41 protein-coding genes, 6 tRNA genes and 7 pseudogenes (1 of these 54 cut by a window edge) are annotated in these 45,476 nt (G+C 37.5%); 12 read left to right on the top strand and 42 right to left on the bottom strand.

From position 1 onward, the window contains the following. Together H346_RS0103315 and H346_RS0103320 are read right to left on the bottom strand one after the other, a co-directional pair. Positions 1 to 436 carry the 5' portion of an HD domain-containing protein gene (locus tag H346_RS0103315; RefSeq protein ID WP_027969832.1) on the bottom strand. Its footprint begins 65 nt before the window's first position, so only the first 436 of its 501 coding nucleotides appear in the window; the start codon lies at positions 434 to 436; its stop codon lies beyond the left edge, outside the window. A gap of 37 nt (positions 437 to 473) precedes the next feature. Continuing rightward, on the bottom strand, positions 474 to 1,211 hold the full coding sequence (locus H346_RS0103320; RefSeq protein ID WP_027969833.1) for a TrmH family RNA methyltransferase: 738 nt from the start codon (positions 1,209 to 1,211) through the stop codon (positions 474 to 476). 369 nt (positions 1,212 to 1,580) lie between these two features. Between H346_RS0103320 and H346_RS0103325 the strand changes: the two genes are divergently transcribed. Both H346_RS0103325 and yidC read left to right on the top strand, forming a co-directional pair. Further along, positions 1,581 to 1,859, top strand: coding sequence for an acylphosphatase (locus H346_RS0103325; RefSeq protein ID WP_027969834.1), 279 nt, complete (start codon positions 1,581 to 1,583; stop codon positions 1,857 to 1,859). A gap of 83 nt (positions 1,860 to 1,942) precedes the next feature. Next, positions 1,943 to 2,869 (top strand): membrane protein insertase YidC, encoded by a 927-nt coding sequence (yidC, locus tag H346_RS0103330; RefSeq protein WP_027969835.1) that lies wholly within the window; start codon positions 1,943 to 1,945, stop codon positions 2,867 to 2,869. A 317-nt stretch (positions 2,870 to 3,186) separates the two neighbouring features. Here the strand turns inward: yidC and greA are convergent, their stop codons facing one another. From greA to H346_RS0103410, 17 genes and pseudogenes are all read right to left on the bottom strand, one after another. Then, positions 3,187 to 3,669, bottom strand: coding sequence for a transcription elongation factor GreA (gene greA, locus H346_RS0103335; RefSeq protein WP_027969836.1), 483 nt, complete (start codon positions 3,667 to 3,669; stop codon positions 3,187 to 3,189). A gap of 66 nt (positions 3,670 to 3,735) precedes the next feature. After that, positions 3,736 to 4,875 (bottom strand): annotated as a pseudogene (gene mltG / locus H346_RS0103340) (endolytic transglycosylase MltG); the annotation flags it as partial. 195 nt (positions 4,876 to 5,070) lie between these two features. Next, positions 5,071 to 5,307: pseudogene (locus tag H346_RS11020) on the bottom strand (endolytic transglycosylase MltG); the annotation flags it as partial. Positions 5,308 to 5,418: 111 nt separating this feature from the next. Beyond that, on the bottom strand, positions 5,419 to 5,901 hold the full coding sequence (locus H346_RS0103345; RefSeq protein ID WP_027969838.1) for a GNAT family N-acetyltransferase: 483 nt from the start codon (positions 5,899 to 5,901) through the stop codon (positions 5,419 to 5,421). 43 nt (positions 5,902 to 5,944) lie between these two features. Continuing rightward, positions 5,945 to 7,276, bottom strand: a complete 1,332-nt coding sequence (murC, locus tag H346_RS0103350; protein ID WP_027969839.1) for a UDP-N-acetylmuramate--L-alanine ligase — start codon at positions 7,274 to 7,276, stop codon at positions 5,945 to 5,947. A 41-nt stretch (positions 7,277 to 7,317) separates the two neighbouring features. Continuing rightward, on the bottom strand, positions 7,318 to 7,923 hold the full coding sequence (gene zapJ / locus H346_RS0103355; protein WP_027969840.1) for a divisome accessory protein ZapJ: 606 nt from the start codon (positions 7,921 to 7,923) through the stop codon (positions 7,318 to 7,320). A gap of 279 nt (positions 7,924 to 8,202) precedes the next feature. Then, positions 8,203 to 11,301, bottom strand: a complete 3,099-nt coding sequence (locus H346_RS0103360; protein WP_027969841.1) for a pilus expression-regulating Snf2 family helicase — start codon at positions 11,299 to 11,301, stop codon at positions 8,203 to 8,205. A 386-nt stretch (positions 11,302 to 11,687) separates the two neighbouring features. Further along, on the bottom strand, positions 11,688 to 12,185 hold the full coding sequence (locus H346_RS09615) for a VanZ family protein (protein WP_051188347.1): 498 nt from the start codon (positions 12,183 to 12,185) through the stop codon (positions 11,688 to 11,690). Between the two features lie 87 nt (positions 12,186 to 12,272). After that, positions 12,273 to 13,583 carry a ribosome biogenesis GTPase Der gene (gene der / locus H346_RS0103370; protein WP_027969842.1) on the bottom strand — a complete coding sequence of 437 codons (1,311 nt, stop codon included), beginning with the start codon at positions 13,581 to 13,583 and terminating at the stop codon, positions 12,273 to 12,275. Between the two features lie 55 nt (positions 13,584 to 13,638). Then, positions 13,639 to 14,541 (bottom strand): primosomal protein DnaI, encoded by a 903-nt coding sequence (gene dnaI, locus H346_RS0103375; protein ID WP_027969843.1) that lies wholly within the window; start codon positions 14,539 to 14,541, stop codon positions 13,639 to 13,641. Then, positions 14,542 to 15,720 carry a DnaD domain protein gene (locus tag H346_RS0103380; protein ID WP_027969844.1) on the bottom strand — a complete coding sequence of 393 codons (1,179 nt, stop codon included), beginning with the start codon at positions 15,718 to 15,720 and terminating at the stop codon, positions 14,542 to 14,544. Further along, entirely contained in the window at positions 15,704 to 16,198 is a 495-nt protein-coding gene (gene nrdR / locus H346_RS0103385) for a transcriptional regulator NrdR (RefSeq protein ID WP_027969845.1), read from the bottom strand. The genes H346_RS0103380 and nrdR overlap by 17 nt, the downstream gene beginning before the upstream one ends. Positions 16,199 to 16,976: 778 nt before the next feature. Next, positions 16,977 to 18,476, bottom strand: coding sequence for a HAMP domain-containing sensor histidine kinase (locus H346_RS0103390; protein WP_027969846.1), 1,500 nt, complete (start codon positions 18,474 to 18,476; stop codon positions 16,977 to 16,979). 5 nt (positions 18,477 to 18,481) lie between these two features. Beyond that, positions 18,482 to 19,168 (bottom strand): two-component system response regulator CovR/CsrR, encoded by a 687-nt coding sequence (gene covR / locus H346_RS0103395; protein ID WP_027969847.1) that lies wholly within the window; start codon positions 19,166 to 19,168, stop codon positions 18,482 to 18,484. Positions 19,169 to 19,426: 258 nt separating this feature from the next. After that, positions 19,427 to 19,969, bottom strand: a complete 543-nt coding sequence (locus H346_RS0103400) for a YceD family protein (RefSeq protein WP_027969848.1) — start codon at positions 19,967 to 19,969, stop codon at positions 19,427 to 19,429. Positions 19,970 to 20,244: 275 nt separating this feature from the next. Then, positions 20,245 to 21,144, bottom strand: a complete 900-nt coding sequence (gene htpX / locus H346_RS0103405; RefSeq protein ID WP_027969849.1) for a zinc metalloprotease HtpX — start codon at positions 21,142 to 21,144, stop codon at positions 20,245 to 20,247. Positions 21,145 to 21,181: 37 nt separating this feature from the next. Continuing rightward, a complete protein-coding gene (locus tag H346_RS0103410; RefSeq protein WP_027969850.1) occupies positions 21,182 to 21,739 on the bottom strand; it encodes a LemA family protein in 558 nt (185 codons plus the stop codon). A gap of 150 nt (positions 21,740 to 21,889) precedes the next feature. On the opposite strand from H346_RS0103410, the gene rsmG reads away from it, so the two are divergent. From rsmG to ktrA, 3 genes are all read left to right on the top strand, one after another. Further along, on the top strand, positions 21,890 to 22,603 hold the full coding sequence (rsmG, locus tag H346_RS0103415; protein WP_027969851.1) for a 16S rRNA (guanine(527)-N(7))-methyltransferase RsmG: 714 nt from the start codon (positions 21,890 to 21,892) through the stop codon (positions 22,601 to 22,603). 77 nt (positions 22,604 to 22,680) lie between these two features. Next, the gene (gene ktrB, locus H346_RS0103420; RefSeq protein WP_027969852.1) at positions 22,681 to 24,057 is read left to right on the top strand and encodes a potassium uptake transporter channel subunit KtrB; all 1,377 of its coding nucleotides are present in this window, start codon (positions 22,681 to 22,683) and stop codon (positions 24,055 to 24,057) included. 9 nt (positions 24,058 to 24,066) lie between these two features. Next, positions 24,067 to 24,741, top strand: a complete 675-nt coding sequence (gene ktrA / locus H346_RS0103425; protein ID WP_027969853.1) for a potassium uptake transporter gating subunit KtrA — start codon at positions 24,067 to 24,069, stop codon at positions 24,739 to 24,741. A 75-nt stretch (positions 24,742 to 24,816) separates the two neighbouring features. Here ktrA and sstT read toward each other — a convergent pair whose 3' ends face one another. Continuing rightward, complete coding sequence (gene sstT, locus H346_RS0103430) at positions 24,817 to 26,031, bottom strand: serine/threonine transporter SstT (RefSeq protein WP_027969854.1); 1,215 nt, start codon at positions 26,029 to 26,031, stop codon at positions 24,817 to 24,819. Positions 26,032 to 26,242: 211 nt separating this feature from the next. Here sstT and brnQ point away from each other — a divergent pair, with 211 nt between their 5' ends. Next, on the top strand, positions 26,243 to 27,613 hold the full coding sequence (gene brnQ / locus H346_RS0103435) for a branched-chain amino acid transport system II carrier protein (RefSeq protein ID WP_027969855.1): 1,371 nt from the start codon (positions 26,243 to 26,245) through the stop codon (positions 27,611 to 27,613). A 57-nt stretch (positions 27,614 to 27,670) separates the two neighbouring features. On the opposite strand, the gene H346_RS0103440 is transcribed toward brnQ, so the two are convergent. The 16 genes and pseudogenes from H346_RS0103440 to H346_RS0103520 all read right to left on the bottom strand — a co-directional run bounded on the left by H346_RS0103440 (position 27,671) and on the right by H346_RS0103520 (position 40,817). After that, a complete protein-coding gene (locus H346_RS0103440; RefSeq protein ID WP_027969856.1) occupies positions 27,671 to 28,363 on the bottom strand; it encodes a methionine ABC transporter permease in 693 nt (230 codons plus the stop codon). After that, positions 28,364 to 29,428 (bottom strand): methionine ABC transporter ATP-binding protein, encoded by a 1,065-nt coding sequence (locus tag H346_RS0103445; protein WP_027969857.1) that lies wholly within the window; start codon positions 29,426 to 29,428, stop codon positions 28,364 to 28,366. It abuts the gene before it with no gap. Beyond that, entirely contained in the window at positions 29,421 to 30,794 is a 1,374-nt protein-coding gene (locus H346_RS0103450) for a M20/M25/M40 family metallo-hydrolase (RefSeq protein WP_027969858.1), read from the bottom strand. Before H346_RS0103450 ends, H346_RS0103445 begins: the two co-directional genes overlap by 8 nt. A gap of 74 nt (positions 30,795 to 30,868) precedes the next feature. Further along, entirely contained in the window at positions 30,869 to 31,714 is an 846-nt protein-coding gene (locus tag H346_RS0103455) for a MetQ/NlpA family ABC transporter substrate-binding protein (protein ID WP_027969859.1), read from the bottom strand. Between the two features lie 160 nt (positions 31,715 to 31,874). Then, on the bottom strand, positions 31,875 to 32,717 hold the full coding sequence (locus tag H346_RS0103460) for an amino acid ABC transporter substrate-binding protein (RefSeq protein ID WP_027969860.1): 843 nt from the start codon (positions 32,715 to 32,717) through the stop codon (positions 31,875 to 31,877). 193 nt (positions 32,718 to 32,910) lie between these two features. Further along, positions 32,911 to 33,627: a YebC/PmpR family DNA-binding transcriptional regulator gene (locus H346_RS0103465; RefSeq protein WP_027969861.1), complete on the bottom strand. Its 717-nt coding sequence runs from the start codon at positions 33,625 to 33,627 to the stop codon at positions 32,911 to 32,913. A gap of 261 nt (positions 33,628 to 33,888) precedes the next feature. Continuing rightward, positions 33,889 to 34,607, bottom strand: a pseudogene (locus tag H346_RS0103470) (MerR family transcriptional regulator). A 106-nt stretch (positions 34,608 to 34,713) separates the two neighbouring features. Beyond that, complete coding sequence (locus H346_RS0103475; protein WP_027969863.1) at positions 34,714 to 35,808, bottom strand: nucleotidyltransferase; 1,095 nt, start codon at positions 35,806 to 35,808, stop codon at positions 34,714 to 34,716. Positions 35,809 to 35,875: 67 nt separating this feature from the next. After that, a complete protein-coding gene (locus H346_RS0103480; RefSeq protein WP_027969864.1) occupies positions 35,876 to 36,619 on the bottom strand; it encodes a class I SAM-dependent DNA methyltransferase in 744 nt (247 codons plus the stop codon). Between the two features lie 47 nt (positions 36,620 to 36,666). Further along, the gene (gene rsfS / locus H346_RS0103485; protein WP_027969865.1) at positions 36,667 to 37,020 is read right to left on the bottom strand and encodes a ribosome silencing factor; all 354 of its coding nucleotides are present in this window, start codon (positions 37,018 to 37,020) and stop codon (positions 36,667 to 36,669) included. A 1-nt stretch (position 37,021) separates the two neighbouring features. After that, positions 37,022 to 37,558: pseudogene (locus H346_RS10195) on the bottom strand (cysteine hydrolase family protein). Continuing rightward, complete coding sequence (gene yqeK / locus H346_RS0103500; RefSeq protein WP_027969868.1) at positions 37,534 to 38,127, bottom strand: bis(5'-nucleosyl)-tetraphosphatase (symmetrical) YqeK; 594 nt, start codon at positions 38,125 to 38,127, stop codon at positions 37,534 to 37,536. Before yqeK ends, H346_RS10195 begins: the two are co-directional and overlap by 25 nt. Next, on the bottom strand, positions 38,124 to 38,756 hold the full coding sequence (locus H346_RS0103505) for a nicotinate-nucleotide adenylyltransferase (protein WP_027969869.1): 633 nt from the start codon (positions 38,754 to 38,756) through the stop codon (positions 38,124 to 38,126). The genes yqeK and H346_RS0103505 overlap by 4 nt, the downstream gene beginning before the upstream one ends. An 80-nt stretch (positions 38,757 to 38,836) precedes the next feature. Continuing rightward, positions 38,837 to 39,145, bottom strand: a complete 309-nt coding sequence (gene yhbY, locus H346_RS0103510) for a ribosome assembly RNA-binding protein YhbY (RefSeq protein ID WP_027969870.1) — start codon at positions 39,143 to 39,145, stop codon at positions 38,837 to 38,839. Between the two features lie 26 nt (positions 39,146 to 39,171). Then, entirely contained in the window at positions 39,172 to 40,290 is a 1,119-nt protein-coding gene (gene yqeH, locus H346_RS0103515) for a ribosome biogenesis GTPase YqeH (RefSeq protein WP_027969871.1), read from the bottom strand. Next, complete coding sequence (locus H346_RS0103520) at positions 40,290 to 40,817, bottom strand: YqeG family HAD IIIA-type phosphatase (RefSeq protein ID WP_027969872.1); 528 nt, start codon at positions 40,815 to 40,817, stop codon at positions 40,290 to 40,292. Before H346_RS0103520 ends, yqeH begins: the two co-directional genes overlap by 1 nt. Before the next feature lie 204 nt (positions 40,818 to 41,021). Between H346_RS0103520 and H346_RS09620 the strand changes: the two are divergent. From H346_RS09620 to H346_RS09625, 6 genes and pseudogenes are all read left to right on the top strand, one after another. Then, positions 41,022 to 41,599 (top strand): annotated as a pseudogene (locus tag H346_RS09620) (otitis media-associated H10); the annotation flags it as partial. A gap of 89 nt (positions 41,600 to 41,688) precedes the next feature. Further along, positions 41,689 to 41,992, top strand: a pseudogene (locus tag H346_RS10200) (hypothetical protein). A gap of 31 nt (positions 41,993 to 42,023) precedes the next feature. Beyond that, positions 42,024 to 42,413: a hypothetical protein gene (locus H346_RS0103535; RefSeq protein WP_027969875.1), complete on the top strand. Its 390-nt coding sequence runs from the start codon at positions 42,024 to 42,026 to the stop codon at positions 42,411 to 42,413. Positions 42,414 to 42,719: 306 nt separating this feature from the next. Continuing rightward, positions 42,720 to 43,508: a rolling circle replication-associated protein gene (locus tag H346_RS0103540; protein ID WP_027969876.1), complete on the top strand. Its 789-nt coding sequence runs from the start codon at positions 42,720 to 42,722 to the stop codon at positions 43,506 to 43,508. 5 nt (positions 43,509 to 43,513) lie between these two features. Beyond that, positions 43,514 to 43,720: a DUF3173 domain-containing protein gene (locus tag H346_RS0103545; RefSeq protein WP_027969877.1), complete on the top strand. Its 207-nt coding sequence runs from the start codon at positions 43,514 to 43,516 to the stop codon at positions 43,718 to 43,720. 3 nt (positions 43,721 to 43,723) lie between these two features. After that, positions 43,724 to 44,846, top strand: a pseudogene (locus H346_RS09625) (tyrosine-type recombinase/integrase). Positions 44,847 to 44,938: 92 nt separating this feature from the next. Here the strand turns inward: H346_RS09625 and H346_RS0103555 are convergent. From H346_RS0103555 to H346_RS0103580, 6 genes are all read right to left on the bottom strand, one after another. After that, positions 44,939 to 45,022: transfer RNA gene (locus H346_RS0103555), tRNA-Leu, on the bottom strand. Positions 45,023 to 45,041: 19 nt separating this feature from the next. Beyond that, a tRNA-Gln gene (locus H346_RS0103560) sits at positions 45,042 to 45,113 on the bottom strand. Positions 45,114 to 45,121: 8 nt separating this feature from the next. Beyond that, positions 45,122 to 45,194: transfer RNA gene (locus H346_RS0103565), tRNA-His, on the bottom strand. Positions 45,195 to 45,205: 11 nt separating this feature from the next. Next, positions 45,206 to 45,276, bottom strand: a tRNA-Trp gene (locus H346_RS0103570). Between the two features lie 6 nt (positions 45,277 to 45,282). Then, positions 45,283 to 45,363: transfer RNA gene (locus H346_RS0103575), tRNA-Tyr, on the bottom strand. A gap of 19 nt (positions 45,364 to 45,382) precedes the next feature. Beyond that, a tRNA-Phe gene (locus tag H346_RS0103580) sits at positions 45,383 to 45,455 on the bottom strand. Positions 45,456 to 45,476: the final 21 nt, after the last annotated feature.

Consider the following 45,476-nt stretch of genomic DNA (forward strand, 5'->3'; position numbering starts at 1 on the left):
AAGGGGTCACCGCTTCCTTGACCGCCCAATATTTATCTACCAATGTCACAATATAACTTTCTTTATACCGTGGAAAAGCTAAGGTCGCTCCCCACATGTGTTTTAGAATAATATCCTCTTCTTTTTTATTGAGTTCTGTTAGCTTTTTCGCATTTCGCACCGCAATTCGTGGATGAACCCAAGCATGCCCTTTATTAAACTTGGTCACACGCCAATCATAATAAAAGAAATCATGAAGTAAACCACCTCTAGCGGTACTTTTGGCATCCCAGCCAAATCGTTTCGCTAATTTATAGCTAGAATAAGAAACATTAATAGAATGTTCGAAACGGGTTGAATGTTGATGCTGAATAATATGGCTCAGTTTTTGAAAGCGAGGATGAGCGATCAAATGACTGACATGTTCCATATATTCTTTATCTTCTGTATAATGCATACCCTATCACCTCACACCACCATTATATCATATTTGCTTAAATCAAGCTAAAAATGAGGATACCAGCTGCTACGGCAACATTCAAACTTTCTGCCTGACCAGGCATCGTGATATGAATCAACTGATCTGCCAAGGCTGCCATTTCTACACTGATTCCTTGCCCTTCATTCCCCATGACCAAGGCGAATTTATCTGGAGGCGTTAAGGTTTTGTAATCTACCGAATCCTTGGACAGGGTTGTCACCAAAACAGGTACCTTTTGTGCCTGCATCTCTTGACAAACTTGATAAATATCAATTCGCCAAATTGGTATATGAAAATGGCTCCCCTGCATGGAACGCAAGGTCTTTTGATTGTAAATATCTGCTGATTTCTCAGAGAGAAAAACCCCGTCAAATCGTGCCGCATCTGCTGTCCGAATGAGTGTCCCAAGATTTCCGGGATCTTGAATATTTTCCAAAACAAGGTATTTCCCTCGGTAATCTATTGGAAGGGTCTGTTGTGGCATCTCTACTTCAGCAATAATGCCTTGCGGACTCGGAGAGTCAGTTAATTCTTTTAGCACTTCTGGACTAACAATAATCACCTGCTCCTCACCAGCTAAATGTCCTGCCATTTCCGCCAAAACAAAAATGTGTAAAAAGAATTGACCTGCTCTCTTAGCCTCTTCAAAAAGGTGCCACCCTTCAATCAGGTAAGATTGCTTCCGATGTTTTTTTTGAAGTAATTTTTTAGTTTGTCTGATTAACGGATTTGCTTTTGATGTAATAACCATGCGCCTATTATATCACACGAACACGCTTTTTAAACAAACCTCTTATCAAATGTATGTTTTTTTATTTGTTTCCACTTTATTATACCAAGTCCACAACAACCGTGAGAGTTTCTGTCCAACTTTTGAGGATCCGTACACTTTAAGAGCATAGCTTTTTTATTTTTGTCATGCAACCACACCAGATTGGCAAGTAGAGATTACTGTTTCTTATCAAACTTGTGATATAATGTAGGGTAAGATTGATGCGTATCATTAAGCATAAAAGTTAGAAAGGCACTTAACCACACGAAGAAATACCTGTAATCAAATGTTAATTGTTAAACACCGTAAAGTAAATCCTTACCGAATAACGTTTACAAGGAGGGGAAAATGAAAAAAGTTCGCTTACTTATCTCTGGTCGCGTTCAAGGAGTCGGCTTTCGCTATGCCACTTATACCTTAGCACTGAAGATTGGAGATATTTATGGACGTGTTTGGAATAACACTGATGGTACAGTTGAAATCTTAGTCCAATCTGATAAGGCTGATAAGATGGCAACATTTATCCAAGAAGTCCGAAAAGGTCCCTCAAAATGGTCAAAAGTAACCTATGTTGATGTCACCCTGGCTAACTTCGAAGATTTTCACGACTTTCAAATGCGCCATTAAAAATCAAACTTTAGAACTGTTGTGAATTTGTTAAAAAAACAGTAAAATAGAAAAGCATATTAAAAAATAAAAGGATAAACACATTGAAACTAAAATTAAATCACATCCTCTTTTCAGGACTAGCGCTATCTATCCTATTTACCTTGACAGGTTGTGTCGGTAGAGATGCGAAAGGAAACCCAAGTGGTACAATTTGGAATTTCCTAGGAAAACCGATGTCTTACTTCATTGACTATTTCGCTAACAATATTGGCTTAGGTTATGGACTTGCCATAATCATCGTAACTATTGTTGTTAGAACCATTATCTTGCCACTCGGTCTTTACCAGTCATGGAAAGCAAGTTACCAATCTGAAAAAATGGCTTACTTAAAACCTATTTTTGACCCAATTAATAAGCGTGTAAAACAGGCAAGTACCCAAGAAGAAAAGATGGCTGCTCAAACTGAACTAATGGCTGTGCAACGCGCGCATGGTATTAATCCTCTCGGAGGAATTGGCTGTCTGCCACTCCTTATTCAGATGCCATTTTTCTCTGCCATGTACTTCGCCGCTCAGTTTACAAAGGGGGTTTCCACAAGTAACTTTATGGGAATTGACCTTGGTAACCGTAGCTTGATTTTAACTACTATTATTGCTGCCCTTTATTTCTTGCAATCTTGGTTATCAATGATGGCAGTTTCTGAAGAGCAACGTGAACAAATGAAAACCATGATGTACACCATGCCAATCATGATGATTTTCATGTCATTCTCACTTCCTGCAGGTGTTGGTTTGTATTGGTTAGTTGGTGGTTTCTTCAGTATTATCCAGCAACTCATCACAACTTACCTGTTGAAACCTCGCTTACGTAAGCAAATTGAAGAAGAATATGCTAAAAATCCTCCCAAGTCATACCAAACCACCAGTCCTCGTAAAGATGTAACCGCATCACAAGACCTATCGCAAGCTATTATGCCTGCTAAAAAAGCAAAGTCAAATCGTAATGCTGGTAAACAACGAAAACGTTAAATGTATTTGACAAAAACAAACCCTAACACAATTAGTGGTATTAGGGTCAGCTTGAAGAAAATTGTCCAAAAGGAACAATGTCTTCAGGCTTTTTTCATTCTATAAAAACTCCTAAAAAAGCTATACCGTAATATTTTAAAGCCTAGTAGTCCCCTTTCGTATACTGCAAAAATGTTGCTCATAGCATGATGTGAAGCAAATCACCAATACTAACAATAAATGGTCGGCATTCCCTTACAGCGATATTCAGTCGGGCAATCAAAAAGCCATTACCAACCAAAGCACTTAACGGCTAGGTAGGCAATGACACACTGATATTAATTGGTTTTTTCAACACTGATAATTTCGACTTCATAAGTCGCCGCCGGTGACTCAATTTTAACTTTATCACCCGTTTTCTTGCCAATTAAAGCTTGGGCAATTGGGCTTTCATTTGAAATTTTTCCTGAGAAAATATCGGCTCCAGCAGCTCCAACAATATGATAAGTATCTTTTATTTTTGTCCCAGTTTCTTGAACAATAACGGTTTTCCCGATAGCAACTTCATCTTTAGCAACGGCATCACTATCAATGATTTCAGCATAACGAATCTTTGTTTCAAGTGTTGAAATTTGACCTTCAACAAATGCTTGCTCGTCTTTAGCCGCATCGTACTCTGAGTTTTCCGAAAGGTCTCCATACGAACGAGCAATTTTAATACGTTCCACAATTTCTGGGCGACGAACGAGTTTTAATTCTTCTAACTCTTTTTCAAGTTGTTCTTTTTCTGTTAAGGTCATTGGGTAAGTTTTTTCAGCCATGTTATCTCTCTTTTCTTTTTTTCTAATCAGAAACACAAACATGATGCCTAGACATCATGTTTGTGTTTACTGAATTTGACTATTCACGTATTTCTCAACATTTGCAGAGTGCTCTTCAAATGTTTTTGCGTAGTAGACTTCACCAGTACGGACATTTGCCACAAAGTATAAATAATCCGTTGAGGCTGGATTAATAGTTGCTTCAATAGCCGATAGCCCAGGGCTATCAACTGGACCAGGCATTAAGCCTGTATTGGTATAAACATTATAAGGAGAATTGATAGTCGTGTCAATAGCCGCATCTTCAGCTAGCGTTGTTTTTTCTCCAAGTTTTCCCATCGCATATAAAATAGCAATGTTAGATTGGAGTGCCATTCCCTTATTGATACGATTATAGAAAACACTTGCAATTTGGCGCCTGTCCTCATCTGTTGCACCTTCTTTTTCAACCAATGACGCAAGGGTTAACACCTCATTTACGGTTTTACCACTTGAAGCAATGCGAGCATAATATGGTGCTAAAGCGGCATCTGTGGTTGCTAACATATCTTCTACAAGGCTCTTCATCGTGGTTTCCTTGTAATATTTATAAGTAGCTGGGAAAAGATAGCCCTCCAGACGGTAAATCGCTGTTTCTTTTGTTGGAATACCTGCCAAAAGTTTAGGGTATTTCTTAACCATATCCTGAATAAATTGCTCATCTTTAATCAAGTCCAAGAAAGCCTTAGAAGTAAAAGGTGTTTTTGCTTTTTTGTCTTTCCCTTTATTATTCACTTCCACAGCCTTGGCGATTTGTTTAATGGTATAACCTTCTGGGATTAAAATTTTCCCCAGAGATGGTTTGGTTGGTTCTGCTGTTCCACCTTCTTGCAAAGCTTTGGCGATTTCTTCCAAACTCATGTTTTTTTGTAAGTTATAGTAACCACTTTGAAAATTAGTAAAATTTTTAAATTTAGTGTAAAAATTAAAAACTGCACTATTTTTAATCAGTCCTTTTTTTTGCAGAATTTGTCCAATCAGTTTATTCCCAGACCCCGAAGGTATCTCGACCTGCACAAATTCTTTACTACTTTTATCAACAGGACTAAGGGCGGTATAAACATAAGCTGTCCCCGCTAGCCCAATGACTAAAATAGCAATGACAATTGAACCAATCAGTATCGTTGAAATTTTTTTTGCCATATGATCTGCTTGTTGACGTCTATTTGCTGTTCGTCCTAATGAATTTCCCTGAACAGTCTCATTTCCTTTCGTTTTTCTGATGGTTTCTTTCAAAGGGGATGACTCCCTCTCTGACCCATCCTCGGTAATCAGACTGTCTCTTAAGCCAGTCATATCATTTACTAGATTAGCTTTAGAATCAGCCGTTTCCTCGAAAATAGGGGCTATGCCAGCAACATCACTTGCTTTGACATCTTTTTTTGCTGACTGGTCTTTTAAAAAATCCTGCCGTTTGTAGTCAGCATAGAGACGTGCCATTCTACGATCTGATTCTTTTTCTTCTAATTCTTTTTGAAAAAGCGCTTCTTCTTTTGCTTTTCTGATTTGATTTGCTTTTTCCAACTCAGCAAAAATCTGTTCTTTAAAACTTCTTTTCTGCTCTTTTTGTCCATCATCCTTAAAATCGGTCAAAGCCAATCCTCCTAAACATAATCAACCGCCATTATAACTTAAAAGCGCTACAAATGCAATTAAATCACGCATTTGTTACTTATTTTTAACAAATAATCTGCCAAAATATCGTAGTATTTAAGGTTGCCAAATCATTTGATACCAGGTAGCCCCACCATGTTTAGATTCTGATAGCCCTTGATTAGTAAAACCATTCATTTCATAATAAGGAATTAAATAATCATGACAAGTCAAAATAATACCTTCTCTTTGTTGAGATACCACCAAATCTTTCATAGCAGCTAAAAGTGCAATTCCTATTCCCTGCTGTTGGAAGGCTTTAGCAATTGACAGACTTGTGATAGCAATATAACCACCATTTTCGTTATTCTTTGTTACCCCATGAAATAGATGATCTTCTAGAACAGGATCAGCAATAGCCGGTCCCTCCACATAACCAACAAGTTGCTGGTCAATAACAGCCACTAAAAAGGTATCTGAAATAAGATCTATACGCTCCTTAATGACTTCCTTAGTTGTTGCTTCTTGTGGTGAAAAATTATCACTTTCAATCTCAGCAATGGCTCCCCAATCAGCTTGTTGAACTTGTCTAATTAACATGTCAAACTCCTTTAAAACGAGAAAACCTGCCTAGGCAGGGATTTTATTGATTATTTTTAGTTAAGTTCGCGAGTAATTCTTCAAATGATCGTTCGTACAACTGAATATCTCCAGCTCCCATAAAGACATAGACCACATTGTCGTGATCAAGTAGGGGTGAAACATTCTCTACCGTTATCACTTGTGATGGTTTAACAATTTTAGCTGCTAAATCTTCAACTTTGACCTCACCCTTATCAACTTCACGTGCCGAGCCATAGATTTGGGCCAAATAAACACTGTCAGCCTCATTTAAAGCAAATGCAAAATCATCCAACAAGGCAATCGTACGGGTGAAGGTATGGGGTTGGAAAATCGCCACAATTTCTTTACTTGGGTATTTCTGCCTCGCAGCATCAATCGTTGCCACAATTTCTGTTGGATGGTGAGCAAAATCATCAATAATGATAGTATCATTGATAATTTTCTCTGTAAAACGCCGTTTGACCCCTGAAAATGTCTTTAAATGTTCAGCAACAAGTTCCATATCAATGCCCGCCACAAATAAATTAGCAATAACCGCAGTGGCATTCAAAACATTATGACGACCATAAGCAGGTACATGGAAATGACCAAGCACCTGCCCATCATGCTTGATCTTAAAATCTGACCCACTTGTTGTACGAGTAATATCGCAAGCAATAAAATCATTGCTGTCTTTAAAGCCATAATAATAAATCGGCACAGGAGAGGTCACTTTCTTCAATTCCTCATCTTCGCCGTAAACAAACAAAGCCTTTTTAACTTGCTTGGCATAGTCATCGAAGGCATTACGAACATCATCAATGCCTGTAAAATAGTCGGGATGGTCAAAATCAATATTAGTAATAATAGAATACTCTGGGTGATAAGGCATAAAATGACGCTCATATTCGTCAGATTCAAAGACAAAATATTGGGCATTGGCAGAACCACGTCCAGTTCCATCACCAATGAGATAAGCAGTATCTGTAATATTTTTAAGAACATGAGATAACAAACCTGTTGTAGATGTTTTGCCATGAGCACCTGCCACACCAAAACTAGTGAACTGCTTCATAAAATCCCCTAAAAATTCATGGTAACGTTTAAAAGGAATCTGATGTTGAATCGCATAAGCAATTTCGCAGTTATTATCTTCACGGAAGGCATTTCCAGCGATAAGCTCCATATCTTCAGTGATATTATCTTCACTAAAAGGGAGAAGGGTAATACCAGCTTGCTCAAGGTCTCTTTGAGTGAAATAATATTTTTTCACGTCACTACCTTGTACCTTATGCCCCATTTGATGCAACATAAGAGCTAGGGCACTCATTCCCGACCCTTTAATTCCGATAAAATGATAAGTTTTTGACATCTTAACTCCTTTGTTATCTTCATTACGCCTTTGATTTAGCCTTAGTAGAGTTCTTCAAACCGACTTAAATTAAGCTCTTGCGCAATTGTTTTTTCCCGTTGTTCTCTAGTTTCTTTATTATTATAAATTTGACTACGTTTCAAGAAATCGTAGTTATTTTTCTTAACCGTTACCGATTGTGACTGGTTAGGCTCTTTATACATACGAGGAATTTCAGCTAAGATATACTCCTCTTGATGCAACTTATCTGTAAAACGACTCAACTCTGTCATTGGTTTCTTTCTAGAACTGACCGACTCAGTCTGACGACTTTTTTGACCTGCTTGCTTAGAAACATAGGTCATTTCTTTAGCAAGATAAGCCTGTCTCTTTTCTTTAAGATCTTGTCTTGCTCTCAGTCGTGATTCTTTTGCATAATTGCGACTTTCATTGACCTGTTTAGATTGCAAACGATCTGTTGAAGGGAGTTTTTGAGATGGTAACTGGTCTGCAAACTGATGGGGTGTAGTGACAACATCATAATCCTTGTCTTGATAATAGCCGTGGATATTAGTAATGAGGTCTTCATTTTCATATAGAGCCATTTGTTTAGCCATTTCAACAATGGGAACACCATCAGCGACCAGAGGAAATTGATTATTTGTCATCCTTTTCTTATTCTCCCTTCTTGTAGCATTCCCTATTATAACGTAAATGGTCTTATTTTTCAAAGCATTCCTATAAGAATTCTATCTGAATTGATAAGTCAAATCAGGCATTTTGAGGAATAATTAAATGCCTTGAGTACTCATTCTCAAATAACTTTTAACAAAGATAGTAGGGGAAAAGCTGACAAAAACTTCCTAATGACTGCTTCGTTTAAATACATTGTGTCAATGTTACGTAATAATGCATAAAAAATCAGCTTCAAAAAAGAAGCTGACTGCCTAAGGCGCTAAACCTAAAATGACTTTAATTTCTTCAATTGACAGACTTGCTCGACTTTCATTGCCGTCTAGGACAGTTGTCACCAAATGGCGCTTACTTTCTTGAAGTTCCAAAATTTTTTCTTCGATAGTCCACCTAGTGATTAAACGGTAGACTTCCACATTTTCTTTTTGACCAATACGATGGGCACGGCTGATAGCTTGCATCTCAACCGCAGGATTCCACCACAAATCAATCAGAACCACGGTATCAGCTCCGGTTAAATTGAGACCAACTCCTCCTGCTTTTAGAGAAATCAAAAAAGCATCCTTAGAACCATTATTAAAAGCTCGAGTCATTTCTTGACGTTCGTTGGCAGGGGTCGACCCTGTTATCTGGTAAGCTGTTAATCCTAGTGTCTCCATCTCTTGCCTAGCCAAATCCAACATTTTCCGAAATTGAGAAAAGATCAACGCTCGGTGACCACTTTCTTTCATTTGCAAGAGCAAGGTTCTCAAACTCTCTAACTTCCCACTGTCTCCTTTATAATCCATAAAAAGGCTTGGACTATCACAGATCTGTCTCAAACGTGTAATCCCTGATAGAATTTCAATTTTGCGGCGGTTAATGTCAGCATCACTAGCAGATTTAATTTGTTCTTGCATCTGCCTTAATTGAGCCAAGTAAATTGCTTTTTGACTATCTGTCATCTCATTAGAATAATTTACTTCAATCAAGTCAGGTAGTTCCGGTAGAACATCTTCTTTTTTGCGACGCATAATAAAGGGTTTGATGTAACGTGAAACTTGTCTGGCATCCATTTTCAAAAACTCTTTTTTCTTTGGTAAAAGTCCCGGTAACACAATTTGGAAAATGGACCAAATTTCAAGCAGTTTATTTTCAATTGGCGTTCCAGAAAGTGCAAAACAATTTGTGGCATTAAAAGCACGCAAACATTGCGCAATTTTTGTCTGAGCATTCTTAATCACTTGCGCTTCGTCTAAAATCACGTAATCATAATGAAAAGTCTGATAAATATCAAAATCTTGTCTAAATGAGGAATAACTTGTAATTGTAACTTGATGCTCCTCTTGAATAATACAGTCTCGAACCTCCTTGAGTCCGTAAGAAACCACAACATCTAACCTTGGGGTAAACTTGTGGAATTCATCCAACCAATTATAAATTAAACTAGATGGCGATAAGATAAGCACCTTACTTTCTCTTGTCAGTTTACTTGATAAAAATGCAATGGTTTGAAGGGTTTTCCCAAGCCCCATATCGTCGGCTAAAACACCACCAAAACCGTAGTGATCAAGCATGGACAGCCACTTAATTCCTTGGATTTGATAATCGCGAATGTGTGCTTGAACGGCTAAAGGATCGGTCAATGCAAAATTTTCTGGATGCTGCAAATAATGCACTAATTCTTCCAAATCTTCTGAGAAATGGACTGAAGGCATCTCTGAAAACAACTGTGACACCTGCAAGGCAGTAATGCCATCTAATTGCATATGACCATTTTTTAATTGTTTAGCTCTTAATTCTTGCAAACTGCGACTAATCTTTTGAGTCTCGTCGTCAAAAACAACCAGTTTACCAGATTGATTCACAAAGTAAGGATTATTCTGAAAAAGAGCGGCCAGAGCATCGTCAATATCATTTTCAAAAACTGTTGAAAAATCAAAAGAAATATCTAAAAGACCGCCGTTTCGTTCGATAGCAATCCGAGGCGTTTCTTTAAATCTTAATGCTTCCACTGCTTGACTTAATTGAACAGTCCCTAAACGCTTAAAATACGGGATCATCTCTGTGAAAAAAGCATATAAATCTTGAGAGCGACTAAAATTTCTTTGAGAGTAAAATTGCTGTGCAAAACCAAAAAGCTTTAACGAACGGTAAATTTTTTCTTCTTTTTTGTAGTTGCTTGCAAAAGGGAGCTGTCCTAAGCTAGCCTTATGACGGACTTGACAATTCCCATAATCAAAAACTAGTTGACAACTAATATCTTTTTGACCAGTCACATCAAACTGAAAAGTTACCTCAAAATCTCTAATAATAAAACTTTTAGGAGCCTTAACCTGACCAATTTCCTTGAATTCTAATAAACTACTTGCTAATTTTGCCTGATCATCCAAATCAAAATGGATATGTTTGACCAAATCTGCCCCTATTGGCAAACCACGAATCGCTTGAACCATTTTTCGTTGTTTTAAAGACAGATGGTAAAATGTGTCTTGATAAAGAAGGTACTCATTATCAAAAAGGTACTGCATGTTTTTTTCAAAAATTTGCAATTCGATAAACTTACGGTGTACCTCAACCTTAAAATCATAAAGCCCTGACTCTGCATCAAAAGGACGGATAAAAAGACAACGGTAAGTTTGAGAAGGACCCTCAAAACCAAAATCATATAAGGCAGACATGAGGGAAATTCCCTCTTCAAAAAAACCGCTTGATAAGCGTAAATGCCTGGCATGATTAGGAAAAATATACTCGTGGTCCCATTTATCAGAATCCGGAGTTAGACGCCAAAGAAAATAAATGAAATCCTGACTTTCTTGGTCAAATTGCAAAATTGAAAGTTGCTCAAAATAGTTTTTACCAATCTGATAAAATCCTTCTTTTTTAACCAGCTGCAAAAAACTTTTAATATCACGGATCACGTAAGAACGGTCATCTGGCAAACGATTAATTTTTAAACTCCACCAATAATCTGATGAAAAGGGACTACGACTACCTAAAGCAGAGAGACGATATTTCACAGAATCATCCTCATTCATAGCCAAGCTATCCAAAAAAAGACTCCCAAAAGAAGTCATCTTTTTCGTTTCTTTCTTACTCTCAGTTTGACTAGTCAACTGTTCTGAAAACGTTTTGCCTTCTTGATTATTCTTCAAAAAATACTCTAGCGCAGCAATATGATTGCAATATTGCTTAACTTTAAAAAAATCACATTGGCAAACGACATCGGCATCATCAGCCCCATATTGAACCAAATATGTCTCCACTTTCGCCCGAAGAAGCCCGTCGTCTTTGTCATTGATTATTTTGACTAAACCTTGCTCGTAAAGCCCTATACCTTCATTGCGAACACGTCCTGGAATTAATCTAGCCATAACTTTCCCACCTCTTTGCTTATCCCTTTATTATATCAAATTTCAAGTGGGATTTCTTGTAAAAAGACACTTCTTGACACGACAAACGCACGAAGAAAATCTTTTATTGAAAAAACAATGAAAACAGCAAACAGCTATTGCAAGTTTAAATTGTCATTCAATTATGAATATATAAAATTGCCAAAATAGTTTTCTTCCTAAAATGTTAACTAGAAAACGATGCTTTCTGTAAAGTCAAAGAGTTTTTCTGCATTTCAGAACATAATCCTCCTTTTCAGAAAAATCATGATAATTTTTTCTTCATGTGTTTGTCGCATACTTCTTGAAAATCCGTTTCATCACGATAAAAAGCCATGATTTTTGATCACGACTTCTGATTCTAAGATTCATATTAAAGTATTCATCATAACTGCAAAAGCAAAACCAATTAATAATATCGTCACTCCAAAACCATTAATGACCCCTACAAAGGTATGATTATAGCATTTCTTCAAAAAGGCATAAAATACCAGTCCAACAAGGGTTCCAAGACCATTATGAATAATATCCGTAATATCTGCCATTCCAACTCCTGTTAAAAACTGTAAAGCTTCTAATAAAAAGCTAGTGAGAATACCATAGCTTAAAACACGAAAAGTTGTCCGGCTTGGATCCAGTATTTTCAAGTACAACCCAAACGGAACAAAGAGTAACACATTAAAAATCATTTCAAAGGGAACGATTTGATGATTAATCATTAGTGGCTCAGAATACGGAATCCAATTAATGTGGGAAAACCGCCCAAATTGCCAAGAAGAAGCTAAGTCAAATTTGAATAAAATACACCAAACCAACATAAAAAGGTAACAATAAAAAACGGATACGGTCACTTTTCTTTTTCCCATAATTGTCTCCTTAGTTTTTATAACTTATTGATTGAACTGGCGAAAAAAGAGAACTCATCGGCGACAAGACGGATAATTTTCTTTTATTTACTTACGTTTTCGAGCAATTAAATGAATCGGAGTCCCTTCAAAGGTAAAGGCTGCACGAATTTGATTTTCTAAAAAACGTAGGTATGAGAAGTGCATCAGTTCTTCTTCATTGACAAAAACGACAAATGTTGGTGGTTTTACTGCAACTTGTGTGGCATAGAAAATTTTCAACCGTTTGCCCTTATCTGTGGGTGTCGGATTGATGGCAATAGCATCCATAATCACATCATTCAAAACAGCTGATGGGATACGTTTATTTTGACTTTCACTGATACGCTTGATCAAATTGGGTAATTTGTTAAGACGTTGTTTGGTTAGAGCAGACACAAAAATAATTGGGGCATAAGCCAAGAATTGAAATTGATCACGAATATCGGCCTCCCATTGGGTAACGGTGTGATTATCCTTTTCAATGGCATCCCATTTATTAACCACAATAATCAGCCCTTTACCAGCTTCATGGGCAAAACCAGCAATTCGTTTATCGTACTCGCGAATACCTTCTTCAGCATTAATGACCATCAAAACAACATCAGAGCGATCAATGGCACGCATGGCACGCATGACAGAATATTTTTCGGTATTTTCATAGATTTTACCAGATTTGCGCATTCCAGCAGTATCAATCATGGTAAATTCTTGACCATCAGCATCGGTAAAATGTGTATCAATAGCATCACGAGTTGTTCCCGAAACAGGGCTAGCAATCACACGATCTTCCCCTAAAATCGCATTGATCAGACTCGATTTCCCAACATTTGGTCGACCAATCAAACTAAAGCGAATAATGGCATCATTTTCCTCAACTTCCTTAACTGGTAAGTTTTCAATAATCGCATCCAAAACATCGCCTGTACCAATACCGTGAACAGATGATACAGGGTACGGTTCCCCTAGACCAAGGGAATAAAAATCATAAATGTCATTACGCATCTCTGGATTATCAACCTTATTAACAGCCAAAATAACTGGTTTGTTCGTGCGATAAAGGATTTTTGACACATATTCATCTGCGTCTGTCACTCCCTCTTTTCCAGAAACCACAAAGACAATGACATCGGCTTCTTCCATGGCAATTTGAGCTTGGTGTTTGATTTGCTCCATAAATGGTGCTTCAACATCATCAATTCCCCCAGTATCAATTAATGAAAACTGGCGATTCAGCCATTCTCCGGTAGCGTAAATACGATCTCGGGTAACCCCTTCAACATCTTCGACAATTGAAATACGCTCTCCTGCAATTCGATTAAATAACGTGGACTTGCCAACATTTGGACGGCCCACGATGGCAACGGTAGGTAAAACCATGATTCTCCTTTTCTTTGTCTCACAACAAATCTTGTTTTTCTTTTAGGTGCCAATCTTAACGACGATTAACCCCTTCTAAATGAAACTCTCTTGCTAAATAACGCACACGCTCCATGACTCGTTTCGCCTGCCAGGTTTCGTCATTGCCCTTAATGGTCGCCCATTTCCGTTCCAGATCAGCAAAGCTATAATTAGAGGTAAAGAAAGTTGGTAAATTTTCCAACATTCGGTATTGCAAAATTGCCTGTAAAACTTCATCACGAACCCATGATGTGGCTTGCTCCGCCCCAATATCGTCTAAAATTAAAACCGGCACATGCTTAACGGCATCAATCTCTTCCTTAACCGATCCATTTGAGATGGCATTTTTCACATCAATAGCAAAGCTTGGAAAATGCAAGAGAGTAGTTGACACGCCTTTTTTCTCTGACAATTCATGTGCCATCGCAGCCAACAAATAAGATTTGCCAATACCCATATCTCCGTATAAATACAAGCCTTTTTGCTCAGACGACGGGTATTGCTCAACAAAATCTAAAATAGCCGAAAAAGCCGCCATACGACTAGCATTATTGACATCAATATCTGACAAGTGAATGTGACGATAGGATTTTGGCAAACTCACTAACTGAATACGCTCTGAAATAGCCGCCTGTTTTTGGGCCTCAACCAATGCTTTGGTTTCTAAGTAAGACACATCCGCATAGCCTTCATTCATAGCAAGAATAGGCTGATACCCCTTAGCAATGTAGGACTGGTCGCCCGTTTGAAATTTCTGCCTTTCTACCAAAAACTGATTAAACTTAGACAGACTTAAATCAATTTCATCCTGTGACAGCTGATGCTGTCTGATGAATTCTGCCACCTCTGTATCCTCTAGAATAGTCTGGATTAACTGGTCACTATCAATACGACTGCTTGGTTCTAGTGGTTTCATTGCTTTTCCAATCTTCTCCATCTAGTCACCGCCCTTTCTTAGGTTTTCCAATCTTTTTAAAGCGGCTTGTTTAAACTGATCAAGTTTAGCCTGCTCTTCTTGACTTGTTGTTTCTTGATAATCGGGATTGCTCCATTTAGGAATATTTGTCTGGGGTGTTTGTTTAACCTTTGATTGATTTGATGCCTTGCGCTCAACAAAAGAACGCATTTTTAAAATTGCCTCTTCAGCAGTCAATACTTTCTGGTAAGAAAAATCATTAGCAATTTTCATGACATAACTTTTTTGCAAATTGGCAGACTTGGTTTTATTGAACGTGTAAAGAACCATAACATTAATGACATCATCAAGAAAATTCATCTTGGCAAGGGTTCCCAATAGCTCCCTTTCATCTTTGGTCACACTTGCCTGTCTGGCTTTTTTAATTTTTTCTAAGAAAACAAGGGCACTGTCTTGTTTTGCCTCTCGTAAAATAACCTGCTCAGATTGCGAAAATGACCCTTTAACAGTCATCTGAGTGGCTTGATTTTTCTTGATTAGCATTCTCTGCGGCTGAATCTTTCCATTAACTGCCGTAGCTTTTGCCAACTGATAAGTATCAAACCAATTCATATCATGCTGTTCTGCAATGCTGTAAAGGCTTATCACATCTTTTTGACTGTTTTCAAATCGCAAGCCATCACGGGTCATCAACCGTTGAAAACTGTCTAAATCAAAAGATTTCTTAGGCTGCTGAAGCGAACTAAGATTGGAAGTCTCTAAGCCAAAAATATCGGAAAACTTTTTAGAAATGTTTCTCGCTTGACTTGGAATCGTCACTTGCAAGTCAGAAACAGCTAAGTCACCAATTTTTTGTGCCAATAACCTAGAATAAACCGGATGATTCAAAAAGGCTTCATTCCCCAAAGGCTGATGTAATTTAATTAAGTAAGCATCTGGTAACTGATACAAAGCCAAAAGATCCATGGCTGTTAGCATCACAAGAGCTTCCTCAAATCGTTTCATGCCGAATTGCAAATGATTCAAAACATCACTAAACTTATGGCTTTTAGAACCATCATCAAAAAAATGAATCAGGTATTGGTAAACAGCAACAGCATCACTTCCAACAATCGGAAAATAAAGTTGTATCAGGCTCGTTGAATCGTAGGGAACCTTGTTATGCTTAACATAAAAAAAGTCATCAATGGGTTTCATCATTTAAATTACTCTTCTTTTTTCCTCGCACACGATTAGTAATTTGTTGCAAGAGTTCTTCAATTTCATCAACATCTTTGAAACTTTTATAAACACTCGCAAAACGAACGTAGGTAATTTCATCTAGTTCTGCCAATTCATCCATCACCAAGTTTCCAATAACGGTACTTGAAACTTCATTTTCATAAGCTGTGCGGACTTTCTGCTCAATACGAGAAATCAAATTTTCAATATCTGTGCTCGAAACAGGCCGTTTCTGAGCACTTTGAATCACTCCATTTAGAATCTTATCTCTAGAAAATTGTTCTCGTGTTCCATCTTTTTTTATCACTAGCAGCGGGAGAGCCTCCACACGTTCAAACGTCGTAAAACGGGCATGGCATTCTTCGCATTCTCTACGGCGACGGATGGTATTTCCATCCTCGGCTTGTCTACTGTCAACAACACTTGATTTATGATAACTACATTTCGGACAACGCACGCAAACACCCCAATTCTATCAAATTAATCCAGTACTCTATTGTACCATAATTTAAAGGATAACAAAAGAATACGTCAATACTAATCCATGATAAACGCACGAAGAAAATTTTTTATTGAAAAAATAATGAAACAACAAAAAGCTATTGCCAGTTTAAATTGTCATTTAATTATGAATATATAAAATTGCCAAAATAGTTTTCTTCCTGAAAGTTTAACCAGAAAACGATGCTTTCTGAAAAAGCAAAACGGTTTTTCTGCATTTCAGAACATAATCCCCCTTTTCAGAAAAATCATGATAATTTTTTCTACATGCGTTTGGCGTCAATACTAATCACAACAGACACAGCAAGCCGTTATTTCCGATTTATAGCACAGATGAAAACAATCATTCGTTTTGAAACATCTGAATATTGAAATGCAAAAAATATTATTTTCTTATCGAAAATCTTTCCTACATTTGACATCCATACTCATTCATATTGTACATATAAAACAAAAATGCATGTAACTAAAAATGGGTTACATGCATTTTCCAACCTCCCTAAAGGTCCATAACTTCTTTTAGCACAAATAACAGACCGATTTTAGACTCATTTTTCTTAATTAATCATAAATAAACATTATCTTTAGGGATTGATGTGGAGATTAACCTTAGGCTACTTTTTTAAAATGTTCAAACAACAATTTAATACATTTTCGCAAAGAAACTGTTAACACTCTTCATAAACGAAAAACCAATAATGTCTCGTTTTATTGGTCTAATAATCCATAATCAGCTATTCATGATCTCGAGGAGTTGCTAGTGGGATATGCAAGATAAAGACAGATCCCTCGTTCAATTTGCTTTCAACCTCCATACGCAGGTGATAGCCATCTACAATTTGCTTGAGAATAGATAGACCGATTCCTAAACCAGCTTGTGTGCTCGTACGATTACGTGATTTGTCTGTTCGATAGAAACGTTCAAAGATATGCTCAATATCTTCTTCGGAAATCCCTTCACCTCTATCTCTAACCCTAACAACAGCTTCATGCTCCGCATGAACCCTTAGTTCAATAGAAATTTTCTTTTCTCTTCTAGAATATTTCACCGCATTGTCAATTAAAATCATTAGGGCTTGCTCAAAGTGATTTTTATAAATACGAGCCAATGTCTCTTGATTGTCAAAATGGCATGTAAATTCAAAATCCTCTCTTAAAACCCTAAAATTACCAATAACTGATTCAATAGAATTTTCCAAAACAGTTGTGTCATTTTGGTGCCCCTCAAAAGAACCTTGTACACGAATCATGTCTAACATATCATTAATCATAATCGCCATACGATCAGCCTCGTGTGCTGTCGCAGTTAAACTTTCTTCAAGAATAGCACTATCATCTTTTCCCCAGCGCTGCAAAAGACCAACATGTCCTTTAATAATGGCAACTGGTGTTCGTAATTCATGACTAACATCACTAATGAAACGTGATTGAAGTTTAGTATGAGTCTCTACCTTATCCAACATATTATCAAAAATAACAGACAATTCCTCAATTTCATCTCCCGAAGAAATATCTGATCGAAGATTCAGATTGTCCGGATTTTCTGAAATATTACGCATAACATCATGAAGGTTATTCAACGGTTTCAAGAAACGACGTGTTGAGATTAAAATAATCAAATAAGCTAGACTAGTCCCAAACAATTCCATGACCAACAACCCAAAAAGCAAACGAGCTCTGATGCCATAGTAATTTCCTAAATCATGAAAAACTTGAACATATCCAACAAATTTGCCCGTACGTCTGGAATAAACCTTTTGAGTCATCGAAAAGCCACGATACTGATCCTCAATACAATCATGATAGATCTTACCAATAGGACCTTTCAATCCGGGAGATGCTTCTTCATTATCTGTGGTAAAAATCATTTGTTTGTCAACATTGTAGACATAAATATCCTGATTAGCATCTAGCGTATTGGTAATATCACGTTCACTTCTGATAATCCGACTGCCGTTTCTATCATCTATTCTCAAGTGTGTTTTATCGTTTTTATATAAAACCTCTGCTAAGTTCTCTAACGTAAAATTAGAGTCCACCTCAGAGAGACGAACTCTAACAATATTTACAGCTTGAAGGACTGACTGTCTTTCTTTTTTCAACAAGAAATAATTTGTTGAACTATAGGCAATCAGTGTGAAAGCGGAAAAAATGCAGAAAAAGAGAACAAAAAAGATATTTGATAAACGTTTTGGTAACGATTTTTTATATATTTTCTGTTTCTGATTTACCATGTTAATTATTTCTCACGAATAACGTATCCCATCCCACGAACCGTCTGAATATAAGATTCTTTACCAGGAAGATCAATTTTGCCACGAAGGTAACGAATATAAACATCAACAACATTTGTCTCAACCGCTTCATCATATTTCCAAACATTTGATAATAACTCTTCTCGGGTCATCACACGATTCATATTTGTCATTAAAATACTAAGCAAGTCGTACTCGCGTTTGGTTAATGAAATTTCATCATCTCCACGATTAACAGAACGATTTTGTGGATTTAAAACCAAATCACGATAGATACCTTGGCTTGGAGTTTTTTTCTCAGACTCAATATCTTGTCGGCGGAAGATTGCACGAATACGTGCCAGTAATTCTTCAATCGCAAATGGCTTAACAATATAATCATCTGCACCGCGATCCAAGCCAGCAACAACATCCATGATAGAATCACGCGCTGTCATCATCATAATGTAAGTTGTCTTTTCCGTCTGCAAACGACGTGTTACTTCAAAACCATCCATTTCTGGGAGCATGAGATCGAGAAGAATTAAATCAAATTCCTTTTCTAGAGCTGCCTCTAAACCTTCACGACCGTTAACTTCAACAGTTACTTCATACCCCTCGTGTTGCAATTCAAGTGAAACAAACCGTGCAAGGTTCTTTTCGTCTTCAATAATTAAAATTTTCTTTGTCATTGACATCACCTCTTATCCTCATGTCGACTCCTTCTCTCCCAAAAAGTGATGCACAAGGTCTATCTAAATTTTTGTCCTATTTGAGTTTCAATACCCGTAATAATCACCTGATGAGCAAAGAAAACTTTAACTCACCAACGTTTTTTCATCCCCTCTACCGCCAACAAACGGCTAAAATAGACGATTAACCACATTCTTTAAAGAGTATATCAAAGAATAATTCTTTTTTCAAATAAAAATTACAGACATCTTTAATATTTAACTTTCGTCGTCAAATAATTCCTGTAAGCTTGCAAAAGGAGTATTCTCTTTTTGTTTTTCTTCTTTAAGAACCTGGTATTGCTCCTCTGTTAACACTGCCCAATCCTGACCCGCTGGTAACTCTTGCGAAGCCTTTTTTTCCTCATCTGTCAGTACCTGTAAAGGAATGGCTAGCAAAATATTATCCACGATACTTTCTTCAAGATCAATCTTATCATCTCTCAAAACCAAGACCAAATTATCATCAATCATATTCTGATGGCTTGCTAAATCAGACGGTTCAATGAAAAGTTCTTCTATTATCTGTGATTCACTAATCGTGACAGCTTCTAACGAACGGCTTGAAGGTAAGGTCAAATCATAACTTAACTGATAGGTTAACACATAAAGACCGGTATCGTATTGAATATTTCCAACAACCCTAACATTTTCTAAGTCAAGAATCTGTGGATCACGCTCAAACAATTTCTTCTTAACGTCACATGCTTGGTCAAAAGAAATACCCTCAGGGCATTTTCTGATTTCCGAAATGCGTAGCATAATTTTCTCCTAATAAAATTCTAATCCATTTTTACTATTATATCAAGTATTTGCTAATAGTTTTATGACATTTTCCTTACATTTTTTAATTTTAAACATCTGATATAACACCCCAATGTCACATTGTTTTTGACTTCGTTTGGCATCTTACCATAATCAACTTATCGCTAAACATGTCAAACCTGGCATCATTTCTCCTTATAAATATTATATTTTCCAAATATTAAAAAGCGAAAAGATAAAGAAAATGTGAGACTCGAGCTGATCTCAAGCGCTCACATCTGTTTTAATCGTTCAATTCTATCTGCAATAGGAGGATGGGTACTAAATAGAGAACTTAGCCGTTGTTCTTTCTTTCTAGGCTCGTTAATGTATAAAGCTGCACTAGCATCATCAACACGCTGTTTCATGGGTCGGGAACCATCCAACTTTTCAAGCGCTCTAATCATTCCTTGAGGATTTCTAGTCAATTCAACTGAGCTAGCGTCGGCTAAAAATTCTCTTTGACGGGAAATAGCCAACTGGACTAAACTAGCAGCCAATGGTGCTAGAATCAAGGACAAGATTGATAGGAGCAAGACAACAACACCTAAGCCACTATCATTACGGTCGTCATCTCGTCTTCTAGAACCACCTCCATACCAAAGTAAGCGCCCACCAATGCTCGAAATCATGGTAACAGCACTAGCTAAGGCAACCGCAATGGTAGAAATACGAATATCATAATTACGAATATGACTCACCTCATGACCAATAACACCCTCTAATTCTTCACGATTCATGGTATTAAGTAAACCTGTCGTAGCTGCAACAGCTGCATTTTGAGGGCTAGAGCCTGTAGCAAAAGCATTTAAAGAATCGTCTTCAATGATAAAGACTCTTGGCATGGGAATTTGTGCTACCATTGCCATATCTTCAACAATGTGAAAAAAATCTGGGGCTTCTGTTTCCGTTATTTCTCTAGCATTATTCATACTCATAACAAGGCTTGTCGATTGAAAAATCATGCTAAAAGCATAAATCGCACCAATAATCAAAGCAAAGACAAGCCCCATCACATAATTATCAGCCAGTAAGTAACCTGCTGCTGAACCAATGAGAGCTAAAAGTATAAAGAAGACGACCAATAAAATAACTGTTCTTTGCTTATTTTGTGAAATCTGTTGGTAGAGCATATGCCCTCTTTCTCCTATTTTATGTTTTTATTCTAACTTAAAAGTTAAATTCTACTTTTGGAACCTCTTTTTCAGCTTCTGGTGTTTGCAAGAATTCACTTGGTTTAAATCCAAATAGCTTAGCAACAATGTTGCTTGGGAAAGATTCAAGCTGTAAATTGTAGTTAGATGTTGTTGAATTGTATAATTGACGAGAGTACGAAATTTTATTTTCGGTATTGGTCAATTCTTCTTGAAGTTTCAAGAAGTTTTCATTAGCTTTTAAATCTGGATAATTTTCAGCAACTGCAAACAAATTAGTCACTTGCTTACTCAATTCATTAGAAGCGGCAATCGTTTCTTGAGGGGTTGATGCATTCGCAACACGCGCACGCAAATCTGTAATTTTCTCAAATGTTTTTTGCTCGTAGTTAGCATATCCTTTTACGGTCTCAATAAGGTTTGGAATTAAGTCATTACGGCGTTTCAACTGCACATCAATTTGACTCCAAGCTTCTTTTGTATGCATTCGGAATTTAATCAGGCTATTGTAACTTATCATTACCCAAAGAGCAATTACCCCTAAAACGGCTAAGATAATTAAAATTGTTGGCATAAGCGTTCTCCTTTTATCTTTGTGTTTCAATTATAGCAATTTCTGTGACAATAGCAAGCAATGAGGGTTTGTTTCTATTCCATTCTTTCAATTTTTTTATGACTATTTTTATGGTAAAATAATAGCAATAATCAAAGATCGAGGATGCAGATGACACCACAAGAGTTTTACACCAGATTAGAAGAGGCGGGTTTTCCCTTATCACCTAAGCAAAAAGAACAGTTTGATACCTACTTTAAATTACTAATAAATTGGAACACTAAAATTAATTTGACGGCTATTACTGAAGAAAATGAAGTCTATCTTAAACATTTCTATGATTCCATTGCTCCTATCTTGCAAGGCTTTCTTTCTAATGAGCCGATAAAACTGTTAGATATTGGGGCTGGGGCTGGCTTTCCCAGCCTACCCATGAAAATTATTTTCCCAGATCTGGAAGTAACTATTATTGACTCACTTAATAAACGTATCACTTTTTTAAACCTCTTAGCAGAAGAATTGAAGCTTGACAAGGTTGCCTTTTTCCATGGACGTGCCGAAGATTTTGGGCAGAACAAAACATTTCGAGCGCAATTTGATGTAGTAACAGCTAGGGCTGTTGCTCGCATGCAAGTTTTGTCAGAATTAACCATTCCTTTTTTAAAAGTTGGAGGAAAGCTAATCGCTTTAAAAGCACAAGCGGCTGATCAAGAATTAGAAGAAGCTAAAATGGCTCTTTCTCTCCTTTTTGGTAAAGTCATTGATAATCATCATTACCAACTGCCAAATGGCGATTCTCGCTATATTACTGTTGTTGAAAAGAAGAAGGAAACAGCCAATAAATTCCCTAGAAAAGCAGGCTTACCTAATAAAAAACCTTTATAATAAGCTAAAAGCTAAGTTTCTTAGCTTTTTTAGCTTATTTTTGTTATGATAATATGAGATATTATTATGGAGGAAACATGAAACGCTCTTTTATCAAATCTCTTTCAGTCACACAGCGCTTAACCTTTAGTTTTGCTATTGTTATTCTGATTGGGACCCTCTTGTTATCCATGCCTTTTACCCATTATCAAAACGGTCCTGAGACAGTCTATCTTGACCATTTCTTTAATGTCGTTTCCATGGTTTGTGTGACAGGGCTTTCTGTGGTGCCAGTTGCTGATGTCTACAACGGTATTGGGCAAACCATTGCAATGATGCTAATGCAAATCGGAGGGCTTGGTTTAGTCACATTGATTGCCATAAGCACCTTTGCTCTCAAGCGTAAAATGCGATTAAGTGACCAAACCCTACTCCAATCCGCCTTAAACCGTGGTGACAGCAAAGATCTAAAGCATTACCTTTTCTTTGCCTATAAAGTCACTTTTGGACTTGAAATGTTTGCCGCTCTTATTATTATGACTGACTTTATTCCTCGCTTTGGCTGGAAAAACGGTATTTTTAATAGTATTTTTTTAGCGGTGTCTGCTTTTTGTAATGCTGGTTTTGATAATTTAGGTTCGGCTAGTCTGAAAGCATTTGTCTTAAACCCAACGCTTAATTTTATTATCACCTTTTTGATTATTTCAGGAGGACTTGGTTTTTCCGTTTGGGTTGATTTAGGGCTATCTTTTAAGAAATTCTTTTTTGAAAGACCGCACTGTTATGGAGCTACCTTCCGCAAACTCTCTAATCAATCACGCCTAGTTCTACAAACAACGTTAGTCATTCTTGTCCTTGGAACCTTTTTAGCTTGGTTTTTAGAGAAAGATAATGCCAAAACGATTGCCAATTATCATTTCCCTCAACAACTAATGATTTCTTTCTTTCAAACAGTAACCATGAGAACAGCGGGCTTTGCAACAATTTCTTATAATGACACAATGGCACCTACCAACATTCTCTTTATGATTCAGATGATGATTGGTGGTGCACCTGGCGGCACTGCCGGCGGTATTAAAGTAACAACTGCTGCTATTACTTTCTTACTATTTAAGGCAGAGTTATCTGGTCAGTCAGAAGTAACTTTCCGTAACCGCATTATCGCTAATAAAACCATCAAGCAAACCATGACTGTCCTTATTTTCTTTTTTGCAGTTCTCATGATAGGATATATTCTACTTCTTAGCGTTGAACCCAATATTGCACCAATTCCACTTCTGTTCGAATCTATCTCAGCCATTGCAACTGTCGGGGTTTCCATGGATTTAACCCCACAATTATCAACAGCGGGACGTCTCATTATTATTGTTCTCATGTTTGTTGGTCGGGTTGGTCCAATCACTGTTCTCATTAGCTTAATTCAACGAAAAGAAAAAACCATTCAATATGCCACTACTGATATTCTAGTGGGTTAAGGAGTAATCATGTTAAAACGTAAAACTGTCGGGGTTCTTGGTCTAGGTATTTTTGGTCGCACTGTCGCTAGGGAATTAAGTAACTTCGATCAAGATGTCATTGCTATTGATATTAGAGAAAGTCACGTGAAAGAAGTGGCTGACTTGGTCACTAAAGCAGCCGTCGGTGATATTACCGACAAAGAATTCTTGTTAGCTATTGGTATTGAACATTGTGATACGGTTGTTATTGCTTCTGGTAATAACTTGGAATCATCTGTTCTTGCTGTTATGCACTGTAAAAAACTGGGCGTTCCAACCATTATTGCCAAGGCAAAAAATAAAATTTTTGAAGAAGTTCTCTATGGTATTGGAGCCACCAAAGTCATCACTCCTGAACGTGATTCTGGGAAGCGCGTTGCTTCAAATTTACTAAGACGTCACATCGAAAGTATTATTTATCTGGAGCATGGCATTTCCATGATTGAATTTGTCATTCCAAAAAGTTGGGAAGGTCAATCCCTTTCTGAACTTGATGTCCGTCGTAAATACGAGTTAAATATTATTGGCATGCGCCAAAAAAATGTTAAAACCTTGGATACCAACGTGCAACCTTTTGAACCACTTGAAGCCAATACAATTATTGTCGCTATCGCAAATGACCATACCTTTGAGAAATTCGACTATCTAGGCTATCTGAAATAATCCAAAACTCCTTAGATGTAGGTCTAAGGAGTTCATTTTATGAATTGCTAGGAATGCTATCAAGTGAAAAATGCTCTAGGCTTTTTCTTGTTTCCAAAAAGCTTTTTCTGCGATCGCCGTAAAGAGAACATCTGTTGATGAGTTTAAAGCTGTTTCACAAGAATCTTGAATGACACCAACAATAAATCCAACCCCAACAACCTGCATAGCAAGGTCATTAGAAATTCCAAATAGGCTACAAGCAACTGGAATGAGCAATAAGGAACCTCCCGCAACTCCTGAGGCCCCACAAGCAGACACTGCTGCAATAAGACTCAATAAAAGGGCGGTTAAAAAATCAACCGGAATACCAAAGGTATTGACAGCAGCAAGGGTTAGCACGTTAATTGTAATAGCTGCACCACCCATATTAATCGTTGCACCAAGTGGAATGGAAACAGAATAAGTTTCTTTACTTAGTCCAAGATTCTTACATAGTTGCATATTAACTGGAATATTGGCAGCTGAACTTCTTGTAAAGAAAGCCGTTACACCAGATTCACGTAAACACTTAAAAACGAGTGGGTAAGGATTTTGACGCATTACCAAAAAAGCAATTAATGGGTTGACAACTAAAGCGACAAAAACCATTGTACCTACTAAAACAAGAATCAAAAAGGCATAGTCTGACAGAACACCAATTCCATTTTCAGAGATAGCCGAAAACACCAAACTCATAATGCCAATGGGGGCCAAGTTAATGATCCAAACCACAATCTGAGAAGTCACTTCTGCTGCTGTCTTAATGAGGTGTTTGGTTTCCTTGCTTGCGGCTTTCAGTGCAAATCCAAAAACTAAGGCCCAAAACAAAACACCAATATAATTAGCCGTCGCTAAGGCGTTAATAGGGTTATCAACTAATTTTAAAAGAAGGGTTTGAAAAACTTCCCCAACCCCTTGTGGGGGTGAAAATTCTGTCTTAGCTGGTGTGTTTAAGACTAAGGACAGTGGAAATAAATAAGTCGTCAAAACAGCTACTAAAGCAGCTGCAAAAGTCCCAAATAGATAAAGAGCAATAATAAGCTTCATATTGGTCTCTTGACCTTTTTTTTGATGGGATATTGCCTGAGAGACTAAGGCAAATACAAGAAGGGGAGCAATGGCTTTTAAGCCACCAACAAATAATTTTCCTAAAAGACTCAAACCTGTAAAATTAGGAACAAGAAGTCCTAAAATGAGACCGACAACAACACCAATCCCGATCTTTTTTATCAAGCTAGTTCTGATCCATACGTTACATACTCTTTTCATTGGTCACATCCTTATTAAAGTTACATGTTTTTTATCATAATATAATTCCAGCTGTTCGTCAAATTTATTCAACTATCCTAATCAGTTCTCTTACTCCTCTATTGACGATACTAATAATCTTCGATATAATAGCAGCTGTTGTCATTTTAACAGGTTTTTGGTTAGAATTGTTAGAATCTTCAAATTAATATTACAAAAGGACTATTCATAAATGAAACAAAAAAATGTATATCTTGTTATCGGATTTATGTTATTTGCTCTCTTTTTTGGAGCAGCAAATCTCATTTATCCCGCCTTTCTAGGCATTTACTCTGGTCACAATATTCCCTGGTCTATTGTTGGTTTTTGCCTAACAGGTGTTTCTTTACCACTCCTTGGTGTCATTGCTGTTGCTAAATCTGGTTCAGATGATGTGGAAAGCCTTGCCCGCCCAATTTCAAAATGGTATGCCATCATCTACTCATCTATTCTGTATTTATCTATTGGTCCTTTCTTTGCCATCCCTAGAACAGGTGCTACATCATTTTCAGTTGGTATCGCTCCCATCTTCGGAGACAATTTTTCCGTTAAAATTATCTATGCTATTCTTTTCTTTGGCTTATCTTACTTCTTAGCCATCAAACCAAGTCAATTAGCTGAAAACATTGGGAAATTCTTAACACCAACCCTACTCGTTGTGATTGCCATTTTAGTGATTGCCTCCTTTATTCATCCCGCTGGGAATTATGGCAATGCCTTTAATGCCGGTGTTGGTATCAATAATGCCTTTAAAGACCATCCCTTTATCGCCGGACTCATTCAAGGCTATGGAACAATGGATGCCTTGGCTTCTCTCGTCTTTGCAATTTTGGTCATTGAGGCAACCAAGCAATTTGGCGCCAAAACAAATAAAGAAGTCACTAGAATTACACTCATTGCTGGAACGATTGCCATTTTCCTATTAGCCTTTGTTTATATCTTCGTTGGTCGTATCGGCGCAACTTCACAATCCTTATTCTCATTTACTGATGGTCATTTCACTCTCCACGGCAGCCCAGTTAATGGTGGACAAATCTTAAGCCACGCTTCTCGTTTTTATTTGGGAAGTATCGGACAGGCTTTCCTTGCCATTGTTATCTTTTTAGCTTGTCTAACAACTTCAACTGGATTAATTACATCTAGTGCTGAATATTTTCATAAATTAGTGCCTGCTTTGTCTCATATTGCTTGGTCAACTATTTTCACTCTTGTCTCTGCCTTTTTCTACTTTGGCGGTTTGTCAATCATTATCAACTGGTCCGCACCAGTGTTGTTCCTCTTATATCCGCTAACGGTTGATCTGATTTTCCTTGTCTTAATGCAGAAATTCTTCAACAATGATCCCATTGTTTACCGAACGACAATTGGATTAACCGTCATTCCCGCTATTTTTGATGCCCTATCAACCTTATCACAAATGACAGGTCTCTTCCGTCTCCCAGAAGCAATCACTAATTTCTTCCAAAAAATTGTTCCACTGGGACAATTTTCAATGGGATGGATTGTCTTTTCCGCCCTCGGATTTCTTTTAGGACTGGTGCTGCATCAATTAAAAAAAGCATAACCATTTTCTTTTTATAGCATAAAATCTCCTCAAGTCATATGACTTGAGGAGATTTTTTTACTTATGACTAAATCGTCTTGTTAAGCGATCACCAACCATTTGGATTGCAAAAATAATGAGAAGAATGATAAGCGTTGCAACCCAAGTCACATCGTTATTAAAGCGATTGTATCCATAAGAAATAGCAACATTGCCAAGCCCACCTGCACCAATAGCCCCTGCCATGGCTGTTTCACCGACCAAAGAGATCAAGGTCACGGTTGACACACGAATTAAATCAGGAAGCCCTTCACTTAAATAAACCTTAACAATATCCCAAAAAGTTGCCCCTGAAGCTTGTGCTGCTTCAACGACCCCTTTATCCAGTTCCGAAAAAATCACCTGTACTTGGCGAGCAAAGAAAGGGAATGTCGCAAAAGTTAACGGTACCAAGGCAGCCGTTGCCCCCAAAATAGTTCCCATAATCAAGTAAGTGAAATTTGCAAGAATAGCAATTAAGATAATAAATGGGATAGCACGAAAAACAGAAGTCACTTTATCAATAATCCAACAAACAACTTTATTTTCAATGACACCATCAGGTCCCATCAGAACTAGTAAAAGCCCTACAAAAAGACCAATAGCCCCACCAACAATAAAAGGTACAATCGTCATATATAAGGTATTCCAAATAGCTAAGCCCCAGCCCGCATCACCTGACCAACCGAGCTCATACACATTTGGTAAATAGGTTTGAATTAACTGTGTCATCTAGGCTCCTCTCTTCAAAATACTAACGTCAACGCCAGCCTCTTGCAAAGCATTCTCAGCCGCCGCAATATTAGCCGCACTTCCTTCTAATACAACAATCATTTCACCAACCGGCACATGGTCAAGGATCTCTATATTTCCATATAAAATATTGGCAGTAACCTCAAATTGACGGTAAATACGATTCAATAGCGGTTCATCGGTTGATGTTCCCGCATATTTTAGTTGGACTAGAAGCGCATTAGGAGATAAGTGCTTCACAATATCTTGTTGGTTAATTTTTTCAAGTGCCTCATCAATTCCCGTTGCTGTTGTGATAAACTCTTGCGTCAAGGCTTCTTTGGGATTAGAAAAAATATCCAAAACAGACCCCTCCTCAATTAAAACACCATTTTGCATCACTGCAACACGATGACAACTATCTTTAACAATTTGCATTTCATGGGTAATCATCACGATTGTCAAACCAAGCTTACGATTTAATTCCTGCAAAAGGGCTAAAATTTGCTTGGTTGTCTTTGGATCAAGCGCCGAAGTGGCTTCGTCTGAAATCAAAATTTTAGGGTCATTGGCAAGAGCACGCGCAATAGCAACCCTTTGTTTTTGCCCGCCAGATAGCTGAGCAGGATAATTGTCCGCCCGATCAGCTAAACCAACCAAGTCTAGCAAGTCCGATACTTTCTTTGCCTTTTCTTTCTTGCTTAGTGAGGAATGACGTAAGGCAAAAGCAACATTTTCCCTAGCCGTTTTTTGAGCCATTAAATTGAAATGTTGGAAAATCATCCCAATCTCTCGACGTTTCTGGCGTAATTCCTTAGCAGATAATTGGATTTCCCCTTGATTAAACGTAATATCTCCATCAATGATAATTTTTCCACCCGTTGGAACTTGGAGTAAATTAATCACACGTACAAGAGTTGATTTCCCCGCTCCAGAATAGCCTACAATACCATAAATATCTCCTTTATTGATATGAACACTCACATCTTTAACGGCTTCAATTACTCCTTTTTTCTGATGAAAAGTAATGTCAATATGGTCTAATTGAATAATGGCTTCACTCATAAGATTTTATTAACTCCTCTATTAATAGAATATGGCGGCAATAGTCTGCAATGGCAATATTTTCATCACCTGCATGATCACAACTATTAACATGTCCCAACCCAAAAGCCACCATAGGAACTTGCACTATTTCAAAAACGGTATGCATGGGACCTGTTCCTGCTGAAGTTGGCAAAAGAGAAATTCCTTGAGGATAAAAAGATTTCGCTACTGCAATAAGATTGTAGATAGCATCAGCTGATAAATCACTCCGATAACCTTTTTCTCCCAAGGTATAAGTCAAATTGACCTTGTCAAAACCCTTGTCCAACAAATAGGCTTGAATTTGCTTAAAAACACGTTCTGGATCTAGACCGGGAACCAGACGAACTTCCATTTTAGCAAATGCTTGCGATGGAATAATGGTTTTAACCCCTTTTCCTTGATAACCTGAACCAACCCCTTGAATTCCTACGGATGGTTGGTAATAATAAGTTCTCAAAAAATCATACTGGTCTGATTGTAACATAGGAAGCTCTAATCCGTAAAGCTTTTTTAACGCATCCATCTGGTCAATAGCGTAAGTCTCAATTAAAGCCAATTCACGCTCCGTAGGCTCCTGAACTTGCTCATAAATGCCCGGTACCAAAATACGTCCTTGAGCATCACGTAAACTGGTGATTGCCTCAAGCAAATACCAAGACGCTGAATTAATAACACCCCCATATTTAGAGTGAATATCAAGGCTAGCACTTTCAACGGTCATATCAAACGTTAAAATCCCCTTATTTCCTCCAGTTAATTCTAATTGCCCCTGCTCATTTCGAATGCCTTGCTCCCAGATTAATAAATCTGCTCCCTGTAAGTGAGTCGCATATTTCCTGAGATAGGCTTCCAGATCCACTGAAGCAGATTCTTCTGCTCCTTCCATCATGAATATAATGTTTAAAGGAAGTTCTTTATGCCTGTTTAAATAACCCATGACCGCTGTTAATCTGGCAATAATGTGCCCTTTATCATCATCAACTCCTCTAGCATATAAGTAACCTTCACGTTCTGTTAATGTAAAAGGATCGCTGGTCCATTTTTGGTCATCATCAGCAGGCACTGTGTCATAATGCTGATAGAAAATCACCGTTTTACCTTTCGGTCTTGAACTCTTAAACTCAGCTAAAATAAAAGGAGCTGCATAAGATTGGTCAACAAGCACTTGTGCACCAGCTTCTTTAAAAACTTGCTCTAGAAATTGAGCCGTCTCTTTAAGACCAACTTGCTGAGCAAAAATAGATTTGTGTGCAATTAATTGCCCCAACACATCAAGGTAGGTTTGTGTCAATGGGGAACTCCAAATCTCACTTATCTTTTGTTCTAATTCCTTAATCAACATGATTTCTCTCCTTAATACAAGAAAGGACGTGCTACACACGCCTCTATCTTCCTGCTATAACGACTGTTAACGAATTACCATACGGGTACATCGACACCATTTGATGTCTTATCAATGATTTTTTTCACCTCATCGGTTTGATAGGCCTTGATTAATTTTTTGATAGCATCAGCTTTGGTCGATTTTTCCCAACCTTTTTGCCCCACAATGATGTTAACCCATTGTTTTGAATTGGCATCAGCTTTTTCTTTGTAAAGAGACGTCTTGTAGTCAATCTTCGCAGAAACTGCGTAACTATTATTAACAATAGCTGCATCTGCTGACGTCAAGGTACGAGCTGTTTGACTAGCATCTAATTCCTTAATATCTAATTTTTTCTTGTTTTCAGAAATATTAGCAATGGTCGCTAATGTGTTACCAGAAACGTTTAATTTAATTAAACCAGCTGATTGAAGCATGTAAAGAGCACGACTTTCGTTTGTCGCATCATTTGGAATTGCAATTTGAGCACCATCTGGAAGATCCGAAACAGACTTGTATTTAGCTTTGCCACCTTGACCAGTTCCTGAAAAGAGATTAATTGGGCTAATGTAAGTCTCTGCAATCGTTACCAAGTTTTCTTTGTTTTCTTTATTCCAGTTATTTAAGAAATTATAATGTTGGAAGGCATTAAGATCAACCTCTCCGTTAGCAACTGCCTTATTAGGCTGTGAATAATCAGTGAATTCTTTGTATTTCAAGGTAATGTTCTCTTTTTTCAAAAGCTCTTCAATTTTATCCCATCTGGCTTGGTCAGATTCTGTTTTTGTCATCACACCAATGGTTAGAGTATTTTTATTATCTTGTTTACCTGAGCAGGCTACCAAGAGAGTCGAAGCAAGTGTCAGACTCACTAAACCTATAACTTTTATCAATTTCATATCAATATCCTCATTTCATTTTTCAACTGCATTTATTTTATCTTAAATGGGTATAGTTTTCAAATTGGTAAAAATTAGGATAATCTATAGCCAATAACTATATAATCTTGTAAAAAAGAACCAGTAGTCCCTATTGGATTACTGGTTAATTAAACTTCCTCTACTTCGCTTTAGGGACCATCAGCTCTTTTTCTGTAGGCACATAGTCACCACCAAGGTATTCTTTAGCTAATTTGCTGAGAGTGCCATCAGCAGTTAGTTCTTTCAGACGTTTATTGACAAAAGTTTGTAACGCTTTTTGATCTTGACTAAAAATAAAATAGATAAAAGGGCGTTCTGTCGATGTTAAGGCAATGGTTTTAAGATTGTCTAAACCTTGGTTTTTAATAATGGCATTCACAGTTGGTGCATCAAAAATCTTAAAATCTGTCTTCTTTTCATTAAGATTGGTTAGTATTTGTGTAATATTTTCATTCGTAAACTTCAAATCAACCGGCTTATCACTGTGCTCCTTATTAAAGGCTTCTAGTTGTGCAACGCTTGTTGTTCCTTGAACAACTTGTGTTGAATGTCCTTTAATATCTTCATAACGCTTAATGTCACTGCCTTTTGGCACAACCAAGACAGACGGAGTAGACCCAATTGGGTAAGAATACAAGTATTTTGCAGACCGTTCTTTTGTAAAGGAAATATTATTGCCACCCATCTGGTATTTACCAGAATCTAAACCGGTAAAAATAGAGGACCATTCTGTTTTCTTAAAAGATACTTTGTATTTATCCGAATCTTTGAAAACAGCTTTAGCTACTTCGATGTCGTATCCTGTTAATTGACCATCCTTTTCATACGAAAAAGGAGCTGTTGTCCCAACAGTGGCAAATAAGACACTCTTTTTTTTACCATTTGTATTTGAAGTGGACTGCTTTGATGACCCACAAGCCGTTAAAACGACTGTCGCTGCTAAAACGATAGCTACAATTCCTAAATATTTTTTCTTTATCATAATACCTCTCCTTTTTTATGCTTATTTATAGTTTATCATTTTTAATTGAAGTTCACTAATATTTAAAACCCATCAAATTATCACCTTTTCTATGAACGTCTCTTTCCAAAACTCTGATTTTACAAAAAGGAAAATCAATTTGAAAAAGAGCCGAAATTAACTTTCAACTCTATCTTTACGTACTTAAGAAGATTTAGAAATCCGCCACATTATGATACACTTTTTGGACATCATCATCAGATTCCAAAGCGTCTATCAATTTTTCAAAGGTTACAAGGTCATCACCTTCAAGCCTTACTTCTGATTGTGGAATCATTTCAAGTTCAGTAACTTGGAATTCAGAAATGCCAGATTCACGAAGAGCCATGATAGCTTTATGAAGATCTGTAGGAGCTGTGTAAACGGTAACACTTCCTTCTTCTGCTTCCACATCATCCACTTCAACATCAGCTTCCAAAAGCAATTCAAAGATACTGTCTGCATCATCGCCTAAAAAGACGATAACCCCTTTTTTATCAAACATATAGGATACTGAACCTGCTGCTCCCATATTCCCGCCATTTTTACCATAAGCTGTACGAACATTGGCAGCTGTGCGGTTGACATTTGACGTAAGGGTGTCAACAATAATCATTGAACCATTTGGTCCAAAGCCTTCATAACGACCTTCAACAAAAGTCTCATCCGTATTTCCTTTGGCCTTGTCAATAGCTTTATCAATGACATGTTTCGGAACTTGCGCTTGTTTCGCACGATCAATAACAAATTTAAGAGCTGTGTTTAACTCAGGATCTGGATCCCCTTGCTTAGCAGCTACATATATTTCGACGCCAAATTTAGCATAAACTTTTGAATTAGCCCCATCTTTAGCAGTTTTTTTCGCAACAATATTTGCCCATTTACGTCCCATTTTATCTCCTCTTAATAACAATATTACAATCTTTTATTGCGCTCTTTTCGAATAAGCAGAGCTGAATTTAATTTTAACGCTACTATTATAGCACTTTCAAAATAGATAGTAAATTAAGAATTATAAAGGACAAAAAGGGTCAATCCAAAAGATTGTCACTGGCTTTCAATAGACAGCTTCAAATAAAAGATAGCGTTCAAAAACAAGCCTGCCACCATTTTTAATCAGTAAAATCTTAATGATTACCGTAACATAAAAAGACTAACTCTGACAATAATAGTTAATTGCTTGGCTAACAAACACAGCTGTCCCTTCTCCACCCATGTTATCAATCGTTTTATTAAAGCGATTATCCTCAACATACATCAAACCAAGACCGGCTAAAATCTCTTTGTCACAATGGTAAAACTGCTGATTAATATACTCTTGTAACACCTTTACTTGCTTTTGAACAGGTAAACTTGTGATGGTTTGATTTTTCAGATCACCAAATGTCCCAAAAATCTCTCGCATGTCATCTAAAAATTGATCTGGGCTTAACTTTCTTTTTTGGAATTGATAAGCAGCATAAGCTTCTGTCTCCCCCCAACGTTCCTGTACTTCTTTTTCAAAGGTTTCCAATTGAGAATTACGATAAATATCAAAAGTCATTAGATTTCCTCCTTCTTGTAAAGCCCTAGCATGCGCTATCAATTTCTCCAAATGATTCTTACGCATGTCTAACAATTTTATTTGATCATCAAGTGCTTTTTCTTGATCATAACTAGAGCCATCAAGTAATTTTTTAATAGTTTTAAGAGGAAATGCCAATTCACGATAAAATAAAATGTCTTGTAAACGTGCTAAGGCAGAATCATCATAAAAGCGATAGCCATTCTTCCTAACAACCGTCGGTTTCAAAAGACCAATTTCACCATAATAATGCAAGGTACGTACACTAAGACCAGCTAGCTGACTTACTCTTCTTTTACTGTTTTCATGACAAATCCTCCTATAGAATGGGGCATTAATTCCTAACTAGTATGAGAATTCTGACCTCAATACCAAGTATAGACTATCACGTGAGGTGAGGGTCAAGCGAAATTTTTACTCTTCTTTTCTTATCGGGATCCGCCCCCAAGTTTGTTCTGCCATAACTGGATTTCCCAGTTGGTAAATAGCATCTGCTTGTTGCGTCAGAGAATCCCAAGGTTTAGCTCCAATTCGAGAAACCATAGGCACTCCATTTTTTACCGATTTGAGATGAGTGCGCCCTTTTTCAGAAAATCCCAAGACATGGACAGCTTCAGGAAGTGGAGTTTCCACTGCGTTTATAAGAATATAAGTCAGAACCCTTCGCACACGCGCCTTAGTATAACGCTTAGTCGCAACCTGTTCCACTAGGTCTTCTACCGTTGTTGCACTCCGAATAGCAGTGCTGACTCTGCTTGCCAATTCCTCATTTACTTGAAAAACCGTTGTCAAATCAGAATGTGCTAAAATCTGATATTTCAACAACTGAAAATAGTTATCCCAAGTGACCTGTGGAGAATTTAAAAGTAAGGACACACTTGGTACTGATTTTTTCACAAAAGCCTGATCCGAAAGATGCTTGCGAATAGCTGTTGCAGAAGCAAAGGTGCTTGACTTGTTTTCTGAATGAAAACCTGCCCCCTGACGCTTAACCGGCTCTAAATTTATTGCTTTGCCCGCACATGCCTTGGCATAGGTCAACCCCAAAATATGATTTGGCTCATTAGCTGTGAAAGTCATATCTGCAAATGTTTCCCACATCTTCTGTGTTTTCTGTGGATAAGATAGGGTATCTGGTAAAGTCGCCAGATAAGCTACCATCTGTTCTGCCTTTTCACCATAAATGTCCGATAAAAATTGATAATCCAAGGTTTCTTCTGTACCAAACATGAGAGTATCCATACCTAGTTTCGCTAAAATGGCTACCGCTCCTTGGGCAAAATAATCTGCTGATTGCACAGAAATCAGAAAAGGGAGTTCAACCACTAAGTCTGCCCCATTTTCCAATGCCATTTGTGCTCTTGTCCATTTATCTACAAGTGCTGGCTCGCCTCGTTGCATAAAATTACCCGACATCGCTACAATGACTATCCCTTTCGCCTGAGACAATAAATACTTGTGACCATTATGAAAAGGATTAAATTCTGCAATAACACCTGTAACAGTCATAACATCCCTTCTTTTATTTCTTATTGACTTTTAGAAATAAATTATCCAAGCTAGACAAGTTCAACCTTTATTTTTGCGCCACAAAAAACCAACGTTTACTTGTTTCGGTCGGCACCTTATCCTCAAAATCAGCATAGACCTTAAAAGACTTAAAACCAGCCTGTTCCAATAAAATATCGTAGGTTAGAATCTCATAAGTTCGTTCCTCATGGATTTCATCAAACCGAGAAAAGCGTCCATCTTCTTCCTGAATAAAAAAGGTTAACTCATGGACAACCGAATGAGGAACTGCATCCGCATAAGTATCCCAAACCATGGTAAAATCATCTGCATTTTCATGATAAGAATAGCCTGGAAAAAGCTCATCTGTTTGGTAGGTCGAATGAACATCAAAAATGAAGATCCCATCGTTTGCCAAAACATGATAGACCTCTTTAAAAACATCGCCAACATCAATCTCATCTTGCATATAACAAATTGAATCAGAATAACAGGTCACAAAGTCAAAGACTCCCGCCTGTGATAAATCCAGCATATTGCCTTGCATAAAGTTAATTTCCTGTTTAGCAGATGTGGCACGTTTTTCAGCAATGGCTAACATGTCTTGACTGAGATCTAAGCCAGTGACCTCAAAACCGGCCTGAGCAAACCGAACTGACTGAATCCCTGTTCCACATGCTAATTCTAACAACCGTTTTCGATTATTAGCTTTAGGCAAATGGCGAAGCGAAAAATCCGTCCATAAATCATAGAGGGAAGCGTCCATAATAGTGTCATAAACTGATGCCAGTTTTTCATAATTGTTTTGCATTGTCATCCTCAAAAACCCTGCCAAACTGACAAGGTCCCTTTGTAAAATTAAGCCAAATAGGCATCTAAAGCCACAACTGGCGCTTCATGCCAAAGTTTTTCAAGATTGTAATGGTAACGCTCGTCCTCTGAAAAAAGATGTACCACAACATCGTTCAAATCTAGCAAAACCCAACCTGCTTGGCTATTCCCTTCAATATGACTAGCATCGCCACCAGCTACTTTAACCTTCTCACGAATATTCTCTGCAATAGCTTCCAACTGACGACTATTTGTCGCACTCGCAATCACAAAATAATCAGTCAAACTCGTGAGGCCTTCTAAATTCAAAGCTAACATATCTTCAGCCCGCTTTTCATCAGCTGCCTTCACAACAATTTCTAACAGTTCTTCTTTTTTCATTTTATTCCTCATTTAAAATCACATCTAATTGCTCTACTAGAGCAAATCTTCCATCCCACAAGGCTTCATGGTAATCAATCAAAAGAGAGACCGGAATGTCCTCATCATCAAAAGTCGTTGATCCATGTTCTATCACTGACACCTCATAGCCCAGTTCAAAAGCAACCCTCATCGTCGTATCAATGCAATAATTAGTGAGCATTCCCATCACCACCAAGCTATCAATCCCTTTTTAGTTTAAATGCGCTGCTAGCCCAGTAGCTTTAAAGGCTGAGTTATAAGTCTTATCAAAAATCTTTTCTGATGCTTGGGGTGCTAAAGACTCATGAATTTCCCAACCGACACTGCCAAAAGTTAACTCATTATCCTGATGACGCACATAAATCACTTCCACACCTTGACGACGTGCCCTTTGAATAGCTGTCTGCCAAGTTTTCAAACACTGGTCAATCGCATAGGGCTTAGCCTCTACCAAATCTGTTTGACAATCAATAACCAGCAAAGCCTCTTCATTTAATTCTCCCTTAGATAGGTACAAAAAGCATTATAGGTATCTATGGTCTGTGGGAAAATGGGCTGCGCTTTGGACGCTAAATAAGCTACCGTATGAACCGTTTCGTAGGCAACAGCCTTATCCAAATCAAGCTGCGCGATTTTTCTAGCATCATCAACCAAAGGAAAAACACGACCTTCTTCAATATAGTCAGCAACATAAAGAACCTTATCCAGCAAAGTCATCTCAGCTGCCCCAACAGTGTGAATTTCAATAGCTCGTAAGATAGCTTTATCTTGTAGCCCAAAATCCTCCTGAATCTTGTAAATGCCAACCATCCCATGCCAAACATTATTATGCCATTTGGTTAATTCAGGAGATAATTGGTACTTGTCAATCAGTTCTAGAAAAACGTGATCAGGACACTCCTTGGCATAATCATGCAAAAGAGCCGCCAAACCTGCCTTAACGGGGTCACAACCATAACGCTCTGCCAAATATAGGGCTGCTTTTTCCACACCAAGCACATGTTTAAAACGCCTAGGACTCATCTGCTCTGCGATTTTCCCTAAAAGTTCTTCCCTACTGTAGGGGATATAATCTTGATATATCATTGATACAGACCTTCTTGATTAATGTAAGCCAAAACCGTTTTAGGCAAGAGATAATTCGGTTGCCGACCCTTTTTGATAAAGTCACGAATCATACTAGAAGAAATATCCATTAGCGGCACATCTACCCAGATAATAGGATAGGAGGTCCCAACCTTATATTTAGGGCGTTGAACACCAACAAACTGAACCATCTTAACCAATTCATCAATCCGATACCATTTTGGCAAATAATCGACCATATCAGCCCCAATGATGAAATAGTAATCAACATCAGGATTTTTCTCCGTCAAATAGACCATCGTATCGTAAGTATAACTAATCCCTTGGCGCTCAATTTCACATGTCTCAACCGCCAAACCATCAACATCCTCAATAGCCAATTCCAACATCCAAAGACGATGCTTTTCATCAATGGTTTCTTTGACATCAATGTGCGGTGGCATGAATTCAGGCATCAACAAAACTTGATCTAGACCTAGTTGCTGGCGAACTTGATCGGCTACCACAAGATGGGCATTGTGAATGGGGTTAAAATTGCCCCCTAAAATGCCGATTTGTTTTCGATTACTTTCTTTTTTTTCTTCCTCTAATTCAACCTTGGTAAAAGGTGTCAATAACTCTAAAGCCATAGTTTCTCCATATCGCCACTACAATAACACTAGTACTGCCACACTAAGACAAGAAAAGTCTAGCTATTAAACTATTTTTACTAAATTGCTTTAACTCTAACTGACAATTTGCGATTTTCTTTCTTAGCTGAAACCTTAAAGAGAATCAGAATACGACCAATTTTTAAAACTGTATCACAACCAATCTCTTCTTCTAAAATTTCTGCCACCTCATGAATACCCTCATCAGTATTTTGTAAAAGTGTTACTTTAATCAGTTCTCTGGCATCCAAAGCCTGACGAATACTGGTTTTAATCTGATCATTCAACCCATTCTTACCAATTTGCACAATCGGTTTTAAACTATGGGCCTCAGATTTCAAGAAAGCTCTTTGTTTACTTGTAAGCATTTTTTCCAACTTCTTTTTTTTATTTTTTAAATAATAGCTTTGCGGACAATGACAGAAACACCTTCTGGTGCCCACGCAGCAACTTTTGTTTTCATTTCTTTTTGAGCATTAACACGGATCCAACCAAGCCCAGAAACAACAACATCCATTTTTTGATCCAATATAAACTCATGCCGAACAAGTTTAGGAAAAGTTGTTAAGTCTTTCTTACAAGGTGGCATAAGTAACGTTCCAACATGCTTCTCATAAAAGGCATCTGCCCCTTCCAACTTAGTCCGATGTAAAACCAAGTTATTATCAAAAAAGGCTGTGAACCCTTGGCGCTCACCACTAATAAAATCAAATCTCGCTAGACCACCTAAAAAGAGTGTTTGCCCAGAATTTAATTGATATGTTTTTGGCTTAATCTCTTTTTTAGGACTGATAACTGTCAAATCTTTAGCCGATAAATAATGAGCCATCTGATGACGATGGACGATACCTGGTGTATCAAAAATAAAAGTACCATCGTCCAAAGGGATCTCAATCTTATCAAGAGTTGTTCCAGGAAAGCGCGATGTCGTAATCACCTCTTTATCCCCAGCAATTTCTTGAATGATGGCATTAATTAAGGTTGATTTACCAACATTGGTCACCCCAACAATATAAACATCCCTACCTTTACGCAAGTGATTAATACGTTCAATTAACTCTTTGATCGCATACTTATTCTGAGCACTTGTTAAAATAACATCAAGAGGACGCAACCCCTCTTCGTAAGCACGCTCTATTAGCCACTGAGTTACCTTGCTAGCTTTAACTGATTTAGGGAGAATGTCTTTTTTATTTCCAACCAATAAAACATCATTGCCCGAAACAAATCGAGACAAACCTGGAATAACCGACCCATTGAAATCAAAAATATCAATCACATTAACAACAAGCGCATCGCTATCACCAACTTCGTGAAGCAGTCTTAAAAACTCATCATCTGTAATATGGACATCCGTAATCTCGTTATAATGACGTAATCTAAAACAACGTTGACAATAAAGCTTTCCTGTCTCTATTCCTTTTTTCAAAGCAGCAACTGGTGTAAACCCAGCTTTTTCTTTCTCTTGCGTTTGAATCTGAATGCCACAGCCTATACAAAATAATTCTTCCATTAAATTCCTTTTTGATATGATAATTTACCATATTTCTCTTCTAATTTTGCTAAAACACGACGTTCACGCCAGCGATTAATCTTAGTGTTCCAAGCATCAGACTGAACCAGAGGTCTCACTAGAACCGACTTTATTCCTGCTCTATGGCTCGCTCGAATATCCGTCATTAACTGATCTCCGACCATAATCACTTCCTCACGATCAAACCCATAACGTTCAATTGCTTTGTCTATCCCATAAGAAAATGGCTTCATCGCACGACTAATAAAATCGACACCAAAACGGGAAACGGCACGTTCAACACGGGAATGATTATTATTTGAAACAACAACAACGCTGATGTCTGCGATCGTCATCTCATCAAGCCATGCACGAACCTCAGGCGTACCATCAGGATTATTCCAAGCAATCAAGGTGTTATCTAAATCCACCAAAACAGCAGTAATACCCTGACGTAACAAGTCATTTGCCCTTAAATCATAAACAGCCTCTACCGTATAGGTCGGCCTATAATCATCGATACTCATGTTATCTCCAAAATAATTAGTACCTTTTATTCTACCACATTTCATTTGAAATAGCATTCAAAATCATACTTAACACCACAGCATTTCCCTAAAAGTTTCCTTGTTACTTTTGTCTATCCTATGATAAACCCATTCTTTAGTAGTAACTCCACCACCGATTTTATGGAACTTCATAAAGACCACTCATTAAACCTCTCACACATCACACTATCATATTATTTCGGAGAAAAGTATGTAGCAACCACTCCGAACAATATCGCTCGTATTGTCCGTTTAGTAGTCGAAGAAATGCAGGAACGATATCAATATATGCGGGATAACTTTCAATATGGAACAAACTTTGCAGACCACGGATTCAAACCAGTATGGCTTATCTTCGATGAAATGGGAGCATTCAAAGCTTCAGGGACAGATAAAAAATCAAAAGAAGTTATCGCTGAAGTTATGGACGGTATCAAGCAAATTATTCTTATGGGCGAGCTGCTGGAATTTTCATCTTGATTGCAAGTCAACAAATGCGCTCTGAAACGTTGAATACTGACCTTAGAGATAACTTGGGATTGAGAATCGCTCTTGGTGCCAATTCTAGTGAGGGCTACCGCATGGTCTTTGGTTCGGCTACTCCTGATAAGTTAAAACCTATTGAAGAAAAGGGTGCAGGGTATCTTTATATGCAAGGTTCCGGCAAGGAAACTGCCCAATACTGGGAAAGCCCTTATCTTGATACCACTCAATTTGACTTTATCAAAGAATTACAACTTTATTTAACAGAAACAAACTAATTACAACGGATATTGTTGCTTAAATTCGCTAGATTTTCAGCAACAATATCTGTTCCTCATCGCCCTGCGATGATAGAAAAGAGGTATATATGAAATTAAATGATTTTCTTAAGACAGAATTGTTAGGTAGCCGTAAAGGGATACAGTGAGGTTCTAGACCGTGAGACTGGAAAGCCAACTGCTCTTCGGTTGAATGTTTCTATCCAAGATCAAACCTCAGATTTTTTCATGGAAATGATACAAGTCAAGGTCAATACCTTAACCCCTACCGCTTCTGTTCAAGAGATGGCAAACAACAAGACTTGTCCTGTTGCACTTAAAGATTTGACTGTTGGACAATATAATGGGACGCTATGGTTCTCTTGCCAAGACGTTTTTCCTGTAACAAAATAGTTATGACAAAAATATATAAAGGAGTTTTACAATGCAAATTTTTAGCTACGATGATTTTAAGAATGAAAAGGGGATTATTTCATTTTCTGAAGCGGAACAAATCTATTCTAATCTTCTTAATTCCTCTAATCAGCTTGATAAAGAATTCCAAAAAGAATGGACAACATTTGTACTACTCTGCGTAGAGTATGCCTCTGTACGTGGCAAATGGCTCACACTCTCAAGAGAAGAAAAACTTGCCAATGATGAAGCAAGAACTGTTACTCACAATAAGGTGATTTATCAACTAAAACTCTTAAAAGGTTTGGCAAATGAACAGGGCAATGATGTTTCTTGGTTTGAAAAATTTAACGATGATAGAAAACGCATTGGAGACTTTGCTTGCTTTGTGGCTTATATCTATGCCTTAAATGCTAGATAAACAATTAGATGACATTATGGCTATTTATTACTCTATGTCCGATATTCATGGACATTTTAATGAATTTGTTGAGAGCCTTTCAAAAATAAATTTATCGGATAAGGATAATCGACTTATTACTTTCTATGACTTCTAATCATGTACCTAGGCAAAACTGCCGACTGGAGGTCGGCAAGCTGGAAGCGTGTTTAGCGGAGCGGTGCTTAGGATCACATGATAGAAGTAGGGAGGAGCAACGCTCCTCCTAGTTTATTTATTATATAGACAATCTTTTGGCGAAAGCCAACCTAAAAGGAACTATTTTTTATGACCTCATATAATAAAAAAATAGTCCGCACTTCTTCCTATTTGGAAATCTGGGAGTTTGATAAGCCAATATATTTAAAAGGGAAATCAATTTTAGATACTAATACTAAAAACAAGGAAAAATTAAAACGTAGAACATTTGACGAACTAACACCAGAAGAACAAGAACAACGTCTTGAACGCATGAATAAAACTCGCTTAGAAGCAAAGTGGAACTTACTCCGGCTAGTCGATTGTAACTTTGATGATACGACTTCTTTTCTTACCTTGACCACTAAAGAAAATATCAGCGATAGAAACGATTTCAAAGACTTACTCAAAACATTTATCAAACGCTTTAACTATCACATATTTAAAACAAAGAAAAGCAAATTGAAATATATAGCAGTATTAGAAAAGCAAAAACGAGGAGCATGGCATGCTCATATTTTACTTTTCAGCGTTCCCTATGTTCCACATAAGCAACTATTAGAGCTTTGGGGACACGGAGCAGTACGGATAAATAAAGTTGATGTCGATAGCAAAGAAAACCGCGGTCGATATGTTACTAAATATTTTGAAAAAGGTACCGGACAGGAGTTATTGGAAAACTTTAGTAAACACGCATATCTCTCATCGCGAAACCTAACGAAGCCTGATGAAGATAAGTTCTATACCTACGAAACTTTTGACTATAACAACTCAACCGTCCTATATGAAACGGAATACAAGAGCAAGGTCTATAAAGACGGTCAGTATTTCGATAATCACGTTACCTACAAAAAGATAAAGTTAGATACAAAGGAGTAAGTCACATGATAGCAACTGTAAATAAGAATGACCTCGTTGCCCTTGGTTTCTCTGAGGGAACTTCTAAACGAATTATCAGACAGGGAAAAGAACTACTAATTGCAAGAGGTTTTAAAGTGTACCAAAATAAGCGAATTGGAACTATCCCTGCTTCTATCACTACTGAATTACTTGGTTTTGATTTCCAAAATAGCTCTCTTTCTAGGGGGTAACAAATGGCAATTAGAAAAGATAAAGACGGTGGTTGGATAGTTGATATTAGCAATGGTTTTGACCCAATAACACTTAAGCAACGTAGAATAGTCAGAAAGGGCTACAAGACCAAGAAAGAGGCTACTGAAGCAGAACACTACCTAACTGAAAGAACGCTTTTATGGAGCTAAAATTACTGTTTCTATGCTCTATGAACTACTAAAAGAAGAAGACAGTATGAATCATCGGAAATTTAGCTATATCAACACACAAGAAAATAACTACAATAAACACATAAAAGATTATTTTTCAAAAGTTGATAATGTCGCAAAACTAACCTATGAAGATATTTACCAGTTTAGAGAAAATCTTAGGCAAAAACTGACCCAAAATTCTAATCACCCCTTAAGCACAAATACTATCAATAAAATAATGATTTTGCTTAAAAAAATTTTTGACGTAGGCTTACGAAAAGGTTATTACGCTACAAATCCTGTAAAGCTACTAAAAAAATTACCAATTGAAAAAACAAAAATGCAGTTTTGGACAGTCGAAGAATTTCAGCAGTTTCTAACACTGTTTGAACCAGAAGAATACAATGTCAAATTGCTCTTTACAGTTCTATTCTTTACAGGGTTAAGACTTGGAGAAGCACTGGCACTAACATGGCAAGACATCGACTTTTCAAGTAAAACAATTCACATTACAAAGTCTATCTATGTCAATAAAGGAATTAACCACATTAGCACAACAAAGACTAAAGCAGGAACTAGAAGGATTATTATCAATAAAAAATTATGCCAAAAACTTCACCATTGGCAACAGCAACAAAAACATTTGTTAGAGCAATTTACTAGCGATAGCTTGACCCTACAAGTGTTTCAAAGTAACCCACTCACAATTACAAAAAATGCTATTGAAAAGCAATACAAGAAAATCCTTGAACGTGATAAAACACTAAAAAAGATACGAATACACGATTTTAGGCACTCACACGCTTCCCTACTGATTAATCAAGGAGAAGATTATCTAGTTGTAAAAGAAAGGTTAGGACACGCTTCTATCACGACTACAATTGACACCTATTCACATTTATACCCTAGTAAGCAGAAAGATTTAGCTGATAAACTAGATGATTTGTTATAAGATTAGTAATTTTTAGTAACTTAAACAAGAAAACTACAAGCACAAAGAAAAGACAAGGCTCAGAAACCTTGTCTTATCGAGTCATTATGCTATACCGGCGGCCGGGGTCGAACCGGCACGTCCGTGAGGACACTGGATTTTGAGTCCAGCGCGTCTGCCAATTCCGCCACGCCGGCTTTAAATATAAAATTTAAACTGGGGTAGCTGGATTCGAACCAACGCATGAGGGAGTCAAAGTCCCTTGCCTTACCGCTTGGCTATACCCCAATAAAATAGGCGAGTGATGGGAATCGAACCCACGAATGTCAGAGCCACAATCTGATGTGTTAACCACTTCACCACACCCGCCATATTCCAAACACGAGCAGTAGGAATCGAACCCACACTGAAGGTTTTGGAGACCTTAGTTCTACCTTTAAACTATGCTCGTTTGAAATGGAAAGAGAGGGATTCGAACCCCCGAACCCTAAGGAGCGGATTTACAGTCCGCCGCGTTTAGCCTCTTCGCTATCTTTCCATAAAATACTAAACTTTAATGGCGCGAGACGGAATCGAACCGCCGACACATGGAGCTTCAATCCATTGCTCTACCAACTGAGCTACCGAGCCAACTACATATCTTATGTATTG

The sequence above is a fragment of the Streptococcus castoreus DSM 17536 genome (genome assembly GCF_000425025.1).
Taxonomy (GTDB): domain Bacteria; phylum Bacillota; class Bacilli; order Lactobacillales; family Streptococcaceae; genus Streptococcus; species Streptococcus castoreus.

Coding starts and splice junctions, on each gene's coding strand:
- H346_RS0103380 (WP_027969844.1), bottom strand. CDS start 15,720: ATGATGAAACCCATTGATGACTTTTTTTATGTTAAGCATAACAAGGTT.
- H346_RS0103450 (WP_027969858.1), bottom strand. CDS start 30,794: ATGTTGATTAAGGAATTAGAACAAAAGATAAGTGAGATTTGGAGTTCC.
- der (WP_027969842.1), bottom strand. CDS start 13,583: ATGGTTTTACCTACCGTTGCCATCGTGGGCCGTCCAAATGTTGGCAAG.
- H346_RS0103360 (WP_027969841.1), bottom strand. CDS start 11,301: ATGGCTAGATTAATTCCAGGACGTGTTCGCAATGAAGGTATAGGGCTT.
- H346_RS0103540 (WP_027969876.1), top strand. CDS start 42,720: ATGACCTCATATAATAAAAAAATAGTCCGCACTTCTTCCTATTTGGAA.
- H346_RS0103440 (WP_027969856.1), bottom strand. CDS start 28,363: ATGACACAGTTAATTCAAACCTATTTACCAAATGTGTATGAGCTCGGT.
- H346_RS0103460 (WP_027969860.1), bottom strand. CDS start 32,717: ATGATAAAGAAAAAATATTTAGGAATTGTAGCTATCGTTTTAGCAGCG.
- yqeH (WP_027969871.1), bottom strand. CDS start 40,290: ATGGAAGAATTATTTTGTATAGGCTGTGGCATTCAGATTCAAACGCAA.
- H346_RS0103475 (WP_027969863.1), bottom strand. CDS start 35,808: ATGACTGTTACAGGTGTTATTGCAGAATTTAATCCTTTTCATAATGGT.
- H346_RS0103480 (WP_027969864.1), bottom strand. CDS start 36,619: ATGCAAAACAATTATGAAAAACTGGCATCAGTTTATGACACTATTATG.
- htpX (WP_027969849.1), bottom strand. CDS start 21,144: ATGCTCTACCAACAGATTTCACAAAATAAGCAAAGAACAGTTATTTTA.
- H346_RS0103320 (WP_027969833.1), bottom strand. CDS start 1,211: ATGGTTATTACATCAAAAGCAAATCCGTTAATCAGACAAACTAAAAAA.
- zapJ (WP_027969840.1), bottom strand. CDS start 7,923: ATGACAAATAATCAATTTCCTCTGGTCGCTGATGGTGTTCCCATTGTT.
- H346_RS0103535 (WP_027969875.1), top strand. CDS start 42,024: ATGCAAATTTTTAGCTACGATGATTTTAAGAATGAAAAGGGGATTATT.
- H346_RS0103325 (WP_027969834.1), top strand. CDS start 1,581: ATGAAAAAAGTTCGCTTACTTATCTCTGGTCGCGTTCAAGGAGTCGGC.
- H346_RS0103390 (WP_027969846.1), bottom strand. CDS start 18,476: ATGGTAAATCAGAAACAGAAAATATATAAAAAATCGTTACCAAAACGT.
- H346_RS0103520 (WP_027969872.1), bottom strand. CDS start 40,817: ATGAGTATCGATGATTATAGGCCGACCTATACGGTAGAGGCTGTTTAT.
- H346_RS0103400 (WP_027969848.1), bottom strand. CDS start 19,969: ATGCTACGCATTTCGGAAATCAGAAAATGCCCTGAGGGTATTTCTTTT.
- covR (WP_027969847.1), bottom strand. CDS start 19,168: ATGACAAAGAAAATTTTAATTATTGAAGACGAAAAGAACCTTGCACGG.
- H346_RS0103455 (WP_027969859.1), bottom strand. CDS start 31,714: ATGAAATTGATAAAAGTTATAGGTTTAGTGAGTCTGACACTTGCTTCG.
- sstT (WP_027969854.1), bottom strand. CDS start 26,031: ATGAAAAGAGTATGTAACGTATGGATCAGAACTAGCTTGATAAAAAAG.
- H346_RS0103505 (WP_027969869.1), bottom strand. CDS start 38,756: ATGGCTTTAGAGTTATTGACACCTTTTACCAAGGTTGAATTAGAGGAA.
- dnaI (WP_027969843.1), bottom strand. CDS start 14,541: ATGGAGAAGATTGGAAAAGCAATGAAACCACTAGAACCAAGCAGTCGT.
- rsfS (WP_027969865.1), bottom strand. CDS start 37,020: ATGAAAAAAGAAGAACTGTTAGAAATTGTTGTGAAGGCAGCTGATGAA.
- murC (WP_027969839.1), bottom strand. CDS start 7,276: ATGTCAAAAACTTATCATTTTATCGGAATTAAAGGGTCGGGAATGAGT.
- H346_RS0103410 (WP_027969850.1), bottom strand. CDS start 21,739: ATGCCAACAATTTTAATTATCTTAGCCGTTTTAGGGGTAATTGCTCTT.
- greA (WP_027969836.1), bottom strand. CDS start 3,669: ATGGCTGAAAAAACTTACCCAATGACCTTAACAGAAAAAGAACAACTT.
- rsmG (WP_027969851.1), top strand. CDS start 21,890: ATGACACCACAAGAGTTTTACACCAGATTAGAAGAGGCGGGTTTTCCC.
- H346_RS0103545 (WP_027969877.1), top strand. CDS start 43,514: ATGATAGCAACTGTAAATAAGAATGACCTCGTTGCCCTTGGTTTCTCT.
- H346_RS09615 (WP_051188347.1), bottom strand. CDS start 12,185: ATGGGAAAAAGAAAAGTGACCGTATCCGTTTTTTATTGTTACCTTTTT.
- yqeK (WP_027969868.1), bottom strand. CDS start 38,127: ATGATATATCAAGATTATATCCCCTACAGTAGGGAAGAACTTTTAGGG.
- brnQ (WP_027969855.1), top strand. CDS start 26,243: ATGAAACAAAAAAATGTATATCTTGTTATCGGATTTATGTTATTTGCT.
- H346_RS0103345 (WP_027969838.1), bottom strand. CDS start 5,901: ATGTTAATTAGACAAGTTCAACAAGCTGATTGGGGAGCCATTGCTGAG.
- yhbY (WP_027969870.1), bottom strand. CDS start 39,145: ATGCTTACAAGTAAACAAAGAGCTTTCTTGAAATCTGAGGCCCATAGT.
- H346_RS0103445 (WP_027969857.1), bottom strand. CDS start 29,428: ATGAGTGAAGCCATTATTCAATTAGACCATATTGACATTACTTTTCAT.
- H346_RS0103465 (WP_027969861.1), bottom strand. CDS start 33,627: ATGGGACGTAAATGGGCAAATATTGTTGCGAAAAAAACTGCTAAAGAT.
- ktrB (WP_027969852.1), top strand. CDS start 22,681: ATGAAACGCTCTTTTATCAAATCTCTTTCAGTCACACAGCGCTTAACC.
- ktrA (WP_027969853.1), top strand. CDS start 24,067: ATGTTAAAACGTAAAACTGTCGGGGTTCTTGGTCTAGGTATTTTTGGT.